At 38.2% G+C, this 41,280-nt stretch carries 27 protein-coding genes and 1 pseudogene; 25 read left to right on the top strand and 3 right to left on the bottom strand.

Annotation, left to right across the window (positions count from 1 at the left end):
• The 4 genes and pseudogenes from QZR90_RS07915 to QZR90_RS07900 form a co-directional block, all read left to right on the top strand.
• Positions 1–2,872, top strand: a pseudogene (locus QZR90_RS07915) (hypothetical protein); the annotation flags it as partial.
• Between the two features lie 279 nt (positions 2,873–3,151).
• Positions 3,152–4,282, top strand: coding sequence for a DUF2827 family protein (locus tag QZR90_RS07910; RefSeq protein ID WP_295790548.1), 1,131 nt, complete (start codon positions 3,152–3,154; stop codon positions 4,280–4,282).
• Between the two features lie 512 nt (positions 4,283–4,794).
• Positions 4,795–5,928 (top strand): DUF2827 family protein, encoded by a 1,134-nt coding sequence (locus QZR90_RS07905; RefSeq protein ID WP_295790546.1) that lies wholly within the window; start codon positions 4,795–4,797, stop codon positions 5,926–5,928.
• Positions 5,929–6,386: 458 nt separating this feature from the next.
• On the top strand, positions 6,387–6,941 hold the full coding sequence (locus QZR90_RS07900) for a DUF1440 domain-containing protein (RefSeq protein ID WP_295790544.1): 555 nt from the start codon (positions 6,387–6,389) through the stop codon (positions 6,939–6,941).
• Positions 6,942–7,230: 289 nt separating this feature from the next.
• Here QZR90_RS07900 and QZR90_RS07895 read toward each other — a convergent pair whose 3' ends face one another.
• Positions 7,231–7,635 (bottom strand): ferritin family protein, encoded by a 405-nt coding sequence (locus QZR90_RS07895; RefSeq protein ID WP_295790542.1) that lies wholly within the window; start codon positions 7,633–7,635, stop codon positions 7,231–7,233.
• Between the two features lie 471 nt (positions 7,636–8,106).
• Here QZR90_RS07895 and QZR90_RS07890 point away from each other — a divergent pair, with 471 nt between their 5' ends.
• The 21 genes from QZR90_RS07890 (at position 8,107) to QZR90_RS07790 (ending at position 37,478) form a co-directional block, all read left to right on the top strand.
• Entirely contained in the window at positions 8,107–8,667 is a 561-nt protein-coding gene (locus QZR90_RS07890) for a TetR/AcrR family transcriptional regulator (protein ID WP_295790541.1), read from the top strand.
• A complete protein-coding gene (locus tag QZR90_RS07885) occupies positions 8,660–9,790 on the top strand; it encodes an efflux RND transporter periplasmic adaptor subunit (RefSeq protein WP_295790538.1) in 1,131 nt (376 codons plus the stop codon). The genes QZR90_RS07890 and QZR90_RS07885 overlap by 8 nt, the downstream gene beginning before the upstream one ends.
• Before the next feature lie 11 nt (positions 9,791–9,801).
• Positions 9,802–12,936: an efflux RND transporter permease subunit gene (locus QZR90_RS07880; RefSeq protein WP_295790537.1), complete on the top strand. Its 3,135-nt coding sequence runs from the start codon at positions 9,802–9,804 to the stop codon at positions 12,934–12,936.
• 437 nt (positions 12,937–13,373) lie between these two features.
• Complete coding sequence (gene dcuC / locus QZR90_RS07875; protein WP_295790534.1) at positions 13,374–14,753, top strand: C4-dicarboxylate transporter DcuC; 1,380 nt, start codon at positions 13,374–13,376, stop codon at positions 14,751–14,753.
• A gap of 482 nt (positions 14,754–15,235) precedes the next feature.
• On the top strand, positions 15,236–16,513 hold the full coding sequence (locus QZR90_RS07870) for a manganese-dependent inorganic pyrophosphatase (RefSeq protein WP_295790533.1): 1,278 nt from the start codon (positions 15,236–15,238) through the stop codon (positions 16,511–16,513).
• Positions 16,514–16,635: 122 nt separating this feature from the next.
• On the top strand, positions 16,636–18,828 hold the full coding sequence (pcrA, locus tag QZR90_RS07865; RefSeq protein ID WP_295790531.1) for a DNA helicase PcrA: 2,193 nt from the start codon (positions 16,636–16,638) through the stop codon (positions 18,826–18,828).
• A gap of 57 nt (positions 18,829–18,885) precedes the next feature.
• Positions 18,886–20,919 (top strand): NAD-dependent DNA ligase LigA, encoded by a 2,034-nt coding sequence (ligA, locus tag QZR90_RS07860; RefSeq protein ID WP_295790527.1) that lies wholly within the window; start codon positions 18,886–18,888, stop codon positions 20,917–20,919.
• A 255-nt stretch (positions 20,920–21,174) separates the two neighbouring features.
• Positions 21,175–21,465: an Asp-tRNA(Asn)/Glu-tRNA(Gln) amidotransferase subunit GatC gene (gene gatC / locus QZR90_RS07855; protein ID WP_295790525.1), complete on the top strand. Its 291-nt coding sequence runs from the start codon at positions 21,175–21,177 to the stop codon at positions 21,463–21,465.
• Between the two features lie 11 nt (positions 21,466–21,476).
• On the top strand, positions 21,477–22,934 hold the full coding sequence (gene gatA / locus QZR90_RS07850; RefSeq protein ID WP_295790521.1) for an Asp-tRNA(Asn)/Glu-tRNA(Gln) amidotransferase subunit GatA: 1,458 nt from the start codon (positions 21,477–21,479) through the stop codon (positions 22,932–22,934).
• Positions 22,931–24,373, top strand: a complete 1,443-nt coding sequence (gatB, locus tag QZR90_RS07845) for an Asp-tRNA(Asn)/Glu-tRNA(Gln) amidotransferase subunit GatB (RefSeq protein ID WP_295790518.1) — start codon at positions 22,931–22,933, stop codon at positions 24,371–24,373. The genes gatA and gatB overlap by 4 nt, the downstream gene beginning before the upstream one ends.
• Positions 24,374–24,527: 154 nt before the next feature.
• Positions 24,528–24,872: a DUF4229 domain-containing protein gene (locus QZR90_RS07840; protein ID WP_295790516.1), complete on the top strand. Its 345-nt coding sequence runs from the start codon at positions 24,528–24,530 to the stop codon at positions 24,870–24,872.
• Positions 24,873–25,134: 262 nt separating this feature from the next.
• Complete coding sequence (locus QZR90_RS07835) at positions 25,135–26,991, top strand: subtype B tannase (protein ID WP_295790514.1); 1,857 nt, start codon at positions 25,135–25,137, stop codon at positions 26,989–26,991.
• A 99-nt stretch (positions 26,992–27,090) separates the two neighbouring features.
• Positions 27,091–27,936 carry an HAD family hydrolase gene (locus tag QZR90_RS07830; protein WP_295790512.1) on the top strand — a complete coding sequence of 282 codons (846 nt, stop codon included), beginning with the start codon at positions 27,091–27,093 and terminating at the stop codon, positions 27,934–27,936.
• A gap of 460 nt (positions 27,937–28,396) precedes the next feature.
• Positions 28,397–29,773, top strand: a complete 1,377-nt coding sequence (locus tag QZR90_RS07825) for an MFS transporter (RefSeq protein ID WP_295790510.1) — start codon at positions 28,397–28,399, stop codon at positions 29,771–29,773.
• Between the two features lie 161 nt (positions 29,774–29,934).
• Positions 29,935–31,017 (top strand): zinc-binding dehydrogenase, encoded by a 1,083-nt coding sequence (locus tag QZR90_RS07820; protein ID WP_295790508.1) that lies wholly within the window; start codon positions 29,935–29,937, stop codon positions 31,015–31,017.
• Positions 31,018–31,043: 26 nt separating this feature from the next.
• Positions 31,044–32,408 (top strand): MFS transporter, encoded by a 1,365-nt coding sequence (locus QZR90_RS07815; RefSeq protein WP_295790506.1) that lies wholly within the window; start codon positions 31,044–31,046, stop codon positions 32,406–32,408.
• Between the two features lie 201 nt (positions 32,409–32,609).
• Complete coding sequence (locus QZR90_RS07810) at positions 32,610–33,653, top strand: NAD(P)-dependent alcohol dehydrogenase (protein ID WP_295790505.1); 1,044 nt, start codon at positions 32,610–32,612, stop codon at positions 33,651–33,653.
• A 137-nt stretch (positions 33,654–33,790) separates the two neighbouring features.
• The gene (locus QZR90_RS07805; RefSeq protein WP_295790503.1) at positions 33,791–34,633 is read left to right on the top strand and encodes a ketose-bisphosphate aldolase; all 843 of its coding nucleotides are present in this window, start codon (positions 33,791–33,793) and stop codon (positions 34,631–34,633) included.
• The gene (locus tag QZR90_RS07800; protein WP_295790501.1) at positions 34,630–35,571 is read left to right on the top strand and encodes a carbohydrate kinase family protein; all 942 of its coding nucleotides are present in this window, start codon (positions 34,630–34,632) and stop codon (positions 35,569–35,571) included. Before QZR90_RS07805 ends, QZR90_RS07800 begins: the two co-directional genes overlap by 4 nt.
• A gap of 22 nt (positions 35,572–35,593) precedes the next feature.
• Complete coding sequence (locus tag QZR90_RS07795; RefSeq protein WP_295790499.1) at positions 35,594–36,574, top strand: aldo/keto reductase; 981 nt, start codon at positions 35,594–35,596, stop codon at positions 36,572–36,574.
• Between the two features lie 145 nt (positions 36,575–36,719).
• Entirely contained in the window at positions 36,720–37,478 is a 759-nt protein-coding gene (locus QZR90_RS07790; protein ID WP_295790497.1) for a DeoR/GlpR family DNA-binding transcription regulator, read from the top strand.
• A gap of 155 nt (positions 37,479–37,633) precedes the next feature.
• Here the strand turns inward: QZR90_RS07790 and nadE are convergent, their stop codons facing one another.
• Positions 37,634–39,709: an NAD(+) synthase gene (gene nadE, locus QZR90_RS07785; RefSeq protein ID WP_295790495.1), complete on the bottom strand. Its 2,076-nt coding sequence runs from the start codon at positions 39,707–39,709 to the stop codon at positions 37,634–37,636.
• Between the two features lie 55 nt (positions 39,710–39,764).
• Complete coding sequence (locus tag QZR90_RS07780; protein ID WP_295790493.1) at positions 39,765–40,976, bottom strand: MFS transporter; 1,212 nt, start codon at positions 40,974–40,976, stop codon at positions 39,765–39,767.
• Positions 40,977–41,280 lie beyond the last annotated feature (304 nt).

The following is a 41,280-nucleotide window of genomic DNA, read 5'->3' as shown; positions in this document are numbered from 1 at the left end:
AAGTACGAGTGCGAGTACAGCTACATCCAGTGCAACTGTAGCAAGCACAAGCGCATCCAATGCAGCAGTAAGTGAAAGCAATGCAGTGTCTAGTGCATCCAGCGCATCTACTAGTGCCGATGCAGCAAGTACAAGTGCATCTAATGCAGCAGTAAGTGAAAGTACTGCATCCACTAGCGCATCCAGTGCATCTACAAGTGCTGAATCAGCAAGTACGAGTGCAAGCACAGCTACATCTAGTGCAACGGTAGCAAGTAGTAGTGCAAGTACGGCTACATCTAGCGCTACTGCAGCAAGTACTAGTGCCAGTGCAGCTGTATCTAGTGCGACTGTAGCAAGCACAAGTGCATCCAATGCAGCAGTAAGTGAAACTAATGCAGCGTCTAGTGCATCCAGTGCATCGACTAGTGCCGATGCAGCCAGCACAAGTGCATCTAATGCAGCGGTAAGTGAAAGTACTGCATCCATTAGTGCATCCAGTGCATCTACAAGTGCCGAGGCAGCAAGTACCAGTGCATCCAGTGCTACCTCTAGTGCAGATGCAGCAAGTACGAGTGCAAGTACAGCTACATCTAGTGCAACCGTAGCAAGCACAAGTGCAAGTACAGCTACATCTAGTGCAACCGTAGCAAGCACAAGTGCATCCAATGCAGCAGTAAGTGAAAGTAATGCAGTATCTAGTGCGTCCAGTGCCTCTACTAGTGCCGATGCAGCCAGCACAAGTGCATCTAATGCAGCAGTAAGTGAAAGCAATGCAGCTACAAGCGCTTCTAGTGCATCTACTAGTGCCGAAGCAGCAAGCACCAGTGCATCCAGTGCTACTTCTAGTGCAGATGCAGCAAGTACTAGTGCTTCTTCTTCCTTATCTAGTGCTGAAGTATCTGAATCGTGGGCTCAACAAGCTAGCACAAGTGCTTCCTCCGCTGCGGTTAGCGCAACAGAAGCTCAATCTAGTGCCGATGCAGCAAGTACAAGCGCATCCAATGCAGCGGTAAGTGAATCTAATGCATCAACTAGTGCTGAGGCTGCAAGTACTAGTGCATCTAATGCGGAATCTAGTGCTATCGCATCTGAATCCAGTGCAACCGCGTCCGAATCCAGTGCAACGGCATCTGCATCCAGTGCAACCGCATCCGCATCCAGCGCAACGGCATCTGAATCCAGTGCCACAGCGTCTGCATCCAGTGCAACGGCATCTGAATCTAGTGCAACGGCATCCGCATCTAGCGCAACGGCGTCCGAATCCAGTGCCACAGCCTTTGCATCCAGTGCTACAGCCTCTGAATCTAGTGCAACGGCGTCTGAATCAAGCGCAACGGCATCCGCATCCAGTGCTACCGCATCCGAATCCAGTGCAACGGCCTCTGAATCTAGTGCAACAGCCTCTGCATCCAGCGCTACCGCATCCGCATCCAGTGCAACGGCCTCTGAATCCAGTGCAACGGCGTCTGCATCTAGTGCCACAGCCTCTGAATCTAGTGCCACAGCGTCTGCATCCAGTGCTACAGCATCTGAATCTAGTGCCACAGCGTCTGCATCCAGTGCAACAGCCTCTGAATCAAGCGCAACGGCGTCTGCATCTAGCGCTACAGCCTCTGAGTCCAGTGCTACAGCGTCTGAATCTAGTGCAACAGCATCCGAATCCAGTGCAACATCTGCTTCTGAAAGTGCAAGCTCCGCAAGTTCTAGTGCGACAGAATCTGCATCTAGCGCGACAGCGGCTGCTGATAGTGCATCTAGTGCAGAATCTAGTGCTACTGCCGCTGATAGCAGTGCAAGTAGTGCCACTGAAAGTGCTGATGCTGCTAGCAGCTCCGCTTCATCAGCAAGTTCGGCTGCAGATTCTGCAAGTGAAGCGGCATCTACAGCAACGGCAGCTGCATCCAGTGCAACTGAAGCAGCAAGCTCTGCATCTACGGCTGTATCATCCGCTATTCAAAATCTTGTAGATAGTGGCATTACTGGTGGTACAGCTACTGGTGATGGTGCTACTACGGTTGGTACTGACTCGGAAGCAACTGGTGACAATGCAACTGCTATGGGTGACAGTGCAACCGCAACTGGTACCGGCGCATCTGCTGTAGGTGCTGGCGCAACTGCTGAAGGGGATAATGCATCATCTCTTGGTGCTAATGCTACGGCTATTGGCGATAATGCATCTGCTTTAGGTGCTAATGCGGTAGCTACTGGTAGCGGGGCTACTTCCGTAGGTGCTGGTGCTTCTGCTACAGCAGACAACGCAACCGCTTTAGGTACAGGTGCTTCTGCTACTGCTTCTAATTCTGTAGCCTTAGGTGCAAACTCTGTAGCTGATGAAGAAAATACAGTATCTGTTGGCTCTGCTGGTAATGAACGTCGTATTACTAATGTAGCTGATGGTATTAATGACACGGATGCTGTAAATGTTCGTCAATTGAATTCTATGAATAGCTCCTTGACTAAAGAAATTAGAAATGTTGGTTCTTTAAGTGCCGCTTTAAGTAGCTTGAAACCAATTCAATATGATCCAGCTGAACCAACTCAAATTATGGCTGGTGTAGGTACATATCGTGGTCATAATGCAATGGCAGTAGGCGTAGCTCATTATATTAATGATTCCACTATGATCAATGCTGGCCTTGCTTATGGTGATCATGATGCTAAAGTGATGGCTAATGCTGGTGTAACCTGGAAATTCGGTACATCTTCACAACGTGAAAGAGCTGAAGCACAACAATTAGCAGGTAAGGAAGCACAACAACGCATTAACCAATTAACGGCAGCTAATGAAACACAAGCTAGCCAAATTCAACAGCAACAAGCTGAAATTACTGCTCAAAATGAACGTATTGCTAAACTTGAAGCAATGGTAGCTCAATTGGCAGCTAAATAAGAACTTGGTTGACCGTATAAAACTCTAAAAAATCCTTCTAGCATTAAACTAGCAACTATTTACTAAATTTTATTTAGGAGAGTAGTTGCTAGTTTTTATGTTGCTTATTATAAGTTGTAACTTTTAAATGTTAAGAAGTTGTAAACTTTAGGCTATCTGTTATATAGTTACAAGGAAAAGTTTAAAATATATTTTAATTGAGAAAATACTTCTAGTATTCATATTGATTATATATAATGCACTTTAAGTCATTTGGTAAAACGCGAAAGGAGTTGTAAAATGAAAAATAAAATTCGCATTGGGATTACTTATTTTTGGGGCTCTCAGTATAAAAATCTCTGGTCCAATGGGGCTGGTCAAAATATGTATTTTTTGAAGGAAACATTGATGCAAATTCCTTTTGTAGAAGATGTATACTTTGTCTACTGGGGAAATGATGCATCCTCAGTGCCTCGTAATTTAGGTCTTGATGTGATGAATGTAAAGTTATACTCCTACGAAGATGTGCTGACTACAACGGATGTACTTATAGAAGGCACTTTGGCTCTTACCCCTGAATTAGAGCGTTTATTTAGAAATCATGGAACTAAAATTATTTCATTTAGAATGGGGAATGATTTTATATGGGATTTGGAAAAGTTTATTAATCATAAAGATGGGGGGCGTGCGTTTAATGGCGCAACCTATGATGCTGTATGGCTTATTCCACAAATTGTAAAAACCAATCTTCCATATGTAAAGATTATGACTCATAGTGAAGTGCGTGAAGTGCCTCATTTATGGGATCCAACATTTATGCAGTGGGGGATTAAACAGCTGCCGAGAGAATATCGCTTTGGCTATAAAGCGAAGCGAGCATTAGGACAACGGCGGATTTCAGTTTTTGAACCTAATACATCAGTAGTTAAAAACGTATATGTACCTATTCTCATCGCTGAAGCTTTGTACAAAAATGAAAAAACAGCCATTAGTCATGTGTATTTATGTAATACCTTTAATCAACGAAATGTGTCTGGGTTCCATAATTTTATTGGTTATACACAACTTGTAAAAGACAATGTGATGACGGTGGAAGCGCGGTATCCTATGCCATACTTTTTGTCTAAATATACTGATATTGTTTTATCGTTTCAGTGGGAGTTGGGCTTAAACTATGCTTATTACGAAGCTTTGTATGGTGACTATCCACTTGTGCATAACTCGCCTTTTTTAGAACAAGCTAATGTAGGTTTTTACTATCCTGAATTTGATGCCTTTAAAGGAGCTGATGCATTGCGGGAGGCTATTTACCATTATGACGATCATATAAAAGAACATCGACGCAACAATGCACGTTTTTTAGAGAGTTTGTCACCTTACAATGATGATGTTGTTAAAGCGTATAGTGAAGCGTTACGCAGTATATGGTAGATAGAAATAAAATATTCTGATGGATTGATAATTTTATCTATATTAAAACAATTCAATTTTTAAATATTTTATAAAATATAAATAAAATAAAAAAGAAGGTTAGTTTATAAATGAATTGACATTCTTATTGACTAGACGGTAGAAAGTATTCAATCGCAAAAGAGTACAAAGTATTCAATGATAAAAGAATATAAAGTATTAGATTGCAAAAGAATACAAACTAATCAGTGAGAAAAGGGTACAAAGTATTCGCTCATAAAAGAGCGAAAGTACTTTGACCTAAAAAGTTAATAATATTGATATAAAATACTAAAAATAAAAATAATAATAAAACTAGCACAAAGAACAGTAATTGTACTTTGTGCTAGTTTTTTGCAATAAAATTGAAAAATAAGGGGAAATTTCGAAGGTTTAGCCGGAAATTTCATAGTGGTTTTAGATGAAAATAGTATAATTTTACTCATAAAATTTCGTGCAAATATTGTATTAGATTGTGTTTAAAGGAGTTTATAATGAAGTCAAAGATTCGCATTGGTATTACGTTCTTCTGGGGGTCTACGTATAAGCATATTTGGTCAAATGGGGCAGGGCAGAATATGTATTTTATGAAGGAAACTCTTATGCAGATTCCTTTCGTAGAAGATGTATATTTTGTTTTCTGGGGGAATGATCTTAAGACTTTGCCTAAGGAGTTAGAAGTAGATGCTATGGGGGTGAAGATTTACCCTTATGAAGAGGTGGTAGAAACTACGGACGTACTTATTGAAGGTACGCTCACATTGGAGCCATTTTATGAAAAAGAGTTTCGTAAATATGGCGCTAAGATTGTGTCTTTCCGCATGGGCAACGATTTTATTTGGGATATGGAGAAATTCCTCGTTGGCAAAGATGGTGGCCGTGGTTTCAATGGCAGTACGTATGATGCTGTATGGGTTATTCCTCAAATTGCAAAAACGAATATACCCTACATTAGTATTATGACCGGCGCCAAAGTGAGTGTAGTTCCTCATATTTGGAATTCATTTTTCTTTGACCGTCAAGTAGCGCAATTACAAGAGGGGCTTCATTTTGGTTATAATCCAGATAAAACGAAACCAGGACGCCGCGTATCTGTGTTTGAACCGAATACATCAGTTGTTAAAAATTGTTACACACCAGTATTAATTGCAGAAGAAGTATACAAACGCGATAAGGATGCTTTAGACCATGTATATCTTTGTAATACCTTTGATCGTCGCAAAGTATCTGGTTTCCACAACTTTATAGGGTATACACAATTGGTAAAGCAAAATATTATGACTGTTGAAAGCCGTCATTTAATGCCATACTTTTTGTCTCGCTACACAGATATTGTATTGTCATTCCAATGGGAATTAGGTCTTAACTATGCGTATTATGAGGCTTTATATGGCAATTATCCACTTGTGCATAATTCCCCATTCTTAAAAGAAGCCAATGTAGGATATTTTTACAATGAATTTGACGCTTTTGAAGGGGCTGACCAACTCTTGGCGGCGATTTATCATTATGATGAACAGTTTGAAGAGCATAAAGCTAGAAATGAAGCGTTCTTAGAAACTTTGTCCCCCTATAATAAAGATGTTGTGAAAGCGTACCAAGATTTACTTGAAGAGGTATTGGCGTAATATTAGTATTTTGGGGAGTGGTAATAGTAGGGGATTTTAGCTTTGAGTGGTAAGAATAGGGGCTTTTAGGTTGGAGCAGTAATGGTAGGGGGCTTTTATGTTGGAGTGGTAGTAATGTGGGATTTTACGTTGGAGTGGGAGTAGCAGACTCTTTTGGGTTGTAGTGGTACTAGAAGGCTCTTTTTATTAAATAAATGAGAATTAATTTTATTTGTATTCTTGGCGAATGTTTAGATATATAGTTAGCTAAATCAGCAGTAGCGAGTAGTGTAATATTAATAATGAAGAAAAAATGTAGTAAAAACATATAAAAAGCTTTACTACTAGGCATAAAAAATATGTATAATTGGAATAAAATATTCTCTACACTATAGAATGTGATGGTGGTATACTGATACTGGTTTACAAGTAGAAAATAAATATAACTTGTAAAAAAGTATCAGAAAGGGGGCTTTGTGATGAAAGTCGGTTTTAATTACATCACAGAACCAAGTCGTCGCCGTGTAGGTTTGTCTGTACTTATCGGCATTATTGTAGGTATTATTGGCGCTATTGCTAAATGGGGGTGGGAAGTACCATTTCCGCCACGCAATCCAGATGTATTCTGGCCAATTGGCGCTATGGAACGTGTAACTCCACCAAAAGTTATACTCGATATGTTTCATACATCTGACTTATCCTATACCTTCTCAGGCGTGCATTTACCACTAGATGTATTTATCGTTCATGTATTATTCTCGGTCGTATTTGGTGTAATGTACTGTGTAATTGCGGAATATTGGCCACGTATTAAAATGTGGCAAGGCTGCGTATTTGGCTTCTTTATTTACTTGTTTGCTCATGTAATTGTAATGCCATTAATGGGTCTTGTACCTCCATTGCCAGAAATTCCATTTGATGAACATGTGTCTGAATTATTTGGTCATTTGTGGTGGCTTTGGATTATGGAAGTAGCACGTCGTGATTTGCGTAATCGAATGACTGGCGAGCTTGATCCTGAAAAATACGAATAGTAATAAGGTACACGATTCGTAATAAAGAATACGAACAGTAATAAAAAGTACGAATCGTAACAGATATATGGCTAAAAAAATACCTCGTCTTAACGAAACTCTTAATGCAGTGACCACAAAAGGTTAGACTTAAAAAGTTTAACTTTAAGGGGGGTTGTTGTATTGAGAGAATCAATAAGACGAGGTTTTTTATTTATTACTTAATAAGGTTTTAATTTATTACTTTATAGGGTTTTTATTTATGACTTGATGAGTTTTTGTTAATTATTTATTATTAGACGAGTTTTTATTATTTATTATATTTTTTTAACAAGTCTGCTAATAGAAGACCATGAGCTTTTTCTTCTTTAGCGATGCGTGCCACTTCGTTACTAGCATCAATGAAACCAGCTTCTTTAAGTTCTTCGGCGCGAGCGGAGAGATTGTCATCGGCAGCCTCTTCCAGCGCTTGAATTTGTTTTACCATATTCCAGAAGCTTTCATTTACTTCGCCATTAGCCACAGCATACATACCAGCATGTTCACCTTCTTGTACGGCAATGTGATGAAACACTTTGGCTGCATCGTCGAGGCCTTGCTGTTTAGCTAGATGGGCTAGTGCCATGTACACTTTTACACCATATAACTCAGCTTGTATGGAGTTGTTGAAAATTTCTTCAAATTGAGAGCCTTTAGTGGAATTATATAATGACATATTAATTTCTCCTTTGTATAGTGAAAATATAACCTATGTAAGTGATAGGGATTAAGGAAGCATGTTTTCTTATAATGCCAGGTACGTTACAAGATAAATTTATAGGTTTATAGATTTGCTTCTATATTTATGATAACATAAAACAAAATAGCTGTCAATTTAAAAGCATACAATCAAATGAAATGAATATAGTTGAGTAGTTATTTTATTATGTCTGAATAGGCATAGGTAAATTGAAAACTTTGCATGTATTTCATGCGATTTATATTGACAATAGAGCTGATTTCAGATAAACTGATGTATGGTACTAGAGTTTTCTGAATGGTTTTCGAGAGCTTATTATAGTTAAGAATTAGATAGAGTATTTAATTTAATGTATAGGTATTATTTGTAATATATCCATAAACATAAGCTGTAATACTCAAAGGACCAAAATTAAAGTTTTTTGAGAGTGTGTGTTAGGAGGGGACAATGAAGAAGCGAATTCTTGAAGCAGCTGTTAAAGAAATTGAACTCCATGGTGCATCGTTTCGCATGGATGATTTAGCTAAGCGATTAAATATTAGCAAGCGCACTTTATATGAAAATTTTTATTCTAAAAATGAAATTATAGAGCGAATCGTTGTGTCGCGTGCACATGAATATCATCAATTACACCGCGATATTTTAGCTGATGAGTCACTTGATTTTGAAGCAAAATTACGCAAGTATTTTACAAAACTTGATGTGAATAATGCCATTCGTGGGGACCAATATCGCATTATGTTTGCAGCTATTCCATCTTTGATTGAGCAAGTAGAACGTGTTATGGCGGAAGATTGGGATGAATTAGCAGTGTTTTTCGAAGAACAAATTAAATTGGGCGTATGTCGTCCATTTAACGCTCGTGTGTTAGTGGAGATGTTAAAGAGCAATGTACAAACAGTATTTAGAGATCCTAATCGGAATCCTGAATATTGTTTTGAGCTTTTTGAAGACATCGTAGATATAGTATTACACGGAATTTTAAATGAGGAGGCAAGTAATGAGTAAATTTCGTTATTTAGGTGCTGTAGCTGGTGTTATGGCTATGGTGATGGTTCTTGCGGGATGTGGTCAGCAAGAACAGAAGCAAAGCGAAATAGCTGTAAACACTTATAAAATTGCAACATCTGATGCGCAGATTCCTGTTTCCTTTAATGGTACAGTAACGGCTCAGAATAGCACAGCTATTCATGCACGTGTTTCAGGACATGTGGTAGAAAAATATGTTAAAGGTGGGGAACAAGTTGTGAAGGGACAACCTTTATTCCGCTTGGACTCTCGTCAATATGAAGCAAATCTTGCCAGTGCACAAGCTACAGCAGCAAGTAGTAATGCTTCCTTATTAAATGCAGAACGCGATTTACAGCGTTATCAACAATTAGCGGATGAAGATGCTATTGCTCGTCAAACTCTTGACACCCAAGCAAGCACTGCAGAACAGCAAAGAGCTGCTTTAGCTGCTAATGAAGCGTCTGTTCGCATTGCACAAGACAATTTACAAGATGTTGTAATTTATGCGCCATTTGATGGTACATTACAAATGGATGATGTAGACCTTGGTACCTATGTAACAGCTGGTTCTACAACATTGGTAACCTTGAATTCTGTTGACCCAGTATATGTACAATTCAGTATGAGTGAGTCTGAATACTTGAATTTCATGAAAACTACTGGTGGCGAAATGACTGATAAACCATTACAACTTCGCCTGGCTGACGGTAGTACATATCAATATACCGGTACAATTACTGAAGCAGCTAAAAACCTTGATAGTTCTTCTGGTCAATTAGTATTCAAAGCCTCTTTCCCAAATCCAAATCGTTTATTAATTCCTAATATGTATGCCACAATTATTTCGCCTGGCGATTTAATTAAAAATGCAATTTTAGTTCCAACAAAAGCGATTACACAGGTTCTTAATAAATCCTTTGTTTATGTAGTTGATGAATCAGGTACAGTAACGCAAGTTCCAGTGGAAACTAGTGGTACACAAGGTGTTTATACAATTGTAACAAGTGGTTTAAAATCAGGCCAAACTATCGTTGTTGACGGATTAACAAAAGTACGTAATGGCGTAAAAGTTAAAGGCACTGAAGTGACTAAAGCACAATTAGAATCAACTAATAAATAAGGGGGTATATCGTGTCGAAATTTTTTATTAACCGACCAATATTCGCCATCGTTATATCGCTGATCATTACGATTGTAGGGGCTATTTCTATGTTTACTTTGCCAGTAGCGCGGTATCCAGAGATTACGCCTCCGCAAGTACAAGTTAGTGCAACTTACACTGGTGCCTCTGCATCAGTAGTAAGTGACACTGTAGCCTCTGTTATTGAAAGCCAAATCGTAGGTGTTCAAGACTTTGACTACATGCTTTCTACAAGTACAAGTAATGGTACTTATTCCTTGACGGTTCAATTCGACCAAGGTACTGATGCTGACATGGACACAGTTAATACGCAAAACCGCGTGCAACGTGCCCTTGCATCCTTGCCTACAGAAGTTCAGACCATCGGGGTAACAACTACTAAATCAACAGGCGATATGTCGTTGGTATTTGCTTTAAAATCACCAAATGGTACATATGATGAAACATTTTTAAAGAACTATGCATCTAACTACATGATGGACGAAATTAAATCTGTCGATGGTGTAGGTAGTGTGCAAGAGTTCGGTTCTGACTTTGCTATGCGCGTATGGCTTGATCCAACTAAGATGGCTCAACATGGCGTTACTGTAGCAGAAATTAACAGTGTTATTTCATCACAAAATAAACAGGCTGCAGCAGGTACGATTGGTGCTGACCCAACGCCTTCTGTACAGCAAAAAACAATGCCGATTACATTGGCTGGTCGTTTGACTACACCAGAAGAATTTGGCAACATTATTATCAAAAAAGATAGCAATGGTAATTTATTGCGTTTAAAAGATGTAGCAACTATTAATTTAGGTGCTAAGAGCTATAGTGTATCCGCCGTAGGGGAAGGTAAACCGGTAGCGGTATTCGCCCTTTCCTTGACAAATGATGCGAATGCGATTCAAACGATTTCTGAAGTTAAGAATATCTTAACTGAGCAGGAAAAGAGCTTGCCACCAGATGTACAATTACAGATCGTAGTAGATAATACTGAATTTGTAACGGCCTCCATTGAAGAAGTTATTCATACCTTCGTTGAAGCCTTGTTACTGGTTGCTATTATCGTGTACATCTTCTTGCAGTCCTGGCGCTCTACTTTGATCCCTATGATTGCGGTACCAGTATCCTTGCTCGGTACATTTGCAGCTTTTGAAGTACTTGATTTTACCATTAATACACTTACCTTATTCGCCATGGTATTGGCCATTGGTCTGGTTGTCGATGACGCCATCGTTGTTATTGAGGCCGTAGAATATGAAATTAAAGTCAATGGTAAAAATCCACATGATGCAACAGTTATCGCCATGGAAAATGTACAAGGTCCAGTAATTGGTATCGCCTTTGTATTGGCTTCTGTATTTATTCCAGTATCCTTTATGGGTGGTATGACTGGTATCTTGTACAAGCAGTTCGCGTTGACCATTGCCGTGTCTGTAGGTATTTCAGCTTTCGTGGCCTTAACCTTAACTCCAGCGCTTTGTGCTATGATGCTTCGTCCTCATAAGCCAAATGAAAAAGAGAACTTCATTCATCGTGGTTTAAATAAATTCAATGAGTGGTTAGATAAATTTAGTGACTGGTATGGATATCGCCTAGCTAAATTAGCTCGCCATTTATGGATTACAGTTGTAGCATTAGTGGCTTTTTCTCTTGTATCTGTAGGGGTATTTAGAGTGTTGCCATCAGCCTTCGTGCCTGCTGAGGATAGTGGTTACTATATGATTGCTATTCAATTACCAGACGGGGCTACGACATCGCGTACCTTGAGTGTTATCAGTAAAGTAAGTTCCTTCTTACAAGAGGATAAAGATATTAAAGGCAATATCGGTGTATCTGGCTTTGACATTTTAGGTGGCGGTCAGAAAACAAGTGCTGGTATTATCTTTGCTACCTTAACTGATTGGGGCGAACGTACAGGTGTAGGTCAAGACATTAACACTAAACTTGGTAAGACCATGGGCTTTGCTGGTGGTAATGTACCAGAAGCTACTGTGTTAGCCTTAAACCCACCTCCAATTCCTGGCCTTGGTAATACTGGTGGTTTCTCCATGTATATTATCAATAAAGCTGGTGACTCTCCTGAAGAAATGGCTCAGGTTGTTAATGAGTTCTTAGGTGAAGCACGTCAAAATCCAGTGTTCGGTTCTATTTATACAACCTATAGTGATGGAACACCATCTTATGACTTTGAAGTTAACCGTGATAAAGCAGCTCGTGATGGTGTAAGCGTAAGTGATATTTTTACAACACTTCAAGGTTTCTATGGCGGTATTCAAGTTAATGACTTTACTGAATTTGGTAAAAACTACAAAGTAGTTATCCAAGCTTCTCAGGATTATCGTATTTCGCCAGAAATGAATAGTAATATTTATGTAGCCAATAGTGCTGGTACTTTAATCCCAGTATCTAACTACATTACATCTACAGCAACGACTTCCGTATCTACGATTACACGTTTTAACAACTATCCAGCTGTTAAAATCGGTGGTAGTGAAGGTAGTGGCTACAGTTCTGGTGATGCTATTGCAGCGTTACAAGAAGCAGCTAAAAACTTGCCACAAGGTTATAGTTATGAATGGGCAGAGCAATCTCGTGAAGAGGTTAAATCTGGTAGCCAAACTGGCTTGATCTTGGGCATGGGTATTGTGTTCGTATTCTTGGTGTTAGCGGCCTTGTACGAATCTTGGAAAGTACCATTTGCCGTATTGTTCTCTGTTCCATCAGGGATTATTGGTGCAGCGGTAGCTCCATATTTACTCAACTTGACTGGCAGTTATAGCTTGACTAATGATATTTATCTACAAATTGGTCTCTTAACGCTCATTGGTTTGGCCGCGAAAAATGCGATTCTGATTATAGAATATGCGAAGATTCGTGTTGAAGAACGCGGTATGCGCATCGTAGATGCAGCTATTGAAGCGGCTAAAATTCGTTTACGTCCAATTTTGATGACATCATTGGCCTTTATTCTTGGTTGTATTCCATTGGCTATTTCCACAGGTGCTGGTTCCGGTGCTCGTGTATCCATGGGTATTACCGTAGTAGCGGGCATGACATCAGCTACTATTTTCGGTATCTTTGTTATTCCAATGCTATTTATTATGATTGAAAAGATTGGCTTAGGTAAAAAGAAATAAGTTAGCCTTTTCAAGCTAATCTGTTCTGTATAGTTAACTATACAGCTCAATAAGTTAATAGTGATAAGTTAATATTATAGATAAAACATATTAATTTTAGTGTATAAGGTGTAGGCCTAGACTACTAAAATGCAAAAATAAGTTTTAATTATTAACTTCTATATTAAGGATCGATGTATTTTATATCGGTCCTTTTTATTTACGTATCTACCACTCACGTGAGGGGAGTTCTTTTCTGGTAGATTAAAATCCGCAGATAAAAGACAAAGTAATTCTGAATAAGAAAAAATAATATATTCTATATAATTTACTTTATTAATTATTAAAAATATGCATTTTAAGCATGAGTAATATTTATGTGATTGTGGTATAATTTAAAACAAGTAGAATCAGTTAAAAGGGAGTCCTTTTATTTATGTGTTGATGGAGGTAGTGTTATGAATATTGCTATTTCGTTAGTAGTAATTCTGTGGGTTGGCCTACTAGTATTTAAGCGCTACAAAGCACAAGCCGTGCTCTTGTTAGGTGGTATTATTCTACTCTTGCTATCCCACTTGCTTGGTTATGGCGAAATTATTCCTGCAAAACAATCGACAGGCAATTTTATTTTCGACATTTTTGAGCAAATTAAAAACTTATTTAGTAGCCGCGCTGCTAAATTAGGTCTAAACATTATGGCCGTAGGTGGTTTTGCTCGTTACATGGACCATATTGGTGCTTCTCGTGCGCTAGTTACCTTAACTATTAAGCCATTAAGAGCTCTAAAATCTCCATATATCGTACTAAGTGCGTGCTGGATTTTAGGTATGGTTATTGGTCTAGCTATTAACAGTGCGTCTGGTCTTGCCATGTTATTGATGGTTACTATGTATCCAGTATTAACAGCTCTTGGCGTGAGCAAATTGTCTGCTACAGCAGCTATTGCTACAACTTTATGTTTAGACTGGAGTCCAAGTGACACCGGTACTATTTTTGCTGCTGAACTTGCAAATATTGACCCTGTAACATATTGGCATTCCTATCAAGTGCCAGTGGCTCTTTGCGTAATTCCTGTAGTAGCAGTATTGCATTATTTTACTCAAAAATATATGGATAAACGCGATGGTCATGTTGTTCAAGCTCAAGCTGGCAGCGTTGACGAAGGTAAAATGACTAATGAAGACTTAAAGAAAGAAGCGCCTATTTATTATGCGATCTTACCTGTTATTCCATTAGCTATTATTTTATCCTTCTCTAGTTTATGGATTTCCTGGATTAAGATGAACATTATAGTAGCTATGTTTGTAGGTACTGCAGTGGGCATGATTTTCCAATTCCTTCGTACCTTTAATGGCAAATTGGCTATGGAAGACTTACAAGTGTACTTTGATGGCATGGGCCGTCAAATGGCAAATGTAGTGAGTCTTATCGTAGCAGGTGAAATTTTTGCTAAAGGCTTAATGTCTATTGGTACTATTGATGCCCTTATCGAATGGGCTAAGACTTCCGGTTTCGGCGGTATTGGTATTACATTAGTTATGGTTTCCATCATCGGTATTTCTGCCATTGTAATGGGATCTGGTAATGCGCCATTCTTCGCATTTGCTAACTTAGTACCAAATATTGCAGCACATACTGGTGTGTCTACGGCACTAATGATTTTACCAATGCACTTTATTGCGAGTGCGTTCCGCGCTATTTCTCCAATTACAGCTGTAATCGTTGTAGCATCTGGCATGGCAGGGATTTCTTCTTTTGACCTTGTAAAACGTACAGCAATTCCTATGATTGGCGCAGGTATTACATTAGTAATAGCCAACTTCGTGTTCTTCTTATAAAATATTGATTCCCCCAAGGATTGAAACTACTTTTTGTACATCTTCAACACAAATAAAGGCAGTAGTAGAGTGATGAGCTCTACTGCTGCTTTTTCTATTTAGTTAGGTTATGAACTGTATGGCTATTAATAACGTTTTATCTTCTTATCTTTTTGTTTTTTATGTATATTTTATTTTTTCACTCATTATGTGATTAAGGCTTATTGTCTTAAGAAATTAAATCTCAATGAATCCGAAAATTAAAGTTACTAGGAGAAATAATTATAAGTAATAGATTTTTAAATCTAGTAAAAGGGGCGCATATAGAGTAAGTAAAGTAGAAAATATGGTTGTACTATGAGAAATTGTAATACATGAATGGCTAGTAAAATGTGAGTAAAAATTTTATTTTCCTTTGCCTATACATACAGAAATAAAGGAAATTATGATATAATGTATAGATGACAAATGCAAGTTATTGTATTTAATTAAGAGGTGAAATCATGAGTAATGAAGTAATTTTAGTAACTGGCCATAAAAGTCCTGACACAGACTCTTTTTGCTCTGCATTAGGCTATGCAAATTTAAAGAATCAAATGGGTATTCCTGCAAAAGCAATTTGTGCAGGCCCTGCTAATAAAGAAACTAGTTTCGTATTAAACCATTTTGGCATTGAACATCCTGAAATCGTTACTAGCTTTGCAGTACGCATTAAAGATGTAGTAGAGAAAGTACCTGCTGTACCGGCTACAGCTGATCTTAAAGCAGTACTTGCATGGCGCGACGAACATGATATGAATCGCGTGCCTGTAGTGGAAGGGGATAAATTTGTTGGCGTTATTATGCCTAAGCGTTTAATCGAAGCACTTGGCAATGCTTGGCTTGAAAATAAAGAAGTAACAGCTGGTGACATCGTTTCTAAAGCTGGTTGCCAAGTTATTAATCCTGAATTAAAATTAAGCGAATTCAGCCGTGGTCATGCTGGGGCCTATCCTGTAGTTGATGGTGAAATCTATCTTGGTATGGTACGTGCCAATGCTGAAGCTCCTAAGAATAAACAAAAAGTAATTCTTGTTGACCACAATGAAAAAGTTCAAATCATTGATGATATTGAAGAAGCTGAAATTATTGAAAATATTGACCATCACCGCATTGGTGGCTTAACGACTGAAAATCCTATTTTCATTCATTATGAGCCAGTAGGTTGTACTTGTACAATTGTTGCTAATTTCTATTGGCAATATGGTCAAGAAATTCCTAAACATATTGCAGGTGTATTATTATCTGCGATTATTTCTGATACTGTATTATTCCGTTCACCAACTTGCACTCCAAAAGATAAAGAAACAGCTGAAAAATTAGCTAAGATTGCTGGTGTTGATTTAGAGGCATATGGCATCGAAATGTTAAAAGCTGGTGCTGATGTATCTGATTTCAGCGATGAAAAAATCGTTCGTACAGATATGAAGGAATTCACTGCTAATGGTCAAGTAATCAGCATTGGTCAGCTTACTACTATGAGTGCTGATGATGTGTTAACTCGCAAAGCTGATTTACTAGTAGCACTTGAAGACTTACGAGCTTCTAATGGCTATGCAGCATCTTATATTATGGTGACTGACATTTTAAAAGAAAGTACTAATCTTTTATTTGCCGGTGATGTAGCAACTGTAGTAGCTAATGCATTTGGTAAAGAAGTGAAGGATCAAGAAGTATTCTTGCCAAATACATTATCCCGTAAGAAACAAATTGTTCCTCAAATTTTAGGGGCTATGAAATAAGAATAATTGGCCAAAGACGGCATGGCTAGTTGTATATAATAACAAAAACGTTGCTCCTAGCAACGTTTTTTGTTCGTTGTATGTATGTTACTTGTTTGGGTTTTAATAAAGAAAGGTTGATTATGAGTCAAGCACTATTTGAAGGCTTAAATCGTGAGCAGCAAGAAGCCGTAAAGACCACTGAAGGGCCATTACTTATCGTGGCCGGTGCTGGGTCAGGTAAAACTCGCGTACTTACATATCGCATTGCCTATCTATTAGAGCAAGGTGTGAATCCTTATGAGATTTTAGCAATCACCTTTACCAATAAGGCAGCCAAAGAAATGAAGAGTCGTGTAGAAGATATTGTAGGCTCTCTTGCAGATCGCATATGGCTAAGCACATTCCATTCTTTTTGTGCTAAATTTTTGCGCTTTGAGCTCGATAATTTTTTAGGTTATAGCAAAAATTTTACTATTTATGATACAGGTGACTCTCAAGTTGTGCTTAAGGCGGCCTTAAAAGCACTTAATCTTGATGATAAATATTATCCTGTTAATGCGATGATGAGTCAGATTTCTGATGCAAAAAATAGACTTTTATTTGCCCACGATTATCGCTTACAAGCTCGAGATTTTTATAGTCAAAAAGTGGCCGATGTATACGAATACTATGAGCGTGAACTTCGTAAAAACAATGCCTTAGACTTTGATGATTTACTCTTAGTAGCGGTGAAGCTCTTGCAAACAAATGAGGCCATATTAGAGAAATATAGCCGTCGTTTCCGCTATATTATGATTGATGAGTATCAAGATACGAACCATGCACAATATACCTTGGCGCATTTATTGGCGTCTAATTGGGGAAATATTTGCGTAGTAGGTGATGCTGACCAAAGTATTTATGCTTGGCGTGGTGCAGATATTCAAAATATTTTAGACTTTGAGAAAGATTATCCTAAGTGTAAGACTATTAAATTAGAACAAAACTATCGCTCCACTAAAACGATTCTGGAAGCGGCTAATGCTGTAATTGAAAACAATGAAGGGCGGCCAGAAAAGAATTTGTGGACTGATAAGGATTTAGGTGCTAAAATTCGCCATTTTACGGCTCAATCGGAACAAGAAGAGGCGGCCTTTATTAGTCAAACCATTGCTAAAGAACATGAGACTCATGATGTGCCTTATGGTGATATGGCTATTTTATATCGTACTAATGCGCAGTCCCGTGCCCTAGAAGAAGGTTTAATTAAACGAGGCATACCTTATACTATGGTAGGGGGCACTAAGTTCTATGACCGCAAAGAAATTAAAGATGTACTGGCGTATTTAAAAGTTATCTTCAATCCTTTTGATGATTTAAGTTTAATCCGCATCATCAATGTGCCTAAGCGCAGTATTGGGGCGACGACGGTATCAAAATTACAGGAATTTGCCAGAGAAACGGGCAATTCCTTATTCATGACTTTGACTATTTTAGATCAGATTCCGACTATAAAAGGAAAGACACGAGAAAAGCTAGAAGCATTTAGTATTCTCATCTTTACTTTAGTATCGCGCATGGAAGAGCTTACCGTATTGCAGGTCTTAGAGGAGATTTTAGCTCAAACAGGCTATTTGAAAGAGTTAGAAGCTAGTACAGATCCTCAAGATGAAGCGCGCGTAGAAAATATTGGCGAATTATTATCGGTAGCTAAAGTATTTTTAGATGAAAATCCTAATGGTACGGTACAGGACTTTTTAGAACAAGTGGCCTTAGTCAATGATGTAGATACTTATGAACAAGCTGACTCGAAAGTAACTCTTATGACCTTGCATTCCGCTAAGGGCTTGGAATTTCCAATCGTATTCTTAGCTGGTTTAGAGGAAGGGCTATTTCCACACAGCCGAACCTTGATGAATCCTGAGGAAATTGAGGAAGAACGTCGTCTTTGTTATGTAGGTATAACAAGGGCAGAAAAAGAATTATATATGCTAAACGCTGCAACGCGGACAGTTTTTGGGCGAACAAATAGCTATTTGCCTTCGCGATTTTTAAAAGAGATTCCCAGTGAATTCATTGAAGAATTGCGAGCTAAGCGTCGTATTCCAGATGAAATTAAGCGCCATGTACCACCTCATATGTCCGTCTTATCGCGCCCTGTTACAAAACCAGTGGTGCGCAATCCCGTGGTAGCAGACTGGCAAGTAGGCGATACGGCTAATCACAGTAAGTGGGGCGAAGGGACTGTTCTTGAGGTGCAAGGCGGTGGCTCTGGTATGAAGCTTAAGATTAATTTCCCTACACAGGGCGTGCGCATTATTATGGCAAAATTTGCACCGATTGAAAAAGTGTAGGTCATACTATGTATATAGCAAGAAGCTTGTTAGCCAGTATGAATTAGGAGACACATAATGACAGTATTAAATCAATTAAAAGACGCATATTCCAAGGCTGCCAATGTGGAGGAGAAAACTCATGCGCTCCAACAATTATTGGCTCATTGTGGATATTTATACTATGTAAAAGATGCGCCAGAAATGGAAGACTATGAGTATGACAAGCTCTATCGTGAACTGGTGGAGCTAGAGACGGCACATCCTGAATATATTACGTCCTATTCACCAACGCAGCGTGTGGGGGCTAAATTGACTGGGGATTTTCCAAAAGTGATTCATGGTCGCCCTATGCTTAGCCTTAGCAATGTATTTAATGCAGATGAAGTGCGTGCTTTTGGTGAACGTGTGCGCAAGGAATTAGGTCATACACCTGAGTATGTAGTAGAACTTAAAATTGACGGCTTAGCGGTTAATATTCACTATGAAAATGGCTTGTTTACGAGAGCGGTGACTCGTGGTGATGGCAAAGTAGGCGAAGATGTGACGGCCAATGTGCGAACCATTCAATCGGTTCCTTTATATATCGAGAATGCGCCGCCTTATATTGAAATTCGCGGTGAAGCCTATATGCCACATAAAGAGTTTCAACGCATTAATGAGGAACGCGAAGCAGCAGGTATTGCTACTTTCGTAAATCCTCGCAATGCTGCGGCTGGCTCTTTACGCCAATTGGATCCTGCTATGACGGCAAGTCGTAATCTTGACTTCTTTGCCTATGCGATTGGCATGGAAGAGGGGGCGAATATTCACTCTCAAAAAGAATTATTAGAAGCCTTAGAATCCTATCATTTTCATGTAAATCCTCATTATACTTTGTGCCATACCATTGATGATGTAGTGGAGCGCATTGCTTACTGGGATGAAGAGCGCCATAATTTGCCTTATGATACAGATGGTATGGTAATTAAGGTGAATAGCTTTGAAGACCAGGAGCAATTAGGTGCTACTGTAAAAGATCCTCGTTGGGCGACGGCCTATAAATATGCTCCAGACGAAGTAGAAACTATAGTCAATGATATTACTATCAATATTGGTCGCACTGGGGTGTTAACGCCTACAGCTGAGCTTGAGCCAGTTTTCGTAAGTGGCACTAATGTGGCACGAGCGACTTTGCATAATGGAGATTTTATCAAAGACAAAGATATTCGCATTGGGGATCATGTGTTAATTCACAAAGCAGCAGAAATCATTCCTGAGGTAATTAAAGCGTTTCCAGAAAAGCGAACTGGTAATGAAGTGGTATTTACTATGCCTACACAGTGTCCAATTTGTAATTCTCCAACGGTGCGCCGTGAAGGTGAGGTCGCTGTTCGTTGTAGCAATCCGCATTGTCCGGCAGTGGAAAAAGAAAAAATTATACATTTTGCTTCGCGTGATGCCATGAATATAGAAGGGCTTGGTCCAAGCATTGTGGAAAGCTTAATTCGCTATAAACTCATAAGTACAGTGGCTGATTTATATAAATTAACAGAAGACCAGCTCATTACTATGGAGCGAATGGGCAAGAAATCGGCACAGAACTTAGTGAAAGCCATTGCTGAATCAAAGTCACGTGGCTTGGGGCGCTTGCTATTTGCGCTAGGAATTCGACTTATAGGGGCTAAAGCCGGCCAGACGATTGCGCAACAATTCCCATCCATGGATGCACTTATGAATACTACCGAAGAGGACTTTACTCATATTGCTGAAATTGGACCTACTATGGCTGCTAGTTTAGTACAGTATTTTAAAGAACCACATCATCGTGAACTCATCGAAGAGTTGCGAGCCTTAGGGGTCGTTATGGAAGAGACTATAGAAGTGCCTCAAGGCGATGAATTAGCCGGGGAAACCATTGTCTTGACAGGAACTTTAGCTAGTATGGGGCGTAAAGAGGCAGGCGATCTCTTGGCCAGTCATGGCGCTAAAATTACCGGTTCTGTGAGCAAAAAGACCACCATGGTCATCGCTGGTGAAGAAGCTGGTAGTAAACTAACAAAAGCTGAATCCTTGGGCATACGCATAGTATATGAAGCGGAATTTTTAGAGCTCATTAAAGATTGGCAATAATGTGTATACAGTGTGAGCTCGCATGTGCGTACAATTAATCAATGATATGCGAATAATTAAGCAATAATATTCGAACAATTAAGCACTAATGTGCGTGCCATATAGTGATGTGTGTACAATATGAGCAACACCGTTTGTGTACTTTTAAAAATAATTTGTATATAGTTAATTAAGAGAATTGAGAATTGAAATACTCTTATATTTGGCTTGTTCTAGGCGATTTGGTATAATGTAACAATGAAAGGATGTGTACTGATGAAAATCAATCGGGATGAAATAAAAAACATTGCTCTTTTATCTCGTCTAGAAGTAGACGAAGCACATATGGAGCAAGTAGAAAAAGCGTTAAATGATGTACTTTCCTATGTGACTGAATTGGAAGAACTTAATCTTGAAGGGGTGGAGCCAATGGCTCATGCGGTACCACTTCAAAATGTATTCCGTGAAGATGAAGTAAAACCTTCACTCGATCATGCTCTTGCTATGCAAAATGCACCAGAAGAAACAGATGGTTACTTTACAGTGCCTCGCGTAGTACAGGAATAGGAGGAACAACAGTGACCATTCATGAATTACATAAAAAACTTATAGCAAAAGAAGTATCTGCTGTAGAGTTAACGAATGCTATTATTGCTCAAAAAGCTAAAACTGAGCCTATCGTTAAGGCATACTTATCCGATTCTCACGAAGAGGCCTTAAAGGTAGCAGCTGCAGTGGATGCTAAAATTGCTGCTGGAGAAGTGATTTCTCCATTAGCCGGTATTCCAGGGGCAATTAAAGATAATATTTGTATTAAAGACCAAAAGGCGACTTGTGCGTCTAAAATGCTTGAAAACTTCGTGCCACCATATAATGCAACGGTTGTAGAACGTTTACAAGCCTTAGATTTAGTAAGCCTTGGTAAGCTTAACATGGATGAATTTGCTATGGGTGGTTCTACAGAAAACTCTGCTCTAGCTAAAACTACTAATCCATGGAATGCTGACTATGTACCAGGTGGCTCTTCCGGCGGTAGTGCAGCTTCTGTATCAGCTGGTAGTGCTGTATGGGCTTTAGGCTCTGATACAGGCGGATCTATTCGTCAGCCAGGCGCTTATTGTGGCGTAGTTGGTTTAAAACCAACGTATGGTAATGTATCTCGTTTTGGCTTAATCGCCTTCGCTTCTTCTTTAGACCAAATTGGACCTGTTACGCGCGATGTAACCGATGCGGCGATTGTGTTAAATGCTATTTCCGGTCATGATTTCAGAGATTCCACATCCATTCCAGGGGATCGTCCTGATTACACTAAAGCTTTAGTAAGCGATGTAAAAGGTTTAAAAATTGGCCTTCCTAAAGAATTCTTTGGGGAAGGGATCAATAGCGAAGTTCGTGAAGCTATTCAAAAAGCAGCTAAAAAATATGAAGAGTTAGGTGCTGAAATTGTAGAAGTTAGCCTTCCAACGGCTAAATACGCTTTATCTGCGTATTATATTATTGCCTTAGCGGAAGCTAGCTCCAACTTAGCTCGTTATGATGGCGTAAGCTATGGTCTTCGCGTGCCAGCTGATAATTTAGTGGAAATGTCGACTAAGACTCGTACGCAAGGCTTTGGCCCTGAAGTACAACGTCGTATCTTGCTTGGTACTTATGTATTGAGCTCTGGCTATTATGATGCATATTATTTAAAAGCCTTAAAAGCGCGTCGTTTAATTAAAAATGAATTTGATGCGGCATTTGAAAAAGTAGATGTACTTCTAACACCTACAGCACCAAATACAGCATTTAAATTTGGTGAAAAAATTAATGATCCATTGTCCATGTACATGGAAGATATTTGTACAACCCCTGTTAACTTAGCGGGGATTCCTGGCATTTCCATTCCAGCTGGTTTTGCAAGCAATGGAATGCCGATTGGACTTCAATTGTTAGCTCCTGCCATGGGAGAAGAAGTATTGCTTCGCACAGCCTATACGTTTGAACAAGCGTGTCCAGAATGCAATAAAATAGCACCAATTGGGGAGGTAACACTATGAAATATGAAACAGTCGTAGGGCTTGAAGTCCATACGGAACTGAAGACTAAATCTAAGATTTTTTGTGGCTGTACCACTGAATTTGGTGGCAATCAAAATACCCATGTATGCCCAGTTTGCTTAGGCTTACCAGGGGTACTTCCAGTGCTTAATAAAAAAGTAGTGGAATATGCTATCCGCGTTGGTTTAGCTCTTAATTGTGAAATTTTACATTTTAATAAATTTGACCGCAAAAACTACTATTATCCAGATTTACCTAAGAACTGGCAGACCTCTCAATATGATTTGCCAATTTGCTTAAATGGTTATTTAGATATTGAAGTGAATGGTGAAACACGCCGTATTCGCATTACCCGTATTCACATGGAAGAAGATGCTGGTAAATTAGTTCATAGCGGCAGTACGATTAGCACTTCGGATTCCTCAAATGTAGACTATAACCGTACCGGTGTACCTCTTCTTGAAATCGTATCTGAGCCAGATCTTCGCTCTGGTGAAGAAGCGCGTGCGTATGTAGAGAAACTTCGCTCTATCATTAAATACTTAGATGTATCTGATGTGCGCATGGAAGAAGGTAGCCTTCGTTGTGATGCTAATATTTCTGTACGCTTAATGGGCGAAGAAAAATTAGGTACCAAAACTGAAATTAAAAATATGAACTCCTTAACAGCTCTTCAAAAAGGGATTGAATACGAAGCGCTTCGCCAAGCAGAAACAATTGAAGACGGTGGCGAAATTGTGCAAGAAACGCGCACCTGGGATGATAGCAAGGGCATAACACTTTCTATGCGTAAGAAAGAAAAAGAAAATGACTATCGCTATTTCCCAGAGCCAGACTTGGTGCCAATTGTAATTACAGATGAACAAATTGAAGCAGCGTGCAAGGAATTGCCTGAGCTTCCAGATACTAAACAAGCTCGTTTCCAAAGCGACTATGGTTTGTCTCATGAAGATAGCCGCATTTTAACAACAGCTCGTGAAACAGCAGACTATTTAGATGCCACTGTAAAAGCTGGTGCTGATGCTAAAACTGCAGCTAACTGGATGCTTGGTGATATGGCTAAACTTGTAAATGATGCTAATATTACTTTTGCAGAAGCGCAGATTAAACCAGAACAATTAGCTGGTATGATTGCATTAATTGATAAAGGAACTATTTCCGGTAAAATTGCGAAGAAGGTTATTGTTTCCATGTGGGAAACTGGCAAAGATGCAGCTACTATCGTAGAGGAACAAGGCTTAGTTCAAATTACTGATACAGGTGCTATTGAAGAAATCGTAAAGCAGGTTATTGCGGATAATCCTAAATCTGTAGAAGATTTCAAGAGTGGCAAGGGCAAAGCCATTGGGTTCTTAGTAGGCCAAGTTATGAAACAAAGTAAAGGCCGCGCTAATCCTGGCGTTGTAAATGAATTATTGCAGAAACATTTAAATGCATAATTTCAGTTTGCTGTATTTAGTAAACGATTCATCTAAGGCTAGCTAGTAAGTTCATAAGTACATAAGTATTTAGTAAGTTGTTCTGGCCGTCAGAAGATTGACATTGTATTGAGATTTTTTATATTTTTGTTGCGTATGAAGAGGAGCGATGTTAATGCGTGAAGAACAAAATTCGTACGAAAAAACAGAGACAAAAGTATTGTCTGAAGAAGAACGCCAATCCTTTGATGGGATTACCATTGACGAAGACGGTCGTGAGCAGACTGAACATGATATAAAAGAAGAGAAACAGTATTACTATCAGCAAGGGGAGAGCATTCCTCGCGTTAAAGTTTATTCCTTTACCTCCTTAGGTTGGAAAGGAAAATTGATTTTAGGTGCTGTTGTAGCGGCTATTTTAGTGGTAGTTGTCTTCTTTGGTGGCATGTTTATGCTAGGTGCTGCCGTACTTGCAGTGGCTGCACTTATTTTAGGGCTTATTAAAAAAATATTCTTTTAATTGCCTAAGAGAATCAAATATAAAAGGGAAGCCTCTTGTTTACAAATCATAATTTTAATTTTGCTTTGCCAAATTTAGTATGATTCTGTAAACAAGGGGCTTTTTCTTATATGAAGTATAAAAGCAATTGAAGGATATTTTACATAGAGTATATGTAAATAAGTGTTTAAGGTAAAAGGGGAGAGTTTAGAGCGTTTTCTTGCTGTATTGCTACTATATAGTGCTATACTGCTTCCATAATGATGGTTTTAAGGAGGCTTGAATGATGTTAGGAAAAAACTTTCTATTAAAAGGGACACCTTTGTTGTCTAAGTTAAGTCGTGTTGACAATGGGCAGAAAAATAGTATTTGGTATAGAGATTGGAAGCTTGTAGCTTGTTTAGGGGCACTAGGAATTTTGGTAACTGTGGGATCCTTTGGGCAGGTGCAGGCAGCAGATACAATTTCTACTGATAAGTTTTCTAATATTGTACATTCTGATACTGTGAATTCTGATGCCAAGGTTTCTGGTGGTATAGATTCTAATACTAAGATTGATAATGCTAAGGTTTCTAATAATAAAAAATTTCAGATCACTAGTGCTAATGTTAAGGCGGGCACCGAAGTATACTCTTTAGTTTTTAATTCTGAAGCATATGAGCTTCGAACATCTACGGTAAATGGGGAAACTATTTCGTATAGAGCGTATGAAAATATTCCGTATGTAGCTAAGCCTGTAGATGTAGGCTATCAATATATGAATATCTATATTCCAGAAGCTTATTATGAAAATGCTAGCCAAGGAAAGTATACGAAGGATACGGCACCTATATTCTTTCCTAATTCGGTAGGTGGGTATCGTCCAAGTCAAGCAAGTAAACCAGCTGTAGATAGAGAGGGGAACCCTAATGCCGTATTAATGGCTCTATCTAAAGGGCTTGTAGTAGCAGCGCCAGCTACAAGAGGTCGCTCTAATGAATCAGCTGACGGTACTTATATTGGGAAGGCCCCAGCTGTTATAGTTGACTTAAAAGCAGCTGTTGCGTATTTACACAGTAATGATGATGAAATGCCAGGAGATGCAAATAAAATTATTTCCAATGGCACGAGTGCAGGCGGTGCTGTGTCCTTATTGCTAGGTGCTAGTGGCAATTCATTGGACTATAATTCGTATTTATCAGAGTTAGGTGTGGCATCTTATGATACATCAATTTATGCTGTATCGGCTTATTGCCCAATAACTGATTTAGACCATGCAGATATGGCTTATGAATGGTCTTATAATGGTATAAATTCTTATGCTGGTATGGGTGGCATGCCTGGACAACAAGAGCCGCCAGATCCAACTTTAGGAAATGGTGGTGCTTTTGGTGGGGAGGAACAAACTGCTTCACCTAATTCAAAATTACCAGAGATGATGGCACCTAAAGCTGATAAGAATAAAAGTATTATACTAAAGCCAGACGCTATTGCTTATAGTAAAGTGTTAAAAGATAATTTCCCCCAATATATAAACAGTTTACAATTACAATCAAAAGAGGGAACGCCTTTAACTTTAGAAGCTGATGGAACTGGTACCTTTATGACCTATGCTAAGTCTTACATTATAGACAGTGCTTATAAAGCTAAATTAACAGGAACTGATATTAGTGATGTAAACTATTTAATATATGATTCTCAGGATAGCAGTAAAATAGTAGATGTTGATTGGGCAAAATACAACGCATCTGTAGGTCGCATGAAGGCACCAGGGGCTTTTGATGCTCGTGATAATTCATCGGGTGAAAATAATTTGTTTGGTACTACTACAATAGACAATCAACATTTTACTGCCATTGCTTCTATTCAAGGAGATGGCACATCGATTGCAGATTTTCAAACTATTAAAATGATGAATCCTTTAAATTATATTAGTCCATTGCATTTAGATGGCGTAAACTATAATCAAAACACAGCCAACTATTGGCGTATTCGCTATGGGGAACATGACAATAATACATCTATGGCTGTGCCTCTCATCGTTGCAACAAGATTGCAAAATTATGGATATAATGTAGATTTTGCGCTACCGTGGGGCATTGGGCATGCTGGTGATTATGATTTAGAGGAACTTTTTGACTGGATCGATCGCATTGTTTGAATTATTATGGATTTTATATGCTTGCTTTTTAGAAAAACTTTTTGTACTGTTATAAGTAGTATATTTTATGATGTTTAATACAATAACAGTGAGGTTTTTATGGATAATAAACCGGTAGTGGCATTGATGTATGATTTTGATAAGACGCTTTGCACAAAGGATATGCAGGAATATGGCTTTATTTCAGATTTAGGAATGGAGCCCTCAGAGTTTTGGAATAAGGCCAATTCGTTAGCAGCAGAACAGGAAATGGATGGCATTTTAGCCTATATGTACACGATGGTGGATACTTGCCGGAAGCGAGAGATTCGCATTACTAAAGAGAAGTTTAATGATTTAGGTAAGGCCATTGAGTTTTTTCCAGGCGTGTTGACCTGGTTTAAGCGTATGAATGAATATGCTGATTCACTAGGTTTGCAGCTAGAACATTATATTGTATCTTCTGGGGTAAAAGAAATTATTGAAGGGACGCCTATTAAGGAAGAATTCAAGAAGATTTATGCCTGTGAATTTATGTATGATTATAATGATTTAGTTGCTTGGCCTAAAGTGGCCGTTAACTATACAGGTAAGACGCAATTTTTGTTCCGTATAAATAAGGGTGTGCTTGATCTTACCCCAAATAGTGATGCGGAACTAAATCGTTATACCCCATCTGAGGAGCGACGTATACCATTCCGTAACATGGTGTACATTGGCGATGGCATTACGGATGTGCCTTGTATGAAGCTAGTTAAGGTGAATGGTGGACAATCCATTGCTGTGTATAATCCAGAAAAAGGAAAAGACACAGTTAAAAATCTAGTTAAAGACAATCGAGTTAATTTTATCAGCAAGGCTGACTACTCAGAGCATAGTGAAATAGATATCATTGTAAAGGCTATTTTAGATAAAATGGCTGCTGTGGAGGCTATGAGAAGCTTGGAGAAGTTTGTGTCTAAGTGATGAGATTAAGTTGGTGTTTTAAAATGAGTTTAGTACAAATAAATAAAAGTAAATAAAAGTAAATAAAATTTCATCAGGATGCCAATATATTGTAAAATGTATGAAACGGAAATATAAAATGTTTGAAACGGATATTTTGGCTTTGTTGGTAAGAGTTATAAGATTTATTATGTTTTGTACTGCTTACTACTATTTACTATTTGAAGCAATTTAAATAAATTAAAGAGTGCATTTTATAGCGATTATAGCTACTATTTTTTGAGTGAAACATTCACTTAAATTATAGTAGCTATTTTTTTATGTTTAAAATAAATTTTGTTTAAATTATGGATTATAGTTTTTGAAACAAAAAAATATTTACTGAAGTAAAAATAAAAGTATTGTAATTTATGTAAAGATGTTGTAAAATACAATTAATGAATAGTAAGGATGATATAAATGCATAGGAGGGGTGGTTGGTTTGGAACGAAAGCTTACGGCCGGAGAAAGGCTAGATAGATTACCAATATCTAGATGGCATTATCGTATGTTGGTGGTAATCGGTGCAGGACTATTTGTAGATGGTATAGACAATTACATGGGCGGTGCTGTGTTATCTGAATTAATTCAGATGGGCTGGTCGACTAATTACTTGAATGCAGCTTTTATATCATTTACTATGTTGGGTTTATTTTGTGGTAGCTTATTAACAGGCTATATTGGTGATAGATTTGGCCGAAAATTTGCCTACCAATTAAATTTATTAATCTTTGGTATTGCTGGTTTAATTGGTGCTTTTTCTCCTAATATGTATTTTCTTATAGCTTGTCGCTTTGTTATGGGGATAGGCTTAGGCGCAGAAATCATAGTAGGTTTTGGGATGTTTGCTGAAATGGTTCCTGCCAAAGTTCGGGGGAGATGGTCATCCTATTTATCTCTCATAGGTAATATGGCAGCACCTGTAGGAATGCTCTTATGTTATCTCATTATTCCAGCTTTTGGCTGGCGTGTTATGTTTTTCACAGGTGGTCTGCTGGCACTGTTAGTATGGTTTCCAAGACAACATATGCCAGAATCACCACGATGGCATGAAAGTAAAGGTCATCGCTTACAAGCGGATACTATTTTAGAATCAATTGAAAAAGAGATTGAAGCGGAAAAAGGAATTAAGTTAGATCCTTACACAAATGATCATGTGTTTGCTAAAGAACCAGTAGCAAAAAATACATTCGGATGGCTCGATTTATTTAAAGGTGAAGTCTTACGGCGAAATATTATTGCTTCAGTTTGTTTGGTGGCAATGAACACCTTGATTTACACCATAATCAACTGGTTACCAACTATATTTGTTCATCAAGGTATTAGTGTTACAAAGTCTGTTGGTATGGTTGCTCTTATGATGTTAGGTGCACCAGTAGGTGTTATTATATCCGCATATTTAGCGGATCGATTTGCTAGAAAATATGTAGCAGTCACTTTGCTGTTTCTCATCTCAGTCATGTGCTATATCTACTCAGCACAACGAGAAGATATACTCATTATGACAAGTGGCTTTGTTATGACAATATTAATTTACTTCTTTGTTTGTTTCGTATGTTCGGTGTATGTACCAGAATTATTCCCTACAGAAATACGTTTGCGTGGTATGGGATTTTCAAATGCAGTAGGACGTTTTAGCGCTGTAATTTCTCCGTATGTAGTAGCGTATCTAATTACAGACTATGGAACGGATAGCGTATTTCACGTATTAACAGGATTTTTACTGGTTTGTGCAGCCATTATATATTTCTTAGGCGTTGAAAGTCGCGGTAAATCATTGGAAGAGGTGAATGAGTATGCTGTGTTAAATAAATCCTAGTTAGTTAAATTTGAAGGACTTTATCTTAACAACTAGGTATATGACATACGTTTAGTAGGTCATATATGGTTATGATTATGTAAATGAAATTAATATACATGATGGATTTGCATAGTACATACATGTTTCAACTGTTTAATTAGTCAAAGGAGTTGGCAATTATGAAAGCATTAGCAAGATATGGTAAAAGTTTTGGTGGTTATCGTTTAATTGATGTTCCAGAACCAACATGTGGTCCTGAAGACATTATTATAGAGGTAAAAGCAGCGGCTATCTGTGGTGCTGATATGAAGCACTTCCGTGTAGAAAACGGTTCTGATGAATTTAACTCTATTCGTGGACATGAATTTGCTGGTGAAATTGTAAAAGTTGGCGAACAAGTAAAACATTGGAAAGTTGGTCAACGAATTGTATCCGACAATAGTGGTCATGTTTGTGGTGTTTGCCCATCTTGTGATAGTGCAGACTTCTTAACTTGCCGCAGCAAAGTTAACCTTGGCTTAGATAATAACCGTTGGGGCGGTGGCTTTACAAAATATTGCAAGATTCCAGGTGAAATCCTCCGTATCCATCCTCATGCAATTTGGGAAATTCCTGAGAATGTAAAATACGAAGAAGCTTGTGTAATGGATCCAATTTGTAATGCATATAAATCCATCGTACAACAATCTCACTTTATGCCAGGTCAAGACTGCGTTGTATTTGGTACAGGTCCTCTTGGTTTATTCTCAGTACAGATTGCTCGTTTAATGGGTGCTGTTAATATTATCATGGTAGGTCTTGAAGAAGACGTAAAAGTTCGCTTTGGTGTAGCGAAAGAATTAGGTGCTACTCACTGCATTAATGCATCTAAAGAAGATGTAGTAGCTCGTTGCCATGAAATTAGTGGTGGACGTGATAATATTAGCCTAGTTGTAGAATGTTCTGGTGCCAATATTGCATTAAAACAAGCTATCGAAATGGTACGTTCTAATGGCGAAATTGTACGTGTTGGTATGGGTTTCAAACCCCTTGATTTCTCTATCAATGCGATTACAGAGTGGAATATTAGCATTATTGGTCATATGGCATACGATGCAACATCTTGGAGAAATGCAATGCGCTTATTAGCTGATGGAAAAATTAAGGTACAACCAATGATTACACATCGCCTTGGCTTGTCTGAGTGGGAAAAAGGCTTCGAAGCTATGGCGGACAAAGAAGCTATCAAAGTTATCATGCATTACGATTTTGATGATAAATAATAATTTATAAATAAAGGATACAAATTATGACAGAACAAAAGAGACCGAATTGCGGAGCACGACTTGATCGACTGCCAGATAGTAGTTGGCATTGGTCGATGTTTGGGATGGTTGCCTTTGGATTATTAGTTTGTTGGAGTAATGCCATAGGGGGCCTTGTATTAGCACAATTAAAAGCATTGGGGTGGACTAATAATAGTATTAGTGCCATGTTCGTAGCATTAACTACAGCAGGTATGTTTTTAGGTGCTTTAGTAGGTGGTATTATTGGTGATAAAATTGGCCGTCGAAATGGTTTCATACTATTTGAAGCAATCCATATTATTTCGATGATTGCCGGTGCTTTATCTCCTAATATGACATTTTTAATCGTTTGTCGTTTTGTAATGGGTGTAGGCTTAGGGGCTTTATTAGTAACATTGTTCGCTGGTTTTACAGAATATATGCCAGCGAGAAATCGAGGTACTTGGTCAAGTAGAGTATCATTTATAGGCAACTGGTCTTATCCAATATGTTCGTTAATTGCCATGGGGATTGTGCTTGTTGTATCTCCAGAAATGAATTGGCGCGTTCAATTTGTTATTCCTTCCATTTTATCTTTAATTGCAACTGTAATTGCTTACAAGAAATTCCCTGAATCACCACGTTGGTTAGAGTCTAAAGGGCGCTATGAAGAGGCAGAAGCGATTATGTCTGATATTGAGCGCAAAGTGGAAGCCGCAACGGGGAAAAAACTTGAAGCAGTTTCAAATACAGTTGCAGTAGAGCAGCATCATTTACCATATAGTGCTTTATTTAAAGGAGCATTATTAAAGCGTGTTATCCTTGGCTCTATGGTATTAATTGCAATGAATGTTGTTCAGTATACTTTGATTAACTGGTTACCAACCTTATTTATGGCGCAGGGAATTAATTTAAAAGATTCCATTGTTTTAAATACTATGAGTATGTTTGGCGCTCCGACAGGTATTTTTATAGCCATGTTCATCATGGATAAATTACCTCGTAAAGTAATGGGCGTAGGATTACTAGTAGTTATTGCTATATTAGGTTATGTATACTCCTTACAAACAAGCATGATGATGATCAGCATTATGGGTTTCTTCCTCATCATTTTCGTGTACATGTTTGTATGTTATGCATCAGCAGTATATGTTCCAGAAATTTGGCCTACAGAAGCTAAGCTCAGAGGTTCTGGTTTAGCCAATGCAGTAGGGCGAGTGAGTGGCATTATTGCTCCTTATGTTGTAGCTACATTACTAGACTCCATGGGAGTTACTGGTGTATTTATGTTCTTAAGTGGTGTATCGATTGTGGTTGCTCTATCAATTGCCTTCTTAGGTATTGAAAGTCGAGGCGCTTCCGTAGAACAAATTAGTGTAGCAAAATAAACTATTTAGAACATGAAAGGCCTTGTTCTAATGGTAATAAGTTGAGTACTGAAAGTGGCCAATACAAAGATGACAATATGTTAGGACCACTTTTAGTACCGGCTTAATTTTAAAGAATTTAAATAGAGTTAGCCTGCTATAGAAATACGATTTATAGGTAGAAAGCAAGCTAATTGAGTAGTAAGAAAAGAGGCTGTGGCTATGAAAAATACAAAGGCAATTTTAAAAACTCCAGGCACAATGATTTTCAAAGAAGCAAATATTCCTGAGCCAAAAGGCGATGAAGTATTGATTAAAATTGAATATGTAGGTTTATGTGGCTCTGACGTACATGGGTTTGAATCTGGTCCATTTATTCCACCAAAAAATCCTAATCAAGAAATTGGTTTAGGTCATGAATGTGCAGGTACAATTGTTAAAGTTGGTCCAGACGTAAAACAGTTAAAAGTGGGCGATAGAGTTGCTGTAGAGCCAGGTGTTCCATGTGGTCAATGTCGTTTCTGTCGTGAAGGTCATTACAACATTTGTCCAGACGTAGATTTTATGGCAACTCAGCCAAATTATCGTGGCGCTTTAACTAATTACTTAGTGCATCCTGAAGCATATACATATAAATTACCTGATACGATGAGTACTATGGAAGGGTCCCTTATTGAGCCTGCTTCAGTAGGTATCCATGCAGCTATGATGGCTGATGTTAAACCAGGTATGAAAATTGTTATTCTTGGTGCAGGTTGCATTGGTTTAATGACTTTACAAGCATGTAAAGCATTAGGTGCTACACAGATTGTGGTTGTTGACGTTTTAGAAAAACGCTTACAATATGCTAAAAAATTGGGCGCAATGGAAGTGATTAATGGTAAAGCCGAAGATACTGTAGCGCGTACACATGAGATTTTAGGCGAACTGGGAGCTGATATTGTATTTGAAACTGCAGGATCAGCTATTACAGCAAGTCAAGCACCTCTCATTGTAATGCGTGGCGGTAAGATTATGATTGTTGGTACAATTCAAGGCGATACTCCAATTAACTTCTTAAAAATAAACCGTGAAGTTTCAATTCAGACGGTATTCCGCTATGCTAATCGTTACCCAGTGACTATTGATGCTATTGAGTCAGGCACCTTTGATGTGAAGTCAATGGTAACACATGTGTATGATTTTAAAGATACACAAAAAGCCTTTGAAGATTCAGTAAATTTAAAAGCCGAAATTATTAAAGCTGTTATTAAAATTGAAGATTAGTTAGACTTGCTATCTATGGAGCATCCCTTTATATCCTCGAACACTTTAGCTTTGTAGAGGGCGATGAAAACTAAAGGACAATTTGATAATGAATTTAAAAACATCGGATATGGTTAAAATAGTTAGGAGACGAGATTATGTTAGCAAATCTTAAATACTGGGAAGAAAAAGCGTTAGAAGGAAAATATGCAATTCCACATTTTAATGTATGGAATGCAGAGATGTTGATGGGGGTTATTGATGCAGCCGAAGAATTGCGCGCACCAATTATTATTTCCTTCGGTACAGGTTTTGTGGGTAATACATCATTTGAAGATTTTTCTCATATGATGGTATCCATGGCTAAAAAAGCGACTGTGCCAGTAATTACACATTGGGATCATGGTAGAAGTATGGAGATTGTACAAAATGCGTATAATCATGGTATGAACTCCATTATGCGTGATGCTTCTGCATATGATTTAGAAACCAATATTAAATTGACTAAAGAAGTAGTTGATTACTTCCATATGCGTGGTGTCCCTGTAGAGGCTGAGCTTGGTCATGTAGGTAATGAAACCGTATATGAAGAAGCTTTAGCTTCCTACATGTACACAAATCCAGATGAAGCAGCGGAATTTGTTGAACGCACAGGTTGTGACTCATTAGCTGTTGCTATCGGGAATCAGCATGGTGTATATACATCTGATCCTCAAATTAACTTTGATGTATTGAAACGAGTTCGTGATGCTGTTGATATTCCATTAGTACTTCATGGTGCGTCCGGTATTAGTGATGAAGATGTGCGCAAAGCTATTTCATTAGGTATTACAAAAGTAAATATTCATACCGAATTATGTCAAGCTGCAATGGATGCTATTCGTGAGAATACAGAAAATACCTTCTTAGAATTAGAACGTGCTGTTCGTCAAGCTGTAAAACAACGTGCTATGGAAAAAATTAAGTTATTTGGTACTGATGGAAAGGCTGATGAAGCATGATTGATGTTATTTGTGCAGGTGGTGCCATTGTAGATATATTATTACGACCTGTAGACAAAAATATATTTGATGCTGATTCGTATCCCTTAGATTCTATTGGCATGACCTTAGGTGGGGATGCACTTAATGAATCGACTATAATTTCTCGATTAGGTAAAAAAGTAGCCCTTATGGGCCTTGTTGGGCAAGATCCAGCAGGTACATTTATTCGTGAATCTTGTGAAAAAGAAGGAATTGATACACAATCTTTACTTTGCGATAGCCAAATTAATACATCTATTAATATTGGTCTGGTAGCGGATGATGGAGAGCGCACTTTTGTTACAAATCGAAATGGTAGCTTATGGAAGACTTGTATTGATCATATTGATATGAGTCGCTTTGGAGAAGCCAAAATACTGTCCTTAGCAAGTATTTTTAATTCACCTTTACTTGATGGTAAAAGCTTAGAAATTATATTTGCAAAAGCAAAGGCAGAAAATCTTATTATCTGCGCTGACATGATTAAACCAAGATTAGGTGAAACATTAGACGATATTAAAGGCTGCTTAAGCTTTGTAGATTATATATTCCCTAATTTTGAAGAAGCTAAGTTATTAACAGGTAAGAGTACAGCAGAAGATATTGCAGATACATTCCTTGCTTGCGGGGTTAAATATGTAGTATTAAAAACCGGTAGAGAGGGCTGCTTTATAAAAGGCTCTGGCGTGGCTGAATCGATTCCAGCTATTAAGGGAATCAAAGCCATTGATACTACTGGAGCAGGGGATAACTTTGCTTCTGGATTTATTACAGCACTTCTAGATGGAAAATCTATTCAAGAGTGTGCTAGATTCGCCAATGCTACTGCTGCAGTATCAGTACAAAGCTTAGGAGCTACTACAGGCGTACAAAATAGAGAACAGGTAGAGGAGTTATATAAATTATATAATTCATAATATAACTATAGGGAGGCAACACATGGATAAGATTAAGTTGGGTGCTTCAGATTTATATGTATCTCGTATGGGTCTAGGCACATGGTCAATTGGTGGTGGCCCAGCATGGGGTGGAGATAAAGATCGCCAAGAGTGTATCGATACAATTCAAGGAATTTTACCTTTAGGTATTAATTTAATTGATACTGCACCTGGCTATAACTTTGGCGAAAGTGAACGCATTGTGGGTGAAGCAATGCAGGGCATGAAACGAGAAGATATTATTCTAATTACCAAATGTGGCATAGTATGGGATAAAGAAGGTAGTTTATTCAACAAGGTTGGCGACATCCAATTATATAAAAACCTATCTAAGGAATCGATTAAGGAAGAAATTGAACAAAGTTTAGAACGCCTTCAATTAGATTATATCGATGTATATATGACACATTGGCAATCAGTTGAACCATATTTCACACCAATTTCTGAAACTATGGAAGCTTTAAATGAGTTAAAAGCTGCTGGTAAGATTAAAGCTATTGGGGCTGCTAATATTTCTCCAGAACAAATCAAAGAATACTTAAAATATGGAGAACTTGATATTGTTCAAGGTAAATATAGCGTATTAGACAGAGCGATTGAAGAAGATTTATTCCCTGTATGTAAAGAGTATGGAATTACCTTACAAGCATACTCTCCATTAGAGCAAGGTTTATTGTCTGGCACATTCCCAAGAGATTATAAACCGGTGGGGGCACAGTGCAATAAAAAATGGTTCCAACCTGATAAGATGCAAAAGGCTATGGATATGATGGATGCGTGGAAGCCATTATGTGAAAAGTATAAGTGCACTATACCAACACTTGCTTTAGCTTGGATTTTATCACAGGCTGACTTTATTACAATTTTAAATGGTGCTAATACAGTACCTCAACTCGAAGAAAATGCAAAAGCATTACAAGTTAAGCTATCTAAAGAAGATGCAGATTTAATGCGTGAGTTGGCTATTGCAGCGGATAAATAAAAAATATTTCAGCTAATATAAATAGAATTGTTATATTAGGTTGATATGCCTAGTTGCTATTGATATAATAGCTTTAGGACGACCTTATAAAGTCCGTTGTTCAAGGGAACAACGGATTTTATATGACTTGAAGGAGGGGCGCTTCATGCGTGGTAAAGATCGGATAGAGCGAATTATGGAAATTCTTCAAGACGAAAAGAGTGCCACGGTAACAGAGTTAAGTGAGCGCTTCGGAGTCACAGAAGAAACAATTCGTAGAGATTTAAACAAATTAGCAGATGAAGGTCATGTTACGAGAACTTATGGAGGGGCCGTACTGAGTAAAGCACCAGCTGTAGAGTCCAATCATTTTTACAAACGTATGGCAAGCTATGCGGATGAAAAGAGGGCCATTGCATTAAAGGTATTGCCTTTGCTTGAAAATAAACAAAGTATAGCAGCTGATTCCAGTACAACAGTATTGGAAGTGTTAAAATTATTAAAAGAGCGTCAAGATTTGACTGTATTAACAAACTCAACAGAAGCTCTTCGTGAATTAATGGATTCTAAAATGACCATCATGTCTACTGGCGGTATTTTTAATCCTCAAACTATGTCCTTACAAGGGATTGTAGCAACGCAGACGATTCACAATTATACATTTGATACCTTACTCATAAGTTGTGCTGGTTTAGATAAAGAACGGGGCGCTTTAGATTCTAATGAGTTTGAGGCAATTACTAAGCTAGCTATGTTGGAACAGGCTGAACAAGTTGTCATGTTGTTAGACCATAGCAAATTTGATAAACCTGCCTTTTTGAAACTAGCTGATTTTACTCATATTGATGTATTGGTTACAAACCAACGTCCTAGTGATGAGTGGATGCGTTTTTTTGAGGCTAATAATATTACGATTATTTATTAATGATATGGTTTCAAAATAGGCAGCTAATTTAGAGTAACTATAAACTGAATTAAAAAAACTAAAATAAAAGCTGAAACAACGGTATAGTCCGTTTGTTTCAGCTTTTTATATTCTAACTTATCAATAAAATAGTGATATGAGCGATGTAATGATATCTATTTTATCGGATTTAATAATTTTTCTTTGAGTTGATAGTACGCACTTGTGTAATAAGGTTTTAGCTGTGACTCTTGTAAGTCATTGCCAAAGGCACGGCGACTTATGACTATAATCGGAGGGCTTTGAATGCGCTTAGCTACAGCCATGCCGCTATGTAAATTCCACCAGCGTTCTAAATCATCTACGAACTGCTGAGGCGTATTAAAATAATGAGAAATAGATTGTGGAAGACTTAGTAACTCTTCTAACTGGCCGTGTATATAAGCTCTTATTATATCTTCTGGAGTTAGACGATTCCAAGGTTCGACAAAGGCTTGAAACAATCGATCATGGTACTCATACTGAAGTGGGTCGCCCTGACCTTTGGTTATATCTTGCTGGTCTGATAGTTCTGCACTAGGGATAATATCTATGGAGCCTTGAGGGATGACTTCGCGTTTATATACTTCACGATTGAGGTAATTAGCTAACGCATAGACTTGATGTTTCCATAAGTCGCCAGTAGCTGCTAAAAATCCTGCTAGGTCACCATATAGGGTGGCGTAGCCAATGGAGAACTCCGTTTTATTACCATTGCAAGTAAACGCACCCCCTACAGCAGCGGCAATGCCTGCTAATATGCGTGATGAACGATCACGGGCTTGAATATTTTCCTTTACAAAATCTGATATTGTTAAGCGTTCCTCTTTGTCTGCACTTGTAAAGGTGAGCTCACTTAATTGTGTAGTAGTTAGTGTTAAGCTATCTTCTACAGGGCATATTGCATAAGGGCAGCCTAAATTATGAGCTAAGTCATGGGCTAAGTCTTTGGTCATAGAGGAATTGAAGCGTGATGGCATATTAACTAAATATACATTATGAGGCCCTAGGATGTGAGCATATAATGCGGCATTAAGAGCTGAATCAATGCCCCCTGATACGCCAATGACAACCTTTTTAATACCTGTTTGGCTTAAGAATGTGCTAATGCCATAGTGTAGGGCTTTGAAAATTTCGGCACTTGTATCTTGCTGCTCTGAGGTAGATGAAGTTGTATTTCGGGATTTCAAGAGGCCTGTAGAAGGTGATTTGGCAAGTAATTCCTTAGACTTGTCTGCAATTGATTGATTAGTCATATCTGCAAGCGATGGATTAGTCGTATCTGCAAGTGCTTGATTAGCTGTAGCTGTAAGTAATTCACTAGGCGTATCAGAAGTAGACTCATTCGACTGCGTAGGCAATATAACGGTTTTAATAGCTGCTTCAAAGGCAGGTAGCTGTTCTTTTATATGTCCTTTTTCATCATAGAATGTCGATTGACCATCAAACGTACATAGAGATTTGCCATTATTTTGTAGACCTACGGAATTAATATAAAAGATAGGTGTATGTAATTCTTTGGCACGTTTGGTAAAGAGTCGATGACGTCGTTCATTTTTGCCTAGTGTAAATGGAGAGGCAGAAATATTTATATAGGCCTGAATTGGCTGATTTAGATTTATACTTATTTCTTCTAATAAAGCAGTTGGTGAGATGCTATAATTGTCATCCCAGCTATCCTCACAGAGTAGCGGTGCTATAGTAAAATCATTGCCATGGCCGTCTTTTATGGTTAATACACTCAATAATTCTTTAACTGGAATTTGCTGTTCAAAGGCTAGAGCCTGTAAATCTGTGAAATAGCGGGCCTCATTGAAGAAGCGATAATTAGGCGATAAAGTTTTAATAAAGAATGGAAACTTTCCATGATGTGGAGTGACTAATTTCTTATGTTGTGCACAGTAAATGGCATTAAATTTACGGCGCCGTCCATCAGGATTGGTATTTGACTCATCAATGCCAACATTGCCATAAATAATGGCCATGGAGTCAGATGCGTTGATAATCTCTTCACCTAGTTGGAGGCATTCGTTAACAAAGGCATTTTGCTCCCAAAGGTCACCAATTAAATAGCCGCTGAGGGCTAACTCTGGAAGTATTAGTACGTCAATGCGCAAGGCTTTAGCATATTGGATAGTGTTTAAAATAGTTTCGAGATTTTTGCGCGGATTACCAGGGACGATTTCAATTTGCCCCATGCCGATTCGTATCATACAACCTCCTGAAAGTTCGTAATAGTATATGAGTGGGTTAATACAAAATCTATTCCTATGATTGGCGCGTTAATTTAGCTTTTACACGTGGAATATCCGTAATAAAGAAGGTTGCTATAAGGGCTAACCAACAAATAGGATTTAGGGTAAGCCATGCGTCTTGCAAGGTGTAAATATCGGCTAATTTACCGATGAGAGGGGCAATAATACCACCTAAGGTAATGCCAAGACCTAAGGTTATGCCAGAGGCAAAGCCAATATTTTTATTTAAATACACTTGCCCTAAAATAACAATAGGACTGTACTGAGAGAATACGCCAAAGCTAAGTGGTATTAATAAAGCCATAGATAGCCAGTAGGAATCGCTAAGCGTAAAGGCTAACATAAGGGGCACTAAGCTGATGTAACAATAGCGAATGACCTTAACATAGCCGATGCGATCCGCCAAGGTGCCACCTAATAAAGTGACAATGACGCCACTTACAAAGAAGGCGCTTAAAGCAAAGTTACCAGATGCGGTGCTTTGCATAAGATGACTTATCCAATAAATAGGAATGAATGTATTTAATACGGAGAACACAATGGAGCGAGCCGCTATGATAACGAAAAGAATATTGAAACTTTTCCAGTCGTTTTGCGCAGAACCAATGCGTGTTTTAGCAGCTGCATGTTGACGCTCTTTTACTAGTTTATACGGTTTTGTATATAAGTAGATACCACAGAGAACTAAGGCCATAATTGTGAAAATAATTAGGCTCTTAGGGCCCCAAATGTACGCCGTACTACCTAATATAGGCCCTATAGCAAAGCCTGCTTGGCCACCTACTGAAAAATACCCCATAACTTTACCTTTGTTGGCTCCTGAAAGGGCATTTACCCAGCGTGCTGCTTCTGGATGGAATAAGGCGGATCCAAAGCCTGCAATGAGGGAACAAATTAATAAGGCTTCATAGCTATTTACAAAGCCTAGAGAGGTAATGCTGAGGCCGCAAATTAAGATGCCAAGGGGAATACTTTGCCAAAAGGTGCGTTTATCGGCTAAATATCCAAAGAATGGTTGCGCTACTGAAGCAAAGGCTGTATTACAGAATATAATAATGGCGGCTTGTTCATAAGTTAAATTATAAGTAGAAATAAATAAGGGCAGTAAAGCAGGGAGTGAGCCTTGCGCCGTGTCATTGACCATGTGACAAATGGCAGGAAAATACTCTGAACTTCGTTTTACACTAGGTTGTGTTATTGGCTCTTGCATTATATTAGTATCCATAGAGACCTCCAGGATTAGTATTTATAAAGAAAAGTACTTAGTTTATTATTTGTATAATAACATAATTTTATTGTAACAGATTTTACAAATATGAATAGGGAATTTTACAATAATATCTGCAATATAGTCCACAATATATAATACATTTTTGAAAACTGGAGACAGGCAACACTAATATAAGTAGAGGGACTACAGTAATTTAGGCGTTTTGACCAGCTCGTGAGTTCTTCTGTATAATAATTGTTAGAAGTTAGAAGTTAGAAGTTAGAAGTTAGAAGTTAGAAGTTAGAAGTTAGAAGTTAGA

This window comes from uncultured Veillonella sp., from assembly GCF_900545795.1.
Lineage (GTDB): Bacteria > Bacillota > Negativicutes > Veillonellales > Veillonellaceae > Veillonella_A.
The sequence above is the reverse complement of the archived record's forward strand: the minus strand, read 5'-3'. Positions and strand labels throughout refer to the sequence as shown.

Bases quoted from the DNA above. Each gene is read 5' to 3' on its own strand.
- QZR90_RS07815 (WP_295790506.1), top strand. From the start codon at position 31,044: ATGACAGAACAAAAGAGACCGAATTGCGGAGCACGACTTGATCGACTG.
- QZR90_RS07820 (WP_295790508.1), top strand. From the start codon at position 29,935: ATGAAAGCATTAGCAAGATATGGTAAAAGTTTTGGTGGTTATCGTTTA.
- gatC (WP_295790525.1), top strand. From the start codon at position 21,175: ATGAAAATCAATCGGGATGAAATAAAAAACATTGCTCTTTTATCTCGT.
- QZR90_RS07795 (WP_295790499.1), top strand. From the start codon at position 35,594: ATGGATAAGATTAAGTTGGGTGCTTCAGATTTATATGTATCTCGTATG.
- QZR90_RS07870 (WP_295790533.1), top strand. From the start codon at position 15,236: ATGAGTAATGAAGTAATTTTAGTAACTGGCCATAAAAGTCCTGACACA.
- QZR90_RS07830 (WP_295790512.1), top strand. From the start codon at position 27,091: ATGGATAATAAACCGGTAGTGGCATTGATGTATGATTTTGATAAGACG.
- pcrA (WP_295790531.1), top strand. From the start codon at position 16,636: ATGAGTCAAGCACTATTTGAAGGCTTAAATCGTGAGCAGCAAGAAGCC.
- QZR90_RS07840 (WP_295790516.1), top strand. From the start codon at position 24,528: ATGCGTGAAGAACAAAATTCGTACGAAAAAACAGAGACAAAAGTATTG.
- QZR90_RS07790 (WP_295790497.1), top strand. From the start codon at position 36,720: ATGCGTGGTAAAGATCGGATAGAGCGAATTATGGAAATTCTTCAAGAC.
- QZR90_RS07835 (WP_295790514.1), top strand. From the start codon at position 25,135: ATGATGTTAGGAAAAAACTTTCTATTAAAAGGGACACCTTTGTTGTCT.
- QZR90_RS07780 (WP_295790493.1), bottom strand. From the start codon at position 40,976: ATGGATACTAATATAATGCAAGAGCCAATAACACAACCTAGTGTAAAA.
- QZR90_RS07900 (WP_295790544.1), top strand. From the start codon at position 6,387: ATGAAAGTCGGTTTTAATTACATCACAGAACCAAGTCGTCGCCGTGTA.
- QZR90_RS07905 (WP_295790546.1), top strand. From the start codon at position 4,795: ATGAAGTCAAAGATTCGCATTGGTATTACGTTCTTCTGGGGGTCTACG.
- QZR90_RS07890 (WP_295790541.1), top strand. From the start codon at position 8,107: ATGAAGAAGCGAATTCTTGAAGCAGCTGTTAAAGAAATTGAACTCCAT.
- nadE (WP_295790495.1), bottom strand. From the start codon at position 39,709: ATGATACGAATCGGCATGGGGCAAATTGAAATCGTCCCTGGTAATCCG.
- QZR90_RS07910 (WP_295790548.1), top strand. From the start codon at position 3,152: ATGAAAAATAAAATTCGCATTGGGATTACTTATTTTTGGGGCTCTCAG.
- dcuC (WP_295790534.1), top strand. From the start codon at position 13,374: ATGAATATTGCTATTTCGTTAGTAGTAATTCTGTGGGTTGGCCTACTA.
- QZR90_RS07895 (WP_295790542.1), bottom strand. From the start codon at position 7,635: ATGTCATTATATAATTCCACTAAAGGCTCTCAATTTGAAGAAATTTTC.
- QZR90_RS07800 (WP_295790501.1), top strand. From the start codon at position 34,630: ATGATTGATGTTATTTGTGCAGGTGGTGCCATTGTAGATATATTATTA.
- ligA (WP_295790527.1), top strand. From the start codon at position 18,886: ATGACAGTATTAAATCAATTAAAAGACGCATATTCCAAGGCTGCCAAT.
- QZR90_RS07885 (WP_295790538.1), top strand. From the start codon at position 8,660: ATGAGTAAATTTCGTTATTTAGGTGCTGTAGCTGGTGTTATGGCTATG.
- QZR90_RS07805 (WP_295790503.1), top strand. From the start codon at position 33,791: ATGTTAGCAAATCTTAAATACTGGGAAGAAAAAGCGTTAGAAGGAAAA.
- gatB (WP_295790518.1), top strand. From the start codon at position 22,931: ATGAAATATGAAACAGTCGTAGGGCTTGAAGTCCATACGGAACTGAAG.
- QZR90_RS07810 (WP_295790505.1), top strand. From the start codon at position 32,610: ATGAAAAATACAAAGGCAATTTTAAAAACTCCAGGCACAATGATTTTC.